Source organism: Clostridium sp. Marseille-P2415, assembly GCF_900155545.1.
GTDB lineage: Bacteria > Bacillota > Clostridia > Lachnospirales > Lachnospiraceae > Lacrimispora.
The window spans coordinates 153,710-211,380 of sequence record NZ_LT732526.1 but is presented as its reverse complement, the minus strand read 5'-3'; the positions used below and the strand labels follow the sequence as shown (position 1 = coordinate 211,380).

Genomic DNA, 57,671 nt, shown 5'->3' with positions numbered 1-57,671 from the left:
GCCGGAAAGAGCCACCATCCTCTTAGCCACAACATAAATACGGGGAAAGTTGCGGTATTCCTTTCCCTTCAGGATCGGCAATACGGCATAGCTCGTTCCCGAGGTGCGCACTTTTTTAATTTCCCGGTACAGCATCTGGAAATTGTCAAAAAGCCAGCGCGCTGCCGGAATCAGGGAAATGATATCGGTGGACAAGGCAGAGATGGTGTCTCTGATTTTATTCAGTTTTTTATAGGCGGCCTGATTATAATCGTTAAGAACAAAGCTGTATCCGTTTAAGCTGACCCGGCTGTGGCTCTCTGCCAGGTCAAGCATCTGCTTCTCCCATTCACTGGGACCCGGATTAACTCCTTCTCCCGGGGAACAGACCGGAAAATGCACTTTCTTACCAAAATGGTTAAACCTGTAATACAGCATTAATAGAACAAAATAGGCCAATGCAATCAGCATCAATAAAATACCCAGCAGAAACGGTGAATTTATATAAAAATTAATTCCTTCCAACAAGATCAGCAATTGAAGCTCCTCCTTATTTAAGAAATCCTTCAGACATGATGTCATCCTCTCACAGATAGTTTGTCTGTTTTTCCATAAAAAAATAGCACAATATTATATTGTAGCATTTTTTATGTTTTTTATTAATTTCCTGTCAGATTTATAAAATTTATACGAATTCAGTGATGTAAACTATTGAGTTTTTTTATCATAGTCAAGAGCTGCAATCATAGAACCAGGTTTTTCTGCTGTTGGATTTGATGAATGGGGAATTTCAATATGATTATTCCTTAATATTAAGAAGAAAATAGTGTTCACTGCTTGGATGATAAATCCGTAAAACCGGAAAGCCTGCTCCCTCTGCTCCCTATCAGCTGTTCCAGCCTGTCTTTACAACTGCTTTTCCCGCTGGCGGACACCATGATGACTTCCACCTCTTTACCGGAAGGAAGGGCGTCGAATACATTATTCATCGCAGGTGCGGGATTGCCTGCCCACACCGGCGCCATGACAATGAGCCTGTCATAAGAAGACAGGTCGGCAGTGATGGGTTCCACTTCGCTTTTCATGCCTCGCATTGCATGAAAGCTTCCGGCCGTGAATGCTTTTACAGTTCCGGGTCTGTTCTTTTCCACGACCTCACAGATATCAGCATTCTCTTTTTTCGCTGTCTGCTCCGCTATTTTTTTCGTGTTGCCGGTATAAGAGTAATAAATTACAAGTGTTTTCATCCATTCAATCCTCCTGTTACTATAAATTTATGGTTTGAGTTTTAGAAAATTAATTTTGGCTGCTTTTGTACTTTTCAACATATAACTTTTTATCTTTTGATATTTTTAGAAGTAAACCGATAAAAACATCAATTTCCTCCTTTGTATTATATAATGCAAAACTTGTCCGTACCACTCCTGGAGATGGCGATGTAATACCTGCAATATAATTCTGTGTTGCATCAGGATAAGCGGTAAGAAGTTTGTTGACATAGACAGTTGCATTCATTTCACCATTACGGGTGATAATGCCTGCTTCATCCGCAAGAATCCTTGATAGAATATAATGCGGAATACCTTTAAAGTTGAAAGGAATTATCCCGATACCAAAAGCCGCAGAATCAATATATAAGTGTAAATCCTGTATCTGTCTTAATCTTTGCAGCGCATACTGCAGCAGTTCGCTTTCGTACTTCTGTACATTTTCCATTCCCAATTCCGTTAATGTTTTTATTGCTTCTGCCAGAGCTATCACTCCGATTATATTAGGAGTCCCGGCTTCTTCCTTAAGAGGGGGGTCTGCCCATATAACTGAATCAAATGACATATATTTAACTGCCCTGTCACCCGTATACTCCGGTATTCCTTTTTCAAACAGCGCTCTGGGGCCAATAAGTATCCCTGCTCCGAAAGGTGCGTACATTTTATGGGATGAAAAAGTAAAATAGTCAATATGCTGCGCAGAATCCGACGGTTTCATATCAACAGGCAGATGCGGTATATACTGTGCTCCATCTACATGTATCTGAGCCTTATATTTATGAGCTATTTCCGCTATCTTGTATATCGGATTAATATACCCTGTTATATTTGAAACTCCACAAACCGTTACCAGCTTAACAGCACCGTTATATTTTAAAAGCTTTGTTTCCAAATCTTCTAATGATAATTTGCCTTGATTATCAACCGCGATATAATCGACAGTATATTTTTCTCTCCATGGAAGGATATTGGAATAATGTTCCATTTCCGTTGTCAGAACAACATCCTTTCTTTCCGGTTCCAGTAAACGGTATGAAAGCTTATTGATAGCTTCTGTAGCATTTTTCATAAATATGACTACATCCTTATTTTTATCACCTTTTACAAAGTTTAATATACCGGTTCTTGCTTCTTCAAAAAGGTGCATAGCATCTTTTTCCCTCTGGCTTTGGCCTCCATCGATGCAGCAATATATATGCATGAAATCATTAATTTTATCCATAACTGTATTAAAAACCGGTGTTGTAGAAGCATTATCAAAGTTAATTTCCGGTATTAAGTTACCGTTTTTCAGCTGAATTGCTTTCCTTTCTAAAATAAAATTCCTATAATCCATAAAAATCCCCTTATTGTAGATTTATTAATATTTTATTATGTATTATTTTCTTCATCCGGTTTCAATCAAATCATTCATCACTATTCTTAATATTTCTGTATATTTATACATTCTGATCCAATTACCGGAGGCTGTCCAGCTCACAATACTTTTATTATCCAAACCCACATAAGTGTATTATTTACATTTTCTGACATTTTATTCGAAGTATTTTTCATTTATATTATAGTCTTCACAAAGAATTAATGCAACGTTTATGAAAGCAGGCCATTATCTCATGGAGGTTAATAATAAATAAGGAACCCTATCTGTTACGATGAGTGCAGCATGACAGGAGAAAAATAAATCAATTATATACAAAACCGGGTAAAAATATCTACCCGGTTTTACTGCATAAATATATATAAATAAATACAAAATGTATTTATATTGGGTTTGCCAATTCAAAACCAGCCAACCATCTATGATATTCTCCATTGCTAAGTATTACATCAAAAAATGTAGTTGGAAAACATCTTACAATTTTAACCGCTGTTCCAACTTCAACATGCGGAGGGTTGCCATGTCCTTCCGTATTTATGACTGTAACAAATATTCCCGGTGCAAGAGGGCAATCTGGGTAATTATTCTCGGAACTCAGCTCAAACGAGGCAAACCACCGATGTATCATGCCATCCGGAAGCTGAACAGCACATAAAATTCCATCCCATGCCTTAACTATTTTAACTAAATCACCCGGTTTAATTTCAGGTGGGTGATTTACGAGGGAGATTGCATTTGTTCCGGGACGAAATCGGGGGGTCGTTATACATTTATTTATCAATTCTTTGCTCCTATCTTAAAATTACATATTATAATATATGACGGTATATGATGAAAAGTAAATCCATTTCATAGATTTTTTAGTAATCTGACAGGGTAAGCCATAAAATTTCAAACTGCCTCACCTTATGCAAGTCCACAAAGGGTACATTATCGCTTGACAATCAAAAAGCTTTCTTCCTATAATATAATGAGCATTACAAAGGAGCTTTTATGGATAATTCAGTCAAGGAATCTATAAACAGAACAGCCCTTCTATACAATGAGGAAGATGTTTTATGTGGATATATTTTATTTTAATACTTACCAGTTTTATTGCAGCTTTTATTTCAGGTGCAGCCGGCTTCGGCGGAGCCCTCTTACTTCTGCCAGTGGTAACCGCCTGTGTTGGTGCAGAGGCCGCTGTGCCTGTGCTGACGATCGCCCAATTAATTGGAAACATATCAAGAATGGCATTTGGTTTAAAGCAAATCGACTGGAAATCAGCAGGATTGTTTTGCGCCACTGCTCTTCCATTGGCCGCACTGGGTGCGTTTGGCTTCTCTGTATTGCCGAAGGATATTGTTAGCCGTTGTATTGGAGGCGTGTTAATCGTCCTCGTACTGTTTAAAACAATAAAAAAGATTCCGTTATATATATCGCCATTTTACTCTGTGTTGTTGGAGCATACATGCTGATCGTTGGAGGATAACAATGAACCTAAAGGAGCGAGCTAAGAAGCTTAAAACAGACATTCCTGCAGTATTTATAGCTATGAAAAAGAAAGAAACACCGGTTATTGCTAAGATAATTGCCGGACTGACAGTTATATATGCCCTTTCTCCCATTGACTTGATTCCCGATTTTATTCCCGTGCTCGGTTATCTGGACGATATTATTATATTACCCGCGTTGATTACTCTCGCCTTGCGGCTGATACCGCCAGATGTCTTTGTTGTGTGCCGTAAGGAAGCTGAGGAAATTTGGACAGCCGGAAAGCCTAAGAAGTGGTATTATGCCTTGCCAATCATAGCGGTATGGATGCTGATAGCATTTCTAATTGTTAAGGCAATATGGCTTTAAGCTGACTAAGCCGGACAAGTTAGAATACCTGTCCGGCTGAATTGTTATATTCCCCAGATACGATTTTGCTTATTACCAAATGACAAAGCAGAAGGGATGTCCTGCCGGATCAAGCATGGTGGTCCATTTTTCGGAATCATATTGTACACTGGCTTTCACCGCTCCGCAGGAAATAGCCTTTTGCACAGCAAGCCCCATCTGCTCCTTGCCGTTCACCGTAAAATCCAGATGAACCATCTGCTGCTGTGCTCCCGGCTCGTCCGGCCATACCGGAGGAACATAAGCCTCATTTTTCTGGAATGCAATTTTCACACCGCCAGACGGTGAAATAATATCCGCCCACTCACCATCTTCCCCATAATGCTTCTCCCAGCCCAAAAGCCGGATATAAAAATCAGACAGGACGGCAACATCCTTACACTCCAGTACCACCGCATCCAGGGCAATGGGGCAAAGCTCTTTCGAATTGAAATCTTCCATCGTTACGCTCCCTTTTTTATTTGATTATACTATATTTTCCTTTGGAAATCATCTCTTTTGTTTCTATCGGATCAATAGGATAAACTGGCGTCCTTGGAAGTATTTAAATCCATGATGCTTTGTTTTGCTGCTATATGAACTTTTCCTTCCGCTACAGCAGTTGCTTTATTTCCTGCATTATCCGTAAATTCTGCTTCAACGGCAAGTCCGCTTATGACAGCCTCCGGCGCTGTCCATGTACCTACATAATAGCCTTCCTCTACTTCTTCCATTGCAGCCATGGTATCTGACTGGGTTTGGAACCTGTATGGCAGGACAACCCGGAACGCTCCCTTTCCGCCCGGTTCGCTTCGAAAGCTTACCGTCAGCAATTCCCCGGCTGTCAGTGTAACATCCTCTACTGGGTTTAAATCCGTGATTGCCGGCAATCCCTGTTTCACCGTTACGGTGACCGTCTTCTCCGTAGTATTACCCGCCAGATCATAGGCTTTTACCTGGAAGGTATTTTCTCCTTCCTTTACGATTTTCTCAACATGGAAGGCTCCATTTACAACCTGGACAGGTTCTTCGTTGATTTCCAACCTGTCAAAATATGTATCTGCTGCAGTTCCTGTAATGTCTATGACGTTTTCCTTTGTTTTCAATCCGTCGGCTGGCTGGGTAATGGTTACTTCCGGTGCAGTTTTATCTAAGATGACAGTCTTCCCGGGTGATTGTTCCGTTTCTTTTTCATTTAATATTGCAGAAGCTGTAATCACACTTTTTTCCTCAGTCAACGGTATTTCCTTATGGAAGGTTTTATTCTCTGTGTCTGCTTCTCCCACTTTAACACCATTTGCATAAAGAAGGACCTTCCCTTCTGCCTTTACTTTTCCTTCTACTGAAACAGAATCCTTATTGATATAATTAACCTCTTTCAGATTGGTGATTTCCGGCGTATCGGCAGAATATTCCATTCTTGCTCTTATCATTAATCCGCCCTTGGTATCTTTCTCTTTTAAAGGAGTAAAGGTATCTCCTGAATACAGATAAGATCTGTCGTCATAGGTACTGGATTCATCGATTCCGGTTCCGGGTGAAGAAGTTCCGGCAGCAGTCTGGCAGGTTGCAATAAAGAAATCCCTGTCCGTTGAGAATTCAAACCCGGATAAATCAATATAATTCCATTGTCCTCTTTCCACAGTAACGTTCTTCGGTTCGGCATTGAGCTTTACAGGTTTTCCATTCTCATCGGTATCATACAGGGTAATGCCGATTGTATTTCCGCCCGGAACAGGCCAGTCAGAGCCCCAGAAGAAGACATTCGCTCCTTTTACCTTTCCGAATTGAGCCGGAGTTACCCTTATAGCCAGGCCGCTGCCTGCTGAATTCAATACAAGTGCATTTTCACCGGTACCGTCATCATAAACGATTTCCTCTTCATAACCTACGAATCTCTTAAGAGGTATTTGCAGCTCTGTTGTTTTATTTCCTTCTACCGTAACACCTGCTTCTCCCGACTCGAATCCATCGGCTATCACCTTTAAGGTATAATCACCTTCATATACATCCGGTATGACAAAGGATCCGTTTTCATCGGCAGTAACCTCCGGTATCCTGGAATCTTCTTTTATTCTGATCACGGCATGGGCGGCCGGTGCTTTTGAATACCTGTCTAAAACGGTTCCTGTAATGGTTCCTTTCGGTTTTTCTTCCAGTACCAGGTTCTTATTTATGGTCTGGTTTTCCTCCAGATGAACCTTTGTTTCAACAGGATCGTATCCATAAGCTTCTGCCCTTACGGTCCATGTGGTATCTCCTTCATTTACAGCATGTTTCAATGTGAATTTACCATCCACAGGATTTGTTCTTACACTTCTCCCGGTTTCCAGAACAGTTACCACAGCATCAACGGGTAAACCGGTTATTACGGAAGTTTCCTGATCGTGAAGGATAACAGGGTTCTCTGAATCTTCTCCTTTTGCTAAAACCTTGCCTTCTATGGTACCGGTACCGCCCGCTACTTTGGATACGGCTTCGAACGCATCAATAATCCCATAACCATAGCCATTGTTGGGATGTCCGGAATCATCGGAATCTTCTACGGGTACTGCGGTATCCTTTAACAATGCTTCTACTTCTTCTACTTTCAGAGAATTGTTCGCAGATAAGATTAAAGCCATGCTGCCTGTAACAGCAGGTGCCGCCATACTTGTTCCGTCCCAGCCGCTCTCATATCCGCCAGGTACAGAGGAACGAATGTTTACTCCGGGAGCTGAAACATCCGGCTTCAGATTATTATAGGGTCCAGGTCCTCTTTGTGAAAAATCGCCTCTTTTATTATTTTTATCCGTTGCCCCTACGGCAAAACTTTCCGGATAATTGGCAGGGGCACTGACCGAAGCCCGGGGTGCCGCGCCGTCAGTTTGATTTCCTGATGAAAATACCGGGATGATTCCGGCAGCTTTCCAGGATGTTACCATAGGACGGAACCACTCGTCCAGTCCCGAACCTCCGCCCCAGGAGTTGTTTATAATATCCGGTGCCGCTGCCGGATCTCCCCCCGGTGCAAGCATCCACTCTGCTGCAGATAATATATCATCATCGTAACCTCCTTCAGCCGTAAATGCTTTTGCAGCTATCCAGGTCGCTCCCGGTGCTGCTCCTACTTTATTTCTTCCATCCGGTTCTTGTCCCAATATGGTACCCAGTACATGGGTTCCGTGAGGCACTCTTGAATCATCAACAGGCAGGGTACTCCCGTTTACAGGGTCAAACCAGTTCCCTGAGGGATTCGGATTATTGGGATTCTTCGGGTTATATCCCCTCCATTTCAGCTTCAGTGCCGAATGTTTCCAGGTTGCTCCCGTATCAATGGTACCTACAACCACGCCGGTTCCATCCACACCAAGACCCCATGCTTCATCTGCCCTGATTCTCTCGATATTCCATTCTACACCATCTTTATTCGCCTGAATTGTTTCCGATGAAATGGATGGCTTTTCTAATTTTACTAATTTGTTCTCATATATCTTCTCTACTTCATTCATATATGAAATAGTTTCAATGACATCTTTTCTTGCTTTTACATAAACTGCATTAATGATGTAATAAGGTTTATATTCTGCTATACTCCCCTTATCTTCCTCCTGGGTCAGATATTTTAACAGCCTTGGCTGGGTATCCTCTGCATTATCCTTTAATGCATCAATTACCTCTTTTCTGACCTCCAGTTTCGATTGATACGGAGTGAATGCTTTATAAAGCCTGCTTTCCGCCTCCTTAGCAACCTTCATGCTGTCTACCTGATTTTTTAAATAAACGATTGCTTCTGCATAATCCCCATCTGAAAGGGAATCAATAAAGTTAGACTCGATCTTATTTTTTGCTTCCGTCCGCTGCACTCCCTTAGCGGTAGAAAACGGAATCGATTGGTTATTTTCTGCTAAAGCATTGAATGCTGTGTTAAAACTCATAATGATGAGTAATAAGACAGAAAGAAGTATTTTTCCTGATTTTCTCTTATTCATACTTTCATCCTTTCCTGGCACCGGTATGCCTGTATTGCTGCATACCAGAATGTGAAATAAATTTCATAGGTTGAAAGAATAAAAATGTATCATTCCTTTCTAATTAGATTTTCCTTCAACCCCAGAGACATGACGGAATGCTATAATTCCGGTATAGCTTCAACTTTTCATCACTCCTAACCTCATTATATTTTAAAAAGATATCCGCCCTTTATTACATGTGCCTCCTTTCTCTTTTGCAGGGCTGCTGTCTTTTGTTACCTTAAATTATCCTGCGGTCATCTATGTATCTATATGTTGGACAAGCTCTTTTACTATTTAGTAAAAATATATTCTCTCAATTCGCTTTTTATGAATCAAATGTAAATTTTTATTTATAATAAATATAAATATTCACATATCAAAAGAGTTGCTTAATTTATAACTGTAATATGTCTTATCAGGCTTGGTATTGTTCTACTTATTATTGCCGGTATCCTTAACTTCACATCCGGTCAGCGTGATGATTACACTGGTCGTCCTTTAACGGGCACTTCTCTTCTCCTTTTTCGATACATACATAACATCCTTTACAGGTTTCAAGCCAGATCTCGTTTAATTGAACATACTCAAATTCAATTTCATCATTCTTTTTATTCAATTCTCTTACCTTGTCAATAAGTTATTTCTGTCAAAACGAAAAATTTTCAAATTTTACAAAAAAGGTGTAAAAGTCTACACTCTCACACCTTTGCTAAGTACATCTAATATTTGTAATCTATTGATTTGACACCTTGCTTTGAAATTATTCCATGAAAACCGCAATCCTTCCGCAAGCTATGTTTATAGATTCTTGACGAACAATGCACGAATCGCATTCAGTATGGCGATGATCATGACGCCGACATCGGCAAAAATGGCGAGCCACATGTTGGCGATGCCAAGCGCGCCCAAAATCAGGCAGATGAGCTTTACGCCGATTGCAAATATGATGTTCTGATAAACGATTCGAAGACACTTTCTGGAAATTTTAATGGCCTTGGAAATTTTAATCGGATCGTCATCCATCAAAACCACATCAGCGGCCTCAATGGCCGCATCCGACCCCATAGCGCCCATGGCAATACCAATATCGGCTCTGGAGAGAACCGGTGCATCGTTGATACCATCACCGACAAAAGCAAGCTTTGCTTTCTCCGGCTTGATCCTCAGCAGATCCTCTACCTTTAAGACCTTGTCAGCCGGAAGCAATTCGCTGTAAACATCATCAATCCCCAGGGAGCCTGCCACCTGCTCTGCCACAGAACTAGCGTCACCGGTCAGCATTACCGTCTTTTCGATACCTGCAGTTTTCAGTGCTGCAATTGCATCTTTGGAATGCGGTTTAACGATATCAGAGATCACGATATGCCCGGCGTATGCGCCATTGATGGCCATGTGAATAATGGTTCCCACCTGATGACAATCCATGTACTTCACGTTCAGGCGCTTCATCAGCTTGGCATTGCCGGCTGCTACCTCAACGCCATCAACCTTTGCAATAACGCCGTTACCGCTGATTTCCTGAATATCTGTCACTCTGGAACGGTCGATTTCTTTGCCGTAGGCCCGCTGCAGGCTCTTGCTGATTGGATGGGAAGATGCACTTTCCGCCAATGCTGCGTATTCCACCAGCTTTGCATCCTCTATCTCATTGTGATGGATGCCGTTTACTTCAAATACCCCCTTCGTCAGCGTACCGGTTTTATCAAATACAATGTATTTAGACTGTGAAAGTGTTTCCAGATAGTTGGAGCCCTTCACCAGGACGCCTTCCTTGCTGGCACCACCGATACCGGAAAAAAAGCTCAGTGGGATACTGATAACCAATGCACAGGGACAGCTGATGACGAGGAAGGTCAAGGCACGATAAATCCAGACTCCCCAGTCTGCGGTCAGTCCCATTGCAAACATCCGAACAAGCGGAGGCAGAATTGCCAGCGCAAGAGCACTGTAGCAGACAGCGGGCGTATACACTCTTGCGAATTTGGAAATGAAATCTTCCGATTTGGATTTACGTAAGCTTGCATTCTCTACCAGATCAAGGATTTTAGAAACAGTAGATTCACCGAATTCCTTGGTCGTTTGAATCTTCAACACTCCCGTCATATTGATACAGCCGCTGATGATTTCATCTCCGGCCTTTACCTCACGGGGAAGGCTTTCACCGGTTAACGCACTGGTGTTTAAGCTGGAATTGCCTGCAACAGCCGTTCCGTCAATTGGAACCTTTTCCCCCGGCTGTACCACGATAATACTTCCAATCCCAATTTCATCCGGATCGACCTGTTTCAGTTTTCCATTTACTTCGACGTTGGCATAATCAGGGCGAATATCCATCAGTTCACTGATGTTTCTGCGGCTCTTGCCAACGGCATAGCTTTGGAACCATTCGCCAATCTGATAAAACAGCATGACTGCGATCGCTTCCACATAATCCCCATCTTCGTAAACGGCCAGAGCAATCGCACCGATCGTGGCAACAGCCATCAAAAAGCTTTCATCGAATACCTGGCGGTTTTTAATGCCCTTGCCCGCTTTTATTAAAATATCATAACCGATTACCAGATATGGAATCAGATAAAGTGCAAATCTCAAAATTCCCAATGCCGGTACAAAATTCAGTGCGATCAGCATGGCTGCTGCAAAAATAATCCTGACCAGCATATATTTTTGTTTTTTGTTCATAACAGTTCCCTCCTTATATATGTTCCTATCAGGAAAAAGATTTATCAATTAAACAATCTTTTATTTATAGGGGCTGCAGAAGCACCACCGGTCATATTCAGGGGTGCTTCTACAACTTGCATGGTTTCCTCTCAGATGAAGACTTCGCAGTCAGGCTCGACCTTCTTACAACTCTTGCGAACTTCCTCCATCACAGCTTTGGCCTCCTGACCATCCTCGAATTCCACATTCATCTTGAGAGCCATGAAGTTTACAGAAGCGGCTTTAACGCCAGCGGTATTCTGTGCAGCCTCTTCCATTTTGTTTGCACAGTTTGCGCAATCCACATCAATCTTATAAGTCTTTTTCATCGTAATAACTCCTTTCAAAATTTATTCAAGATGTTAAACAATTAAACGTATGTTTAATCGTTCAACTACATCATACACACGCTTTTATGGAAAGTCAATACGTCCGGGAAGAATCCTTCTATTCGGACAAAAAACGTTTCCATTTGGACTAAAGGCATTCATTCCAGCTTGCACATTCCGAAATTTTTCGCTCTGTCCCGTTTCTTTCTTAAGCGCAATATGATAAAATATCTTTAAAAGGAGGTTGTTCCATGTCGTATACACAATTACCTCATAATCACGGGCAACGCATTGAGCATGAGCTGGAGCACATGCCGAAAGTCGAAGAATTTCAGACGGTAGCTGACATTTTCAAACAGCTCGGCGACGGAAGCCGAATCCGGATTTTCTGGCTTTTATGTCACTGCGAAGAGTGCGTGATTAACATATCCGCTTTGGTCGAAATGAGCAGCCCTGCTGTATCCCATCATCTGAAACAGCTGAAAGCCAGCGGATTAATCGTAAGCCACCGCAACGGGAAAGAAGTTTACTATAAAGCTTCCGGCACAAAGCAGGCAGAGCTTTTACACCACATGATTGAAAAGCTGGTAAAAATCTCCTGCCCATCGTTATAAATTCAACACTGCGAGGAAGGTTATAACATGAAAGAGGATTATTCTATTACTATAGAAAAAGCACTGGTGGGGGTGCCAAAGGGAACATTTGAGATTGAGAGCTACGCTTCTCCTCATGCGGAGACTCCCCTTCTTACAAATCACCTTGATACACAAACGGAAGGAAAAGGAAAGATTGAAGCTTTTCTGATTTATCCGGGCATTGAAGTTTCATTCAATCAGTTTTTGGCTGACAAGGTACTTTTTCACCATGAAGCTATTAATTCGGTTCTGGAAATCACTCACTGCCGGATGGGCCGGGTCGGCTGGAACATGAAAAGCGGTATTTCTGTTTATCTTGGTACTGGCGACCTGGCTTTGCACTCCATGGATTGCTGTGCCGATTCTGATATGACGCTCCCTTTGGGCTATTACGAAGGAATTACCATTTCCATAGATCTTAATATACTTGCAGACAACAGCCCTGAAATCCTGAAAGAAGGGAGCTTCAATGCCCGACAGCTCTATGAAAAATTCTGTACACAAGGAAAACCGGCCGCCATTCCTTCGAGCAGTGAAATCGACCGCATTTTTTCAAGTCTTTACGATCTCCCTGACCAGCTGCGCATCCCCTATTACAAACTGAAGGTTCAGGAGCTGCTGCTCTATCTCAGCCGAATTAACCCGGCCGGGGAAAAAGAACTGACCCAGTATTTCTCTCAGCAGACCGAGTTGATAAAAGAGATACATGGCTTACTGACCCACCATCTGGACCAGCGGTTTACCATTGAAGAACTGTCAAAACAGTATTTGATAAACACTTCCTCCTTAAAGGCTGTTTTCAAGGCCGTGTATGGACTTCCCATTGCCACCTATATGAAGGAATATCGGGTGAAACAGGCAAAAAAGCTGTTACGGACGACCGATGACAGCATTGCTGACATTGCATCAAGTGTCGGATATGAGACACAGGGAAAATTTACAAATGCATTTAAGAACATTGTCCGAATGCTTCCTACCGAATATCGAAAGCAGCATCGGTCACAGGAATAAGCTGCCGGATATTTTTTCTCAAAGACTACCTCCAATATTTAAAAGCAAGGACACTCTGCACCGGCGCCCTTGCTTTCACTTTATCTGTTCTATATTTGTCCTGTTATACTTTCACCATTAGCAGCTATCACTTGTTTATACCATCCTGGATTGCCGCATGCATCTGTTCCATGTGCATTTTCAAATAATCGATCCGGTGCGGGCCCATTCCCGAGACAATCATCGGTGCCAAGTCCATTCTCAATGATCATTATTATTCTTAAATATTTTTCTTATAAGCTACATAATTAAATTATCCAAATATATACATAATAATAAATCAATTTTATTCCAATGTATGGATATGTATTTTACATATAATATTTACATTTTACAAACTTCTGTGAAAAAGCCAATACTTAGCAAAGGAGGTTTTCTGGGTGTTCTATCAGACTTTAACACAGGTTTATAAATATTAAATAAGTGAGGGAATAAGGATGAATAAAATATTAAAAAGTGTAAAAGTATTTGCATCTATAACTCTAGCAACAATTATGGTATTTTCCGCCAGTATAGCAGCATTTGCTGCTGATGCCAGCGGTGTAACAGCAAGTATATCAGATATTATTAAAAACCAGAATTCTGACGGCGGTTGGAAAAAGGATTACAAAACAACCAGCGGTGATTGGGCAAAATCTACAATTGACAACAAAGCAACCTATACCGAAATCAGAAGATTGGCGGCAGACTATAAAGAGAAAGGTACCGCTAAAAGCAAGGAGGCTTGCCTGAATGGAATAAACTTTCTTTTGAAAATGCAATACCCCAACGGTGGCTGGCCGCAGATTTATGGGACAACATCCGAAGAATACCATATGTATATTACATATAATGACGATGGAATGATTAACGTCATGATTCTTTTGGACGATATTTCAAAAAAATCCGGTGATTTTTCGTGGGTGGATGATGGGACTGCAAAAAAATGCACTGGTGCAGTTACAAAAGGTGTGGACTGCATACTGAAAACCCAGGTTAATGTAAACGGTACATTGACAGTTTGGGGACAGCAGCATAATCAAAATACTCTTAAACCCGCAGAAGCAAGGGCTTATGAAGTCCCTTCACTCTGTGCTAAGGAAAGTGTAAATATCGTAAAATTCCTGCAGACCAGAAATCAGACACCTGAAATACAAAATTCCATCAATGCAGCAATTGCCTGGCTCAAAAACGTTAAAATTTCCGGAATCAAAGTAGACAAGATTTATGATTCCACCGGCAAAAAAGTAATTGATGCAAAAGTTGCCGCGGACCCCTCAGCCCCTGCAATCTGGGCCCGTTTCTACGAAATAGGAACTAACAAGCCTATCTTTGCCGGTCGTGACAGTAAAGTAAAATATAATCTTGCAGACATTGAGCAGGAAAGAAGAGCCGGCTACAGCTGGTATGGCTATTGGGCTACAACAGGCTTGGATATAAGATAAAAATGTGAAACAATAAATTCACCGGGCCAGGAATTGCACTGAGGCTTCCTGACCCGGTAACTTATATCACTCTGCTTTTATCACTACCAGATGTCTCCAATGGTAAATCCATTAGGAAACGGATCTGTTTCATCTAATACCTATTCACTAAACCCATAAATCCAACACTGTCCTCCGACTGTTGGTACAATGGCCTTATGACCATGAATTTCTGTTTTCTCAATAGCTTTGCCGGTAAACGTAACGCCAAGAAGACCTTCATTGTAAAATGGTTCATTCAGCTTCAGTTTAAAACAATAATTTCTTGTATAAAGAATGGATTGAATTTAAAATATTTTTCATTTCTTCCCTGGTGTATGCCTCTTACATCCAAGCTTCATTTCCTCAATATTCATATGACATTGTACCAATATTATCATTTGACTTAATAGTTTTCAAACTCTTTCATTATTCAAGTAAAACTAATAAAGAACTTGATTTTATCTATGTCAATGCTCACTCCTAATATATATAATATATAAGAAATAAAATAAAAAAGGAGTTGTTGCTATGAACATCAAACAAATTCGCAATGCTACAGTTATTATTACATATGCAGGAAAGAGGTTTTTAATGGACCCGTTTCTTGCTGCCAAAGGTTCTTATCCGGCTTTCCCGGGTACTCCAAATCAAGATAAATCAAATCCATTGGTAAGCTTGCCGGTTTCCATCGATGAAATCATTGATGTAGATGCTGTAATCGTCACTCATACACATCTTGATCATTTTGATGATGCTGCCAAAGAAGTATTACCAAAAACCATAAAAATGTTTGTACAAAATGAAAAAGAAGCGGACGAAATCAGAAATGCCGGCTTCCAAAATATAGAAGTGTTACAAGGAGAAGGGAACGTCTATGGTTCAATTAAATTAACTAAAACAAAAGGCATCCACGGAACAGGTGAAACCATTCAGCGTTATTTTAAAGAAGCTAATCTTGACACCGAAGTTTGCGGTGTTATCTTTAACCACCCAAGTGAAAAAACCTTATATATTGCCGGAGATACTGTCTGGTGCGATGAAGTCCATAAAGCAATCGATACGCATAAACCAGAAATAATTGTCTTAAATGCAGGTGATGCTCAATTCCTGGAAGGCGGCTCTATCATAATGGGCAAAAAGGATGTTTATGAAGTATATAAAGCTGCTCCTCAGGCAAAAATTATTGCCAGCCATATGGAGGCTGTTAATCACGGAATGTTAACAAGAAAAGAATTAAAGGACTTCATCGATGAAAAAGAAATTTCTTCCAATATATTAATACCATCTGATGGGGAAGAATATATACTATAAAATTATAGATATTTGAAACAACTGAAATCAGGCATGCCATGTTATGAGCAATGCCTGATTTTAGTCGTTTCATTAATAATAATGGTTAGTTTATAATTTACATACATATTTAAGTTTGTTAAGAATTTATCCAACAACTCGTTAGATGGAAATTTACATTCCAGAAGATAACAGCCATCTCCGCTAATCTTATAATTATGTATGATATATTCTTCTTGTTTGCTTATGAATGACAGGTATGGTTTATGGTAAGTGTCTTTTGTATAAATATTTAACATTACATGCATCGCACATCCCAGTTTTTCCTGATTAACTTTAATCGTATATCCCTCAATAATACCGTTTTCTTCTAATTTGTTAACTCTGGAGGAAGCCGCCTGTCCTGTCAAATGCACTTTTTCTCCCAGTTCTTTCATGGTCATACGGCTATTCCGAGACAATTCAGCTAAAATATGCTTATCTGTGTTATCTAACATTTATCCAATTCCTTTCATTATTCATTTCCTTTCATTATTCATTTTATTTCACCGCTACAACGGATGTTAAGTCCTTTTTATATCAGCCTATGAACTCATGCTATCATCTCTCTTTTCATTTGTCAATGTATGGGAATATCGTTTATAAAGATGCATTTTAACTATATTTATGCCTGCTGAAGGGTCTGTTACGATCCTTATTACCACTTCATGGTATTTCCGTAAGAGCTTAACCTCCCTCAAATAAACAGTTTAATCATCCCCTCAAACAAGTCAAAGAACCTCAAAACAATATGAATTGAGGTTCTTAAGTTTTAAATCTACGTTAAATTAGCAGTCCATGTTTTTCTATCATACATTTCTCCATACTGCTCAGATACAGCCCCTCAAACTGCCGAATGAATCAAGTAAAGTTCTTCCTCAAATCATTACTCCTAAGTGTACCGCCCGGCTTAACTAACTAATCACCTGGCTGGACTGGTGCGGTAATGGTGAATCTGCTCACAATCCGCATTCATCACCATATTTTTTTAGTCCTACGATTGCCGAATAACACATAATTATAATCAATATCAACATGGGGAGCCCCATAATAATACTGGCAGTCTGCACAGCCTCCAGTCCCCCGGAATACAGGAGCACAAAGGCAAGAAGGCTTATGGAAAATCCCCAGAATACTTTCAGCCAAACCGGGGATGCCTTGTCCGATCTGGTTACACATCCTTCTTCTCTCATATATGGGACATTTGCAATTGCACGCCCGAAAAAAGCGAGAAGGCCAATCATCGCCCATTTTTTGACGGCAGAAAGTTTTGATATCTCCATGGTTAGTCCCCAGCTACATTCAATACAATTTTACCGACCAGTTTCTTGGATAAAAATGCCTCCTGCGCCTTTACGATATCTTTCAGCGGGAACTCTTTTGCAACTACCGGCTGAATCATTCCCTTTTCAATGTAATCAATCAGTTCTTCAAAAGATTCCTTAGACTGGAATGTTGTTCCGCAGAGAGATAAGTCTTTCAGATAACAGTCACGGATATCGAAATCCACCATCGGTCCGCCGATTGCTCCGCACACACCATATCTTCCGCCCTTTTTCAGGACTTTCAGAAGCTGCGGCCACTGCTCGCCAGCTACCATATCCAAAATCACATCTACAGACATAACGCCAAGTTTCTCCTCATAGTTCTCACCGCGAAGAATAATCTCATCCGCTCCGTATCCGCGAACCCTGTCTTCCTGTCCAGGGTCACATACACCGATAACCTTTGCTCCCCTAATCTTAGCCAACTGGACCAACGCAGAGCCGACTCCACCGGACGCTCCGGTAATCAAGCACACATCCCCCTCATTCACTCCGGTTCTCCATACCAGGTTATTGGCAGTCCCGTAGGAGCAGGGGAAGGTAGCAAGCTCTCCATCGGTCAAATCCGAATTGATTGCAAATGTCTCGCAGCCAAGTGCGGTCGCATACTCTGCAAATCCGCCGTCACACTCCGATCCCCAGGTAATGCAGTCATACGGGTTTTCTCCTGTAAAGGATGGCTGTACGCTCTGAACCAGCACTCGCTCGCCAATTCTGTCTTTGCTTATCCCTTCGCCGACTGCTACGATAGTTCCGCTGGCGTCCGCCCCCTGGATTCTTGGGAATACAAGAGCCTGTCCAAGCCATGAGCCATCATCGTCAACATCCTTGAAACCTTGCTTCCCGCCATCATTTGTCTGTGCCTTTACGTTTTTAGAATACCATCCGATGCGGGTATTAATATCTGTATTATTAACAGCTGCTGCTCCTATTTTAATAAGAACTTCTCCTTTTTTCGGTGTTGGCACATTAATGTCCTCACGATACTCTAATTTTTCAAATCCACCAAAACCGGTAAGATATACGCCCTTCATTTTCTCAGGTATTGCTGCCATAATTTTTATCTCCTTTTTATCTTTGATTTTATTAATATTTTCGTCCGCGCAAACTTAAATATTGATTATATAACCATTATATTGGCTTGTTTGATAATTATCAAACGAATATATTTGAATCTTATATTCAAAAGATTTAAATCTTATGCTATAATAATTGTATAAATTGACTATAAAAAGGAAGTGGAAAACTTGGACCAATACTTCAATCTCGAATATCTAAATACATTTTTAATTGCTGCTGACACAAGAAAACTAAACGTCACTGCGGAACTTACTTACCGTTCACATTCAGCTGTCAGTACGCAGATTAAAAAACTGGAAACGCAGATTGGAGCACCTCTTTTTATAAGAAATAAAGATACACTAACTCTTACAAGGGGCGGAGAGCTTCTTTATACTTATGCAAAGGATATCTTGAATGCAAACAATATTGCGTTCAGATCTCTGACCGGAAAGACCTGAGATGGCAATATCGCTATCGGCATTCCGACGGATTATGCAGAAGCTTTCATGAAAATTTCCTATCCAAGACTTGGGAAGTGCCTGCCTAATTATCATATTACTATTGAATTTTCCAGGAGCCGGGAAATAAGGAAAAAAATAGAAGAGCGGAAACTGAATATTGGAATAGTTGCCTTAGAACCTCAATATGAAGACGATATTCTACTTTGGGAAGAACGATTATTGTGGGTCTGCCACAAAGACTTTCATAGATCGAAAGATGATCCTTTTCCTGTTGCCATCTTTTCAGACGATTGCATTATTAACAATCACGCTTTATACTGCCTGAAAAAATCAAATATTGATTTCCAAATTGTATTTAAAAGCAAGATGATGGACAATCTGGCATCCTGTGTCAAGGCTGGTGCTGCAATATCGCTCCTTCCGGAATCAATGGTAACAGAAAGCATGCAGCAGATTCCTATTGAATTTCTTCCCTGCCCGCTCTCATTAAAAATCGGATGTACCTGGGATTCGCACACTGACAAACGTATATTAAACACCATACTTGATGTACTACAGGACAGTTTTTAAATCAAACAGAGGTTACCTCATCTATGGATTTCTAATCACAAGTGCGGTAACCTCTGTTATCTCAGGTTTCCAGGCCTCCCAGTGTCTGGCAGACTACTGTCAATATACTCTTTCCAAGATACGCGGACAAGTATATCAATTTCATGAATGGAATCGCGATGCTCACACGCTTGTCACCAGCACAATCGGATCCTGTGCGGCAATTGTGGCTGCGCTTTCCCGTTACCCCAATACCACTATCGAATTTATTAAACGTTTTTCCGCAAAGGGCATCTCTATCATACCAATTACTGACAGCCTGACCTTTCCTTGCAGTGAACTGGCTGACCTCGTTTTCGTGATTCCCGTTGCTTATTATTCCTACGTAAACTCTTTTTCCGCTGTCTTTTGTCTGATTAACTGCCTAATGCTGGAAGTGATAAGGCAAAATCTGGAAAAAGCCCGAACAGAAATGGAAGCTTTTGAAACATATGTCTCCGAAAATCATATTTATTATATGAATCAGAATAAAAAAAGCGTTATCGTAAATGACTTATGACGCAAGAAAACTGTTGGACGAGCTGATATTGACAGAAAAAGCAAAAGGATTACAGGCATGATTCAAAAACTGCCGGCCGTTTTTGTTCACGCGCGAGGTGATAGAAATGGTTGATAAGTTAAAAAAATAGAAGTAAAAAGCATAATGGCAAAATCAAGTTTTCTCTTATCTTTCAGGTATGACCTTTGCAATGCCCTAAATGTAAGCATGACATGGCTTTTTTAGAACTCTACCATAATCACAAACGAGTCCCTCTGATTAAACTTTTTGAAAGAGCTTTGGCAAAATACCGCTGCCGCTCCAGCGGCAAATCTACTTGATTTTCTATCCCATCTGTTTCATAATAGGAGTATTCAAAGATGGGAGGCGCTTGACATGCATTATTTCCTTATTGAGGATGATGACCTTGATGATGACGAATTTGAAGAAGGGTTTTATATCTTCTAACTCAACATCGTCTGTTTTCCATGCCCTGCTAATCCGCAAGGAATTTCCTATTATACAAAGAAAGTGTCTTTGACACTTCAACTCCCCTCCCCCCAAGGCATACATCTTGAAAATTAAAATAAAAAATAATATGCATCAACTTTTTTCTATCTGCTGTGTCTAATAAAACAGAGGGATAAATTTCATCCGGTATCGGGGGTAGAAAGTGAGGTATCAAAATATTGCAAAAAAGAGAGAAAACAGAGGAAACCCTTGAATTGCTTAAGGATTATATTTTGAGTGAACAAAATAAATTCTACCGTGTAGCCTACAGCTATACAAAAAACAGTGACGATGCTGCAGATGTCGTTCAGGAAGCAATATGCAAGGCAATCGCAAAAGTAAATACGCTTAAAAATACAGAATATTTAAAAACGTGGTTCTATCGGATACTCATTAATGAAGGTCTGAATTATACGCGAAGAAATAAAAAACCTGTTTTAAATGACGAAATACTTGCAAACATCGGCTACGAGGATAAAGATGTTCTGCAAAGCTATTCGGTGTTTCAAGCTGTATATGAGCTGGAACCAAAACTGCGTACAGTCATAATTCTGCGATATTATGAGGATTTAAAATTTACAGATATCGCATCCATTACAAAAAGTAATTTGAACACAGTCAAATCACGCTTATATAAAGCACTTAAACTTTTGAAAATTTCGATAGGAGGTGATGAACTTGAATAAGTTAGAACAAGCAAAGAAAGTATACGAAACAATACAACCGCCTGTATCCTACAACCATATGGTCCAAAACGCTGTCAACCAAACCAATGCCAAGCAGAACAGACGCACACGCAACAGATGGTATAAGCCCGTGTTGGCTGGTGCCGGCGCTGTGTTCGCAGTCTGTGTCATTATGCTGAATACGAGTCAGGCATTTGCCTTAGCTGCCTATGAAATTCCCGTAGTGGGTGACATTGCCCGTGTATTTACCTTCCGGGAATATCAGGTGTCCGACACTGCTTATGACATTCAGGTTGAAATGCCGTCAATCCGGGGTACAGGAAATACTGAGTTAGAAAAACGAGTAAATGAGCAGATTCAGAACAAAATCGACCAGATCGTAGAAAATGCCAGGCTGCGCGGAAAGCAGATCATCGATGACCAGTTGGCGTCAGGCAGCACAGAAGCTGACATAATGCCTTTTCATATTATAATCACCTATGAAATCAAATCCAGCAATGAAAAGACTCTTTCATTTGCAATCAATGATATCGATTCTGCCGTGACCTCTTATACTTATCAGACTTTCTATAACATTGATTTAGAGACTGGTAAGGATATCACACTTCCTGATGTGCTGGGCGAAAACTATTCACAGATAATTGCAGACAGCATTCAAAAACAGATGAACCAGCGTGTTAAAGAGAACCCCGATTGGTCCTATACGGTGACGGCAGAAGAACTCAAAGAAAACGCAGACAATTTGAAATTTTATATTAACGAGGCCGGCAATATAGTGATATCCTTTGATAAGGGCGAAATAGCACCGCCGCCGCTTGGCATTCAGAATTTTGAAATTACAAACTCATCGTCTTAAACAGCAAGCTACCATACGTCCGTTGCAGACATGGACGGATTGGCTGGGAAATGAAAAGCGGCTCGAATATTTATCTCGGCTCCGGTGATTTGTCCCTTCATATGATGGATGTTTGCGCGGAATCCGAAATGAACCTTCCCCTCGGCTTTTATGAAGGTATTTCCATTGCTATAAACCTGGAAACATTAACAGAACAGACACCGGAAATACTGAAAGATTCCGGAATTGACGGCAGACAACTGTGCGACAAATTCTGCAGGCAAGGAAAAACAATTTCTATGCCCGCAAGTACCAGGATCGATTATATTTTTTCCGTACTCTATGGTTTGCCGGAACAAATCTGTATTCCTTATTTCAAGCTGAAGGTACAGGAGCTTTTATTATTCCTAAGTATGCTGGAGCTGTCAGAGGAGAAAGAATTGGATCGGTATTATTCCCAACAGGTTGAAACCATCAAGGAGATTCATGAACAACTTACCCGGAATGTGGATAAACGCTTTACCATTGCGGAAATTGCTGATTTCGTCGGCTATCAGAATCAGAGTAAATTCACACAGGCATTTAAAGATGCTTTTCATGTGCTTCCGACGATGTACCGTAAACAATATCGATAGACCTCCGAAGGTTTTAGAAAATGTTTTAATAAAATGCGAATAATCACGGAATCCAGCACTGTAACAGGCTTCCGTGATGATATATCTTTCCCCATGATTTCATATGCCATAGCCAGCGCTTCATCCGGCGAAGAAGCCGGAATCATATTAGCCTTACGTACCAGCTCATGATCCAGAAAGGTAGATACCAGAATTACTTATACTATCTTATTTTTTCCCTTCGCCAGCTCCTTAAGCCTTAATGTACCAATCGGATTCTCCAGTACCTCTCTGACCAGTTCCGCCTCTGTTTTATCTGTCATATACGTATCTGTTTTCGCATGGATTACTGCCTTTAAATTTTCCTCCGGCACATGCAGCTCCATAAAGCTTCTGCCATATGGAATTTTGATTGTTTTCATTTTCCACTCTCCTGTTATTTTGCGGCTAACGTAGATACATAATTTACAAGTGCCTGTTTCAATGCGGTATTAACTGCAGATGATGTATCATCAGCAGCTGTGAAATTCCATTTAAAATCCCCGCGCCTGTTTTTTAATCATTTTTTCTTGCATATATTATATAATACACCAAAGAACCATAAATAAGACGTATGAAATGGACATTTACTACGCTGACTCCTGCACTGACCAGTGCTGCCACAATTGCCTTACCGCATTTCTGCAGCATGGAACAGATGATGAAAGATAACGATGAGGAAAGCGGCAAGCAGTGAATTAAGAAAGCCGCCCATGCTTATGTTTGTTACAAAATGATCTGCAATCATGATCGTCCAGGCATTCACAATAAAGCTGAATAATCCTAAGGTCAGCAGGCTGAACGGTAATGTAATCAACAGCAGAATCGGCTTTAATATAAGGTTTACTGCTAACAGCACCAATCCCATGATAAGAAGTGCCGGGATACTGCCGATATAAATCGTGTGCAATACGAATGACAGCAGATATATTGTTAATATGATAGATATATATTTTATGAACAATTTCTTCATTTTTACCTCCAATAGACATGCTTTACCTGATTTTAATTAATACCTTGACTTTGTCAGTTGTAACATCGACAAGATCATAGGGTTCATCCCCGGCTAAAGAATCCAGCAGTTTCATGACCATGATAACGAGTGCTTTCACTGAATAGATGGTGATTAGTGAGGATGAATCCGGATCAGGCACTTTCGGTACAAAAAAACACGCGACAGTCAGTAAGTCCAGAAAACAGTCCAATAATTCCTGAAAGATATACAAAGGGATTGGAAGGGGAATACTTATGAACCTTCTGTTCTCAATCTGAAGCTTGATCCACAAGAAACGAAAGCCCTTAATCGACATATACTCTCACCTTTACCATCGCCTTTTGGCTTTCATCCCAGGCTTCCACATCAACGATATTCGGGTCATCCAAGGTACCGTTTATGATCTCCTCGATTATCTTTGCAAAATCGATGCTGGAAATATCGATCCCTTTCGCTTCCATTTCCCTTCTGGCATCCACAGGAACCATAGCAGTCATCTTGTCAGCGATTTCACTGATCGTGGTCAGCAGACGTATCGGTATATTTACGTTAACATTAACGGAATTGTTATCCGATGTAACCTTTATCTTAAGGAACTTATAGTTACGTCTTGCAGTTGTTACGGTTTCAACCTCCTGAATTGTTTCTGCTTCTTTCGTTACATTCAGAGCTTCCAAAAGCTCCATACCTTCGGCAGCGGTAATCTGCCCTTTTTCTATCATTTCTAATATTTTTTGTTGTTCGCTCATTGACTGACCCTCCTGTTAATTATAGATTTTTAATTCGTTCCGCTGCTTCTTTGGGGGAGATTTCACCCTTTGATAATTGGTCAAGAATTTCATTCCTGGCGGCTGTTTTATCTTCATTTTCCTTAATCAATTCTTTTGATGATACTTCATATCCAAGACCTCTTATGGCCGAATCCAGTTTACCGCGGACCGTGGGATAAGAGATGCCCAGTTCTTTCTCAACATCCTTAATATTACCGCGGCATCTTATGAATACCTTGACAAATTCGAGATCTTCTTCCGGAAGACGGCAGAATTCACAAGGCTGGAAATCTCCTTCAATGGCTGTGGAACACTTGGGACAGCCGAGCTTGGTTATGGAAAGTTTTTCACCGCATACGGGGCACTTACCCGGAGCTTTGTATTTCATTGTTTTCACCATCCTGATGTATTATTTGATTATAATATACAACCGCAGATCAAATATGTCAATAGGAAAATCAACAATATCAATCATTATATTAAAATAATTAATTTGCCAATTAAATATATCAATTTACTTTTTTAATAATATTAATTTTCAAGAAAAATGAGATGACTTTATGAGCCAATTCATTCGATAATAAAAATCCTCCATGCCTTGAACCGACAATAATGATGGTGTCAAGACCTGATCGTTCCTTGGCGGCAAAATATTAGTAAATTCACAATGCTTCTTATACCAGGAGCTATGATGAATGCAGAAACACAGGATTTACACAGGGTATGCAGATAAACCTACCGATTAAGATGGACAGGCTTCTTTTTAGAAATAACCAGTAAAGCTATTTCTTATGTAACCGATTCAATATCGCTGCAGCAAATCCGCAGCAGCGCAGCCATTATTGACCAACACATAAAGTAACCCTCCAAGCTTTACGGGTTTGGAGGGTTCAGTCATATAACTGTATAAGTAACAGTACAGGCTAATTTCGTTGTTCTTCATATTCTACAATCGTACCGTCAAAGTGTTTTACAATCATATTTATTCCTGTAGGAGTTTCCTTTATATCTTTCATTATTGTGGCACCGTTCTCTAATAGAAAATCCTTAAATTCTATTATGGAGTCAACAATAAATGTTGCTTTTGTGTTTCTAAACGGCTTCAGTACTTCGTCCGAGCCGCCAATAATCAGAATGCTTCCCACTTGTGCTAATTCCAACTGAAGCTGCTTGTGCTCGAATCTTATATTACATTTTTGACCAAGCAGGTTTTCATAGAATGCTACCGCCTGATCCATTTCATTTACATAAATTCGATTTAAAATCTGCTGAACTTTCATTTTCATTTCTCCTTCAATCATTTGCAGATTGCCTGATTTCTCCATTCAGTTTTACTGCTAAAATTCCCATGATGATAATCGTGATAATGTCGGCAATCGGCTGTGCTGCTATCACTCCATTTAGTCCCATAAATTTAGGCAGCATCAAAATAATAGGAATAAAGAACACGGCCTGACGTCCGGCGCAAAGTACCCAACCGCCTAACGGTTTACCAAGTGCCATAAAAAGCATACAGTAAATTGCTTCCATGCCATAGAAAATGAATGTAATAATATTAATACGAAGTGCAAATGAGCCGATTTCTATAACCGATGCATCGTTCGTTGTAAATAAAGAAACGACCGGCTGCGGAAATAAAATCATAAACAGCGTCATTAAAATACAAAAAATACTAGTCCATTTTACTGCAGTCTTTGTTGCACTTTGTAACCGTTCATATTGTCCTGCACCATAATTATATCCGGCAACGGGCTGAAAACCTTTTGCAAAACCGAATACCGCATAAATACCCATAGAGATCACACGGGTCATAATCCCCATCGCAGCAATAACAGAGTCACCATATGGCTGCGCCGCCATATTTGTTAGACTAATAGCGACACTGGTTGCAAGCTGAAAAACAAGAATTCCTATTCCGACTTTAAAAATTTCCTTGAAAATTAAACCCTCATAGCGGATTTCTTTCAGAGAAAAGCTAAAAATGCTTTTTTTCTTTACTATGTAAAACAAATACATAATAGATGTAACGATTTGAGCAACAGCCGTTGCCATTCCTGCCCCTATAATCCCCATATGCAGACCAAAAATGAAAGCAGGAGCAAAGATGACATTCAGTCCGGCACCAAGCAGCATGGCTGACATGGAAACCTTAACCGCTCCCTCACTTGAAGCAATATTGTTCATGGTAACATTAAATATATTGAAGATTGAACTTGCTATATAGATAATGGCATATTGTTTTGCATAAGGAAAAATTGTTTCCGTTGCACCTAAGCCCCATATTACATTATCCAAGAAACACTCTAACAGAATGATAACAACAGCACCAATAAAAAGGCTTGAATAAAGAGCTGTTGAAGCTACATGACTTGCTTCTTTATTTTTTCTTTCTCCCAATAGTCTGGATATATACGCCGCTGCACCACCGCCAAACATGACTGCGACACCGACGATTGCTTGACCAAGAGGGAAGGCAATGGATATTGCTCCCATCTGGCTTGTACCAAGTCCTCCAACAAAGTAAGCATCAATCAGATTATAAAACCCTGTCACCAGCATGCCGATCATTGTCGGCAGTCCCATTTTCAATAAAAGCTGAGGAATTGGGGCTTCCCTTAGCATTATGATACGTTCTTCCTTGTTCATAATAAAAATCTCCTTTAGTTTAAAATTTGTGTATATTTATTAATGAAATTGCGGTATTACTTTTTTGAATGTAAGGCTGCAATGACTAGCTTAGTGATTACCCTGTAATTGCTATTGACTGAAAGTATGGATTGATTTATCGCTTCCCTGACTTGATCTTGTTTCTTTTGCAGCTTTCTTGACCCTGAAACTATGAATAACACATTTTTATGTAATCCTGATTTTACGATTCGCAAACTTTTTATCTTCCCATTCGCTTCGAATCTTTGAATTTCCTGTCCCGCTTTTTTATATATCAAGTCATACATAACGGAATCGGTATCTAAATAATCAATTTGTATTGTTGTGTCGCAATCCATTTCCAGATAAAGTTTATAAGAGATTTCATTGGCAATGTCGTTTAAAATGACACTGTTTTCTTCCTCTCCCTCAATGTGCATGGAAGCTACATAATGTCCAAGACCATAATCATGAATGATCAGACTATTGATACCTTGTACCTCCGGATACTGCATAATAAGAGTTGTAATTCTATCAACTAAGCCTTCATCCGGTGATTGTCCCAGCAGCCTTTCTATAATTTCTGTCATAGATTTGAGTCCTGAAAGCATAATAAAAACAGAAACCAGCAATCCGCACCAGCCATCAATTTTCCAGCCGGATAAGTGCTGCACAATAAGTGAAATCATAATAGCAGTTGTTGCGGCCATATCACTGATGCAGTCAGAAGCCGTCGCTTTCATGGAGGAAGAATTTATTTTACAAGCAATATTCCTGTTATAAAAATACATATAAAGCTTCACAAGAATAGAACAAATAAGTAAGAATAATATCAGCCAGCCGAATTCTACGTTTTTAGGGCTGCGTATTGATGTAATTGAACTTTTCGCTAATGTACCGCCCATCATAAGTACTGCAAGTGCAGATAGAAATCCCATCAGCCATTCATACCGGCCGTGCCCGAATAAATGATTTTCTCCAGATCCAATTCCGGCCAGGCAAAAACCAAGAAAAGAAGCTGCGGAAGTAACTCCATCCGCTAAATTGTTAAAGCCATCCGTTATAATTGCCGTTGATCCGCTTATAAACCCGGAAAATAATTTAATTGTAAATAAAAGAATATTTAATAAAATTCCGATAATGCTGCAAAGCTTCGCATATGCCTTTTGTACCGAAGGCAATGATGTGTTCTTATAATCCTTTATCAATAGCCGAGCCAGCAATGACACCATTTATGAGTTCTCCTTTCCAATAATTTTTTAATGCTTCAAATGTTTCATCGCTTATCATATGTTCCATACGGCAGGCATCTTTTTCTGCCGTCAGCGGTTTAACTCCCAAATAGATTAACAAATCCCTAATTATGCAGTACCGTGCATATATCTTATTTGCACACTGCCGCCCAATCGCAGTGAGACATACATTATTTCCGATAACATCAACATAATGAAGTTGATTTAAATTCTTTATCATATGGCTTACACTCGGCTTTGTATATCCCATAGCTTCTGCTATGTCCACTTTCCTAACCACATGAAAGCGCTTATGAAGCAGTAAAATTGTTTTCAGATAATCTTCCCCTGATTGATGCAATGAAATATACTCACCTCCTCATGAGTGAATAATTTTATTCACTCATATAATAAATCTTTGTATCGGAAATGTCAATGAATAAATTTATTCAATGGATTGTCAATAAAAAATGTACATGATGGTCAAAAGACTTTTCATGTACATTTTTTTCACATATATTTTATTATTTGTTCTAATCTGCCTTAATTCCTAAAACACGTACCAGCATATCTTGTGTAAAATCAAAAAAAGATTGCATATATTCCTTCGCATTTTCCGCTGGCATTTCTTCGTGGAAAGTGTGTATCAGACCGGAAATCAAAAACTGAGCAGTTCTGGGAGCATTGCTGCAATGAAAAGTATTTTCTTTTATTCCTTGTTCTAGAATCGGAATCATTACAGACATCCATTGATATGCTACATCATCTAAGAGAATCGCCCTAATGCTTGACCCCTCATTATATCTCGATTCAAATTCATGATGATTAACCGAAAAATCAAACATGCGGTTTATGACAAGATTCAACTTTTCAATTGCCGGAATATCCTGTGATATTGGGATTTTCATTTGTTCTACTGCTTGTATTGCATAATACTCTGAAGTTGCCGCAAAAATTTCCGTTTTCGATTTAAAATACCGGTAACATAAACCTGGGGATACATTCATTCTTTCAGCGATATCTTGAATGGTCGAATTTTCATAACCTTTTTCAGAAAACAGCTCTAATGCTGTTACAACAATTTCCTGACGGCGTTCATCCGGTTCTTTTGATATCCGTATTTTACGGGAACCATCATTTCCGTCCTCTGATAATTTATTTTTTGATAATGCCATATCTTTGCCTCCGCTTAAAATCATTTTACGAGTGAATGAATATATTCATTATCATCCATTTTTGATTCTTTGTCAAGGCAACGGCAGAATATCCATCAGATCAGATATGCTTTCGACAACTCCTCAAACTCTTCCCGGTATTCTTTCAGATAGTCCATAAAATACATTCCTTTGGCATTTAATGCCTGAGAAAGCTTCACCATAAAACCTGGAATATCCTCTTTTTTTACTGCCCCCAGACATTTTCCCAAATGGGTGTTATCTTTGCCTGCCGCTCCCCCTATATGAAGTTCAAAGGCATCTGCCGGAGCATCAGAAATACGTTTTTTACAGCCGGCAAAGCCAATTTCACTTACCTGGTGCCTGGAACAGGAATTGAAACACCCTGATATGGAAACCCTTGGCAGATAATCCGTCTTTATCTTATTTTCCTCCAGCTCCCTGTTTATTTCTTTTAATAAAGCCTGGCTCTCTTCAATTCCTATCTGGCAGGTAGGTACTCCCACACAGCTGACACTCATGCCAATCCTGGTTACCTGATTGGTATCTTCCATTATGGCGAGGAGTTTTTCTCCCTCCTCCCTGGACAGGTTGCGGATGAACAGGCTTTCCTCCATACTAAGGCGTATATCCTGCTCTTTATCCACCAGGAATGTAATTATTTTCTCCAGGGCTTTTACAGGCAGCTGCCCGCATTGGGGATGGATCACTGCGGTATATAATCCCTCTTGTTTTTGGGCTATCAGATTTGTACTGTCTGCATGGATATAAGAAGCCTGCATCTCATCCGCATGTTCGTTTATCCCGGCTGCGGCCGCATTAATATCCAGTTCCAAGGATTCTTTCACCTGGGCAAGATGCTTTTTATAACACTCCATAAATGCTTCTTCCCCCATTCTTTTTGGTATGTACCTTAATCTCGCTTTTCCTTTATTCTGATAATCCCCTTCCGCCGCAAATATCCTGGTTACAGCTTCCACGTGGTACAGAACCTGGTTTAGGGGGATCAGCTCATCATACGGTAAAGCCACAGCCGGATTATTGCCTAAACCGCCTGCAAGAAACATCTTAAAAAACGGTTTTCCCTGATTCATGACTGCCATAAAGCCCAAATCATTAATGGTACAGTTGGCAGTATCCGCTTCACTGTTGGAAAAGGCTATTTTTAGCTTACGGGGCAGACGGTATTCCGTGATACGTTCCATAACATACCGGTTCGCCTGCAGCGCATAAGGAGTCGGATCAAAGGCTTCTGCTTTATCCACGCCGGATAGGGGAGACAGGGCAACATTACGGGGATAGTTGCCGCCACCTCCTCTGGTATATAAACCATGGTCAATGGCAGCTTCCATGATATCGCAGACAGAATCAATATCCAGATCATGAAGCTGGATGGCCTGCCTGGTTGTGAGATGAATTCGTTGTAAACCGTATTGTACGGTAAATTTATGGATTAATTTCATATGGGTAAATGATAATATACCGCAGGGGATCCTTAAACGAATCATAAAAGCTTCGCCGCCCCTTTGTGCATAAACCCCCATACCTCCGGATTTTCCCTTAAAATCTGCAGTAGTGATTTCCTTATTCACAAATTTATGTCCGGCTTCCCTGAATTCCGCTATTTCTTCTTTTAATTTTTTATCATATTCCTGCATTGTTTTTGCTCCTATTTAACCAAAATCATTTAATTACTTAATTTTATTACAAAATATGAATAAAATGAAATTATATATTATTATGGTTCGATAAATTTATTTTATCTCACAGTAACAGAGTTCTGGTCAAGAAAGCTCGTTATATATTTAAACTTAAATAAGGTAATCCGCTTCATGCCCTGTATGAACGGCATTATATAAAGTCCCCTGTTTGGTTCTGCAGTCCCCGATGGCAACCACTTCAGCCTCACATCCTTCAAAAGCTTCAACATAGGACAATAAAACATATTCATAATTTTTTTCCAAACTTATCCTCCAGAATTTACCCATATTACAGCATAGGATTCCACAAACTAATCGAGAGAATGGCGCTCTCCGATTTGAAATTCACCAATATGTTCGAACATATAATTTACGGTGATTGCTTTTTCGCCGGTAAGCTTTTCAAAGTCTTTTGTGAATTCAGCCATTTTACCCAAACGAATTGCCTGTGCGAATGTTACCATACCCTCTGAAGAAAATGGCGCCTCAGATCCTTTTTGGAAAACACCATCCGTTGTCCTGGGTACGCCCATAGCATCAAAAATTGCATAGTTCTCTTCGTCGGTAACTTCTTCATATCTTACGTTGCTGCCCGTCACCTTGTTACCAATATTCACAAAATCAGTAATTGTCATGAGCTCCGGTCCATTGATATTTAATATACTCTTTGTGTAACGGTCCGCGGCAAGGGCATGTGCTGCAGCCTTTGCACAGTCCTTTCTGGAAATATAAGCCATTTTACCGTTGCCTTGAGAATTTTTCATGACGCCTCCCATTTTTACAAAGGTAAAATAGTTTGTAATCATCGCTTCCGCATACTGTGAATTACGCAGAAAAATATAATCGAGTCCCTGTTCTTCAATATATTTTTCTGTGAAAGCATGGTCGATTTTTTCAATACTTGGATTGGTTTCATCAGCAGCGTTTACCAGGGACGTGTAAATAATTTGTTTTACTCCGGCTTTTTTTGCTGCGTCAACAACATTTTTGTGGGCCGCCCGGCGTTTTTCCCCTACGAATGGCATAGAGATCAAAGCAAGTTTATCCGCACCCCGGAACGCTTCTTCAAGCCCATCGATCATGTTAAAGTTTGTCACATGTGTCTCAATCCCTTTATCAGCGTACTCCTTTAAAGATTGCAGATTGTAACCGCAAAAAATAACCTGGTCTTTATCTGCCAGCTCAAGCAGATAACCGGCTGCCAGTTTGCCAAGATTGCCGTCTACACCAGTCAGTAATAGTTTTCCCATATAAAGTCACCTCTTCATTCATTTAATGATTTTATAATATGTTATTTTTTTAACTAATTCCAACACAAAAATATTATGGGGTATTGGCTTTTTCAATACCCGGCGTTTTCATAAACAGTTTTACGGCCGGATTGCCATTATTTCTAAGTGATGCAATTACTATCTTATAGCGGTGTTTTGAATCCTCGATAGGAATAATCTTTAACCTATCCAGGTGGTTTTCAAATTGGTACTGCTCAGGAAAAAATCCAACCATCCCTTCTGTCAAAATATAAAAAATCTCAGACTCAACATCATCTGCCGTCCTGGCAATATTAGGTTTATAACCATCTTCTTCCGAGCGTTGTAACATTTTGCTGTAAGAGGTTCCTATGACCGATGGATCGAGCATAATCAGAGGATATCGGTACAATTCATGCACATGTATTTTGTCACAGTGATACAGAGGATGTTTGTCACTGACTACTGCACAATAACTTCCCTGTTCCAGTGTTTCGGTTATTATAGCTTCCTTTCCCGCAAATTCAGAATCAAAGGTAACGGCTATATCGTAAAGACCTTTCTGCAGATAATCAGAAATATCCTTCAGCAGAACCTTATTAAGCTCTATACTGATGTTCGGATACATTTCCTTAAACTTAGTTATGGAAGGCAGCAGACTGCGAATATCCATGACACCAGCATATTCAATACGTAAAACAAGGGTATGGTGTGCGATGAAATTCTTCATCTTTTCCTTCATCAGCTGGTACTGTTTCCATATAATCACGGCATCATTATAAAAAATCCAACCGGCTTCTGTTGGTTCAACCGGAATTTTTTTTCGATCAATGAGCTGTATGTCAAACTCCTTTTCTAATGATGCAATCTGCTGACTTATCGTTGTTTGAGATACGAAGTTTTTATGTGCAGTATCCGTAAAATTCCTGCATTCAATAAGGTCTATAAAGTATTTGATTTTTTCAATATTCAAAATACGGCCTCCGATCTACTGTTACCACAGGCAAGCTCTACTGAAAAGTTGAATCGACCTTTTTTAATTCGCCCGTTACAGAATCTATTACTAATCCATATACCACTATCTCCTTTGGAATTAAAGGATGTTTTCGTATCAGCTCTACCGTTTTATTAATAGAAATATCCAGATCCATAAAACCAGCCAGCCATGAATCAAAGTCAATACCATAGTACTTTATCATATCAATATTCTGCTGCGTTATCCCACGGGCTTTCATTTTTTCTATCATTTTTTTACTATCCGTATGCATAGCGCCACAATCGGTATGGCCAATTACCAGAATTTCCTGGACATCTAATTCATAAATTCCGATTAGCAGACTTCGCATTACGCTTCCAAATGGATGCGAAATAATTCCGCCTGCATTTTTTATAATCTTTACATCACCGTTTTTCAGCCCCAGTGCTGCCGGTAACAATTCAATTAATCTAGTATCCATACAGGTGACTATAGCAACCTTTTTATTGGGATATTTGCTGGTAATATATTTTTCATAACCTTTATTTTCAACAAAAGCTTTATTATATTGTAATATCTCATCAATCATAATGAATCCTTTCATCCTTTTATTTATCTTTGATATTTATTTAATTGTGATACTGCTTGTTGATTTAAGTAAAAACCAGGCACAAGAAGATGACTAGAATCTGCTTGAAAGGTAACTCATTACAGTATTTATATCTTTATTATTTCCAGAATCATTGATTTCCTGGTCCAGCTTATAATCATTTGTGAACGATCCATCAGTCTCTTGCAAGTAAACGGCAGCAATAGATTCTCCAGAAGAACCGTCATAATTATCTGCAGCAATCATGATTATATCCTTCAATCCATCCTTGTTTACATCTTTAAATGAAACAGCTTTAATATCTACGCTATAAGGGAGAGTTGCATTGAAATTATAGAGAATATCTCCCTCTTCATTGGTTAAATAAAATACTACCGGTACATGGCTGCCTGCTGTTAATTTCCCTGATACGAATTTAACATTCCCCCATGAATTTAAATCCACCATAAAAGTCTGATCTTCAATAAGGGCAAAGCCCTTTATATCTTTGAGATTATACGGAGTGAATTCAAACGTTCCCTCGGGAAGACTCATCACTCTATCTTCCGATTTTTCAGTTATTATAATCGTCGCCTCAAGAGCGCTATCGGGTTTAAACAAAAATTTAACAGTTCCCTCATTTCCCCTCGAATCATTCACAAGCCGGCACTGCGCAGTATCATCATTAACGGTTCCTTCAAATTCTGCGCTATCCATATTGTAAGCCGGGCCATTGCCCACTGCAACGATATTTCCTTGAATTTTTCCATCCTCAATCCTTGAAATTAAAATGGACAGACCGCCATCATCAGGAAAATTGGTATCCGTATCTCTAATCCAATTCTTTTTAAGATATTGCTTATAGTCAATTGCATTACCTGTTGTTGTCGTTGAGGACGTACTGTTCTCTGAAGATTTTGTGGTTTCACTATTCATTGCAGAAGCTGCTGAAGATGGCTTCTCATTTTGTTGCAGACGATTCGTTGAATCAATTTTCCCGCAGCCTGTAATAAGGAGCGAAACTGTGATAATTGTAAACAGAAATTTTTTATTCATTATTTTTCTCCCTGATGTTCCATGTATTTGTTTATTATATCATTCGTGACACCACCGGCAGTAAGCAGGCAAAATGACCTGCTCCAAAAATACTCTTTCCATAGTTTCTTACGAATACCTGGAAACTCTTTTTTTATCAGTCTGCTGCTTGCAGATTTGTAAGCATTGATGAACTTTGAAAGTTCTGTGTTTGGATGTGCTTTGAACAGAATATGAACATGGTCAACGCCGTGATTCCATTCTTCTACTGTAATATTGTAGTTTGGAGCAATGTACTCAAATATTTCTTTTATTCGCTCCGACACAGCATCATCAATTACTTTTCTGCGATATTTTATAACCAGTACCAAATGGTAATGCAGTAAGAATACTGAATGATTATTTGTTTCAAATTCCATTGTGTTATAAGCCTTTCTATTATTTATTACTGATTATATCACCAGAGGAATTTATTTACAATAGTCTGAGCTAGGCTTACGCACAATTCATCTCCTGCCTAAGAGGATCGGAGTATTCTTATAAGTATTGGATAAAATCTTTTAGCTCTCACCTCTATGCCTTAAACAGTCAAAAAAGAGGCCGCTTAAGTCTGGCGGGGACTCAGCGGAAAACTGTTTTCTTTATATGTAATAAAAACTGCTGCAATTAAGGTATAACCCGCTTGCAGCAGTCCTGATAAAATTTAATATATGGCAAATTGATATAAAATTATTCAAACATAAAATTGGCTACGCCAATATTATTCAAAGTAATGATTGGTTTGCACCAGAATGTCTTGCAGCAGTTTTCGGACGACATTACTTTTAAGATATAACAGCCTTCATAAGGAACTTCAAATTCAAAACAGCCATAATTTTTAATCTTTACACAGTACAGTAAAGTATCGATGTCATTGTATCTCTTGTATAATTTTACCTCCCATTCATGGGCATTACAGCAGCGGCAGCCCCAGATACAGCCCATAATAATACCGGGTTTAATCAGGCATTCCTCGCAAACAGGGCAGGGTTCCGGTTCCGGACACTCTGCAGGAATTGGTATTGGAACAGGAATATATTCCTTTTCCGGTGCCGGACAGGGTGGGCAGGGCTTGGGCTTCGGACATTCCGGACACGGCTTGGGTTTTGGGCATTCCGGACATGGCTCTGGTTTTGGGCATTCCGGACACGTCGGACAAGGTTCCGGTGTAGGGCAGACCGGGCAGGGTTCCGGCGCAGGACAAGGTGGGGGTACCGGACACGTCGGACAGGGTTCCGGCGTAGGACAAGGTGGGGGTACCGGACACGTCGGACAGGGTTCCGGTGCAGGACAAGGTGGGGGTATCGGGCACGTCGGGCATTCCGGGCATACTGCAACAGGCTGTTCCTCCCTTTCCGGTAATATCTGAGGCACTTCCGGAACCGGAACCACAGGGGCCGGTGCTATGGCTTGACATATCACTCCTCCAACAAAGGGATAATAATGAAATTCAAAGCCGCTGGCAGCATTTACGGCAAAAGCTCCTAAGGCGGCATTGCCGCTTACATGGCCGCCTGTAGGATGTGCATGGAACATAGCCTGCGGTGCCAGTATGCTTCCCCAGATATCGGAGGACTTTTCCATATAAATATTAGATGCATCCTCAAACACATACAATGTCTCATTGGCCTTACTTCTTTCCCCATAAACACCGTATTGCAAATGGGCATTTGGGCCTGTTCTCAGCCTTACAATCACGGTACTTCCCTGTGGAACTTCCGCACGTATTCCTTTGTTGATCAAACCATTTGGCCTTACATCGATAAGGAATACATTCTGTACAGGGTCATTGCCCCTTAAAATCCATTCGTAATTATTATCCACTACGCTTCCGTTTGGAGTTAAAGCTTCAATACAGTTTTTATAGTATCCGATGCTTTCCCTTGCATCGTTAAAAAATCCTGGTATGTCAGCACCTATCCTGCTTGCAGGTATATATCTTGGTACATCATAACTGGGAACCACAAAGTGATCACCTTTATCCGTTGGTGTCCAATATTGGCTGCCTCCATTAGCCTGATATAAAAATTCCAGTTCCTGTATAGTCATACCATCTTTTCCGATTAAATAGGTACTTCCCCCGGCTGCACGGAATCCACCGCCGACAACCACATGGCCGATAACAACCAAAGGACCGGTCATAGATACATTACCGCCGACTAAAAAGCGTACTAAATCCGGTGAGTAACCGGCTTCTCTGGAAACGCCATCTCTTGCAAAGCCAACACTCAAACCCCTTGGGCTGTAAAAACTTCCGCCTATAGCCACAGGCCCTTCAATATCTATAATGTTATTTGCATCGTTGAATACAATAACATTAAATCTGGAGGCAAGACCAAAGGGCTGGCCTTCAATATTATACCAGTTTATATCATCATAAGGTAATCCAGCACTTGCCATTGCTTCATCGCTATAACTGATATTATCCATATAAACTCCCGCAAACTGCTTGAATTGCAATGTATTTTTATTCTTAGTTCAGTTTATTCTAATAGAAATGGTTCTGTGCGGGTTTCTATGCAATCGGATTAAATTTTATGATAACTTTCTGAATTTCATAAAAAATCATCTTCCACAATGCCGGAACTGATTCGATTGAACCATATAGACGGATTCATCTGCCCAACGGTTTAATACAACCAGGATCACCGAACCATCCGGATTCTCCCACGCAGTCACATTAAGGCCGGAGGTATAACAGGTACCGGCGATACGGACCGTACCGGGCCTCCGCTCTGTCCAGTCATTGTTTAGTAAAATCGCACCTCACAATGCGAAGTCCTTTCCAGAACCGTACGTGCGGCTTTCCCGCATACGGCTCTTCATAATAACATTTACAGATTCCCGCTACGCATAGAGATTGTAGTACCTCTTGGGATATGCCAGCGGATAATAATCCAGCATCTGCTTAAATTCCTCCCAATTGTAGCTTTTCTTCTGACTCCTTCGATTCATCCAGCGGTATAACAGGCGCGTTGTGTAATAGTGATACTTCATCAGCGATGGTATGTTATACGTCACACCGTAGTATCTGTAGTGTCCAACCAGCTTACGATTAAGGATCAGCATTATCTCTTTTAATGGCTTTGTTCGATTGTTCTTCAGCCACTGCTTCATCTCCTTCAGTTTTGTCCGCATTCGTTTCCCGTTGGTTTTCGGTATCACACAGAACTTTCCCTCCTGGTTTTCTCCGCAATAGAATGTAAATCCCAAGAAATCAAAGGTCTCGGGTTTTCCCTCCCCTTTTCGCTTTCTTCTTTCTTTCGCATATCTCCCGAATTCTACAAGTCTGCTTTTACTCGTCTCTAGTTCCAACCCATATTTACACAGCCGTATCTGCATCTCTTCGTAGTATCGTTTGGCTTCCCCCTTATGTTCAAAGCCTGCCAGGTAATCATCTGCATACACTACCAGAAAACTCATTCCCGTTCCGCGTTTCTCAAAGTATGCTTTGTACCACAACACCAGCACATGGTGCATGTAGATATTTGCCAATATCGGACTGATGATATTTCCTTGGGCGGATCCCCATTCATTCGTCTGATACCTCCCTTCTTCCAGCACTCCTGCTTTCAGATACTTCTTTATCAGCCAGAGTATGTTCGGGTCTTTGATGTAGTATTCAACGAACTTCATTGTCCATTCGTGACTCATATGGTCGAAGAAACCTTTGATATCTGCATCTACAACATAGTTGATACGCTTTCGCACGATACTGATACACATTTCTTTGATTGCCATATGACAGTCGCGTTTCGGCCGGAATCCGTACATGTTCTCCTGAAACTTTGGTTCATATACCGCTTCCAATATCTTCTTTAGTCCTAATTGCACAATTTTATCTTCATAGACTGCAATACCCAGTGGACGCTTCTTTCCATTTGCTTTCGGTATATACACCCGCAGGGTCGGTTTCGGCTTATATGCCTTGTTCCTAAGTCTTTTCACCAGATTTCTGATGTTTTCTCTTAAGTTTTGGCTGTATTCCTCTTTTGTTATTCCATCGACTCCTGTTGCTTTCTTTCCGTCTAATTCTTTATGGCATTGAAGCAATAGTTCCTCATTCAGCAAGTGATACAGTGATGTAAATACCGGTCGGCTTTCATGAGCCGATTTGTCTGCTATTCTTTCTAATTTCGTTTGCATTTATCCTCCCGCCCCTGAGTGCGGTAAATGTGCCCTCAGAAAGAGTGTTATTATGCACTCCCCTTCCCTCCGCCATCATTACTGGCTTCTTTGGTACTATGAGAGTGTCCGACTGCCTGTGACTCCTTTGATTTCCTCCTTGTCATCGTTGTACGTCATACCTGCATGCAGCANAAGTCTGCTTTTACTCGTCTCTAGTTCCAACCCATATTTACACAGCCGTATCTGCATCTCTTCGTAGTATCGTTTGGCTTCCCCCTTATGTTCAAAGCCTGCCAGGTAATCATCTGCATACACTACCAGAAAACTCATTCCCGTTCCGCGTTTCTCAAAGTATGCTTTGTACCACAACACCAGCACATGGTGCATGTAGATATTTGCCAATATCGGACTGATGATATTTCCTTGGGCGGATCCCCATTCATTCGTCTGATACCTCCCTTCTTCCAGCACTCCTGCTTTCAGATACTTCTTTATCAGCCAGAGTATGTTCGGGTCTTTGATGTAGTATTCAACGAACTTCATTGTCCATTCGTGACTCATATGGTCGAAGAAACCTTTGATATCTGCATCTACAACATAGTTGATACGCTTTCGCACGATACTGATACACATTTCTTTGATTGCCATATGACAGTCGCGTTTCGGCCGGAATCCGTACATGTTCTCCTGAAACTTTGGTTCATATACCGCTTCCAATATCTTCTTTAGTCCTAATTGCACAATTTTATCTTCATAGACTGCAATACCCAGTGGACGCTTCTTTCCATTTGCTTTCGGTATATACACCCGCAGGGTCGGTTTCGGCTTATATGCCTTGTTCCTAAGTCTTTTCACCAGATTTCTGATGTTTTCTCTTAAGTTTTGGCTGTATTCCTCTTTTGTTATTCCATCGACTCCTGTTGCTTTCTTTCCGTCTAATTCTTTATGGCATTGAAGCAATAGTTCCTCATTCAGCAAGTGATACAGTGATGTAAATACCGGTCGGCTTTCATGAGCCGATTTGTCTGCTATTCTTTCTAATTTCGTTTGCATTTATCCTCCCGCCCCTGAGTGCGGTAAATGTGCCCTCAGAAAGAGTGTTATTATGCACTCCCCTTCCCTCCGCCATCATTACTGGCTTCTTTGGTACTATGAGAGTGTCCGACTGCCTGTGACTCCTTTGATTTCCTCCTTGTCATCGTTGTACGTCATACCTGCATGCAGCAGTTATCTGCTTTGCAGGAAATCACAGGCTCTCTCCAGTTGACTGATTAGTCATTGTAAAACATGATTGGCCCTTGGACTCCGTCAAAGCCATAACAAACTCGCTTAACGCTTGTTATGATGTTGCCTTCCGCATGGATAAACTGCGTCGGCCTTTAAGACTTTGTAAAATTTCGAAGCTCGATAGCATTGCAACCCTGTTTCCTGACTGTCTACGCTTAGCCTTGCCTGTTACCAGACAACACCCAAGACTCGCTAACGGTGGCTCGCTACGCCTTGCCGTATGGGATTTCCACCCACTAAACCAATCGCCCTTTTCTGGACGCGCTCATCCCTTGACAGCTCCCAGGGCAACGCCCTTTGTAATATGTTTATTTAAAATAATATAGATAATCAGAGCCGGTGCCGCCGACAGGGCCATGACCGCAAACTGGACCGCATAGTTGGAAGAATATTGTCCCGTAAATTCCAGGATGCAGATTTCCATAGCCATATTTATAGGACTGAAAGGCCTGTTTATACAGATAGCTTGCCATGAACTGGGTTTCGTTGCCGGGACCGCCTGCTGTCAGTAAGTACACGGTTTCCATCTGCTTTAAGGCAGAAATGACAGCCATGGTGACATTGACCTGGATCACCGGCTTCATCAGCGGCAGAGTAATATAGAAAAATGTCCTGCTGCCGCTGGCTCCGTCAATGGAGGCGGCTTCATACATAACAGGATCTATATTCTTGACACCCGTGTAATAAATCAACATTCCCCAGCCAAAGCCGTGCCAGATCAGCACCACCAGCACTGCCCAGATCGCGTTGCCGGAGCCTAAGGGATTTATCTGCCCTGCATAGCCGAATGTCTTTAATATCTTTGTAATCAAGCCGAAATTCGGATTATAAATGAACTTCCACAAGTAAGCGATAACCGCTACGGAAATAACATTGGGAATAAAGAAAATACAGCGGAACAGGCCCTCTGCCTTTCCCTGCAGCTTATCAAGCTTTATTGCTGTCAGTATGGCAAAAGGATGCTGGATGCAGATAAACCCGATGGCCAAAAACAGGGAAGAGCTTGACCCGATTCCGGAGTAATTGGTAAACCCATAGTACACGCTTAAAATAATGGGTGCCAGAATTGCTGTTACGAAAACAATAAGTCCGGGAGCCATAAGGGAAAATATTACTTTTTTATTGCTGTATAATTTATGCATACCTATTTCATTGCCTCCGCCAGCTTATTGAAAAAATCCTCCGGTGTAAGCTGCCCGATTGCAAATTCTACGGATGCATCCTCGCTGGCCGTCTTATATGCATTGGTTCCCAGGTCATTAAAGGTCACCCCTGTAATATTTGTGGACTCGTTGACCATATCCACAAATTCCATTTTCTTCCGGTATGTTTTCATTGGTGGCCATTGACATTTCCCAGCTTCCCATATAATACATGGCTGACTGTCCGTTGGTAAATAAATTCATGCTGGTGGCATAATCCGTTGTTTCAAAGCCTGTCTGGAACATCCCTGCATCCACGGTTTTCTTAAACAGATCCAGGGCCTTTGTCCACGCCTCATTGGAGTAATCTGCCGATTTAACCGAATCCTTCAAATCTGCGGAGACTGTGCTTCCGTCAAACTGCTGGAATGACGGAGGCCAGATTTTTCAGATAATCGTTTGTCTTATCTGTAAGCATTTTTTGGGAATAGTAAAATTCCAGAAAGGATAATAAAATGACCGGAATCAGGATCATTGTCAGAAAAATAAACAGCAGCTTGCTTTGAAAGCTCTGCCCTCGAAACCATTTTCTCATAGCTCAACCGTTTCCATAAATTTTCGAAAAGGATTGCTGGCACATTCGCCGGACTTCCGGTATTCATAAGGCGTCAAGCTGTATTTTTTCTTAAATATCTGCCCGAAGTACCGCTCGTCGGAAATGCCCACCTTACGGCATATTTCTCCGTTTTTCATCTTTATTACCTTTGTTCAGGATTGACTTTAATAAATGTTAAGCAGATTGTAAGAAAAAAGTTAAAAATGAAAAGCACTGTCTGCCTACAATCATATAAAGGATATCCCGAATCAAAACAAAGGAAGATAATTATGAGCAGACTCAAAGCATTTGCAGCCCATTACCCGGCTGTACTCTCCATTATAGTAACTACATTGGCAATTCTCATCAGCAATATTGATGTCCCATTCGGCGGATTATATGGGTCTTATCTATGCGGTATTCTCGTTCAGGGAAGTATCTGCCTGCTTCTCTTGCCGCTAATCAAACTAACCGGAATAAACAGCAGAACTGTTTTCAGTAAACCGGACATCCGTAAAAGTCTTTCGCTTGTCTGGCCACTTATACTGTTTATTTTTCTGAATGCTTCCGATCTATTTGGCGGCAACCTTATGATTGATGCATCAAAACCTGTCCTGATTGTTTTATACATACTGGTATATACTTCAACCGGCTTTTTTGAGGAAATATTATGCCGGGGGTTTATTCTTAACCTGCTACTGAATAAATGGGGAAAAAATAAGAAAGGGGTTTACTTTTCAGTTATTATTTCCAGCGCATTTTTTGCACTCGGTCATATCAATGGCTTATTGATCGGACGTATGGATTTATGGTCCACAATAGCCCAGATTTTCTATGCGCTCTTTATCGGAGTTTATTTTGCTGCGTGCTATTTACGGATTCAGTCCCTTTGGCCTGTGATTATTCTGCACGCGCTGTTTGACATATCAGGTGAACTGCGTGAACTTACAACCAGTGGTGCAGCCCATCCATACATTACGTCGACCCCGGCTGATGCTCTGGTCGGTATCGTGCTATTATCCGTGGTATTCTTCTACGGGCTTTTCATACTTCGGAAAGTCGACAAAGCAGGAAATACAGATATTATAGTAATGGAGTGATTGCAATGAACGGATATAACATACTCGTGGCAGATGATGAGCCAGAGATTATCGAACTGATTGAAACCTATCTAAAAAATTCTATTGTTCAACCACCCCAAAATCATCTACATAAACATATGCTGTACCGGACTTCTTGTAAGCATACACGGTTGCACTGGCAGCACCTGCTCCGGTTGTAAAAGGAATGCTTACCATTGTCCAGGATGTACTGGCAGATGTTGCAGATACATCCGTTCCTCCAAAGCCATTAACACCAATCTGAATCTGCTCTCCTGTATCTGCCTTAACCCAGGCGGTACATATATAGCTGGTATCAGGACTCAGCCCCGTAAGTACCTGCTTGATACCATCTTCCCCGGTTCCCAGTCTGACACTCTTAGAGCAGCTTCTTGGTGTCGGTACACTTGCAGCAGTACCTGAATATGTTGTCGCCCAGGGTGAGATTATCCCGTTCTCGAAATCAGATTGCCTTACTTTATTATCATAAAGTACGTTTACACTCTCAAAAACCGGGTCCGGAGGTGAAGAAAAATTATGCCCGGCAGTCCAGTCAGTTCCGCCGTACTCATATGCTCCAATATCCGGTGCCGTACCAACATAACCATTGGTGATTCCAGGTATTACAGCCCCTGCATTAACAGCCGGAGAAGCAGCCTGCAGCCTGAAATTATATGCTGTAGGATTCACAAATAACGGATTGGTTCCTGAGGTAATATTATTTCCCTCTATATGAGTACCAGGCAGTGTAAAGACTGTAGTAAAGATATTGTTGAAAATTCTGTCACCGTACATATCTGACTGAAAATTACTTCCCCAATATCCAACATTTCCGTTACTGCAGGTGGTATTGTTATAAATCAGGTTAAAATTGCTGGGTGTATTCAATCTTATCCCCGTATAGTTTCCCCATACAACATTATGATGCACAATATAACCCTTACTGCCGTTATCCAGATAGATACCGGTGCCGGAATAATTCTTTGCCAGATTATCATGGATGTAATTATGATGAATTACCGTCCCTTGCCCATCCCAGGCAAACTCATAGAGTATTCCGCAGTCTTTTGTCAGCTTTCCTGCATTGTACAGATCATTATACTGTATCCGGCTGTTTTGGGTCGGCATAAATATCAGATTACGCCCAGCGTTATATACCGTATTATGACTGATTAGATGGTTTGCTCCCAGTAGATAGATTGCCGGGATATCCGCTGCCGAATAATCTGCTTCATGAATAAGATTATTAATTACCTTATTTCCTGTTCCCTGTATACTCACCAGATTACCGGAACTGTAGGTCAAAGTACTGTTTCTAAGCTCATTATTGGTACCGGACATAAATATCCCTGTACTGTATTGGCTGGTAACATCCGAATCATGACTGACATATTCCGCAGTCATATCAGAAACTTTACAGGAATTAGAAGCAGACATTTTAATGCTGGAGGCAAAGATATTAATTCCGGTAATATTTATGTAAGAGCAGGAACTTAAATCAAATGCATAAGTCCGCTTCTTTGCTTCTACTGTCAGAGTATTAGGATCAACTCCACCAGGTGCCCATAAATAAAGCCTGCCGGTGCTGCTGTCATAATACCATTCTCCCGCACTGTCAAGATCTTTCAAATTACCGGTAATATAATAGCTGTTACCGGCTGCCGCTGCAATACCCATTGTATCAAAGGTAATGGAGCCGACACTTGAGCTGGTGATGGTACTTTTATAGGATTTATAGCCTGTTCCCGGAATACACCAAACAGTTTTGCCAACCCAGTATCCTGCTGCCTGAGTTAAGTCCTCATCATTGATGGTTGTGGTGGAACCGGAATCAACGGTTGCAAATGTTGAATTTAAGGGATCAAGTGTTGCTGAATTGGGCCACCTGGCTTCAAATTGCATTTGCTTATTAACAAATATCTGATCTTTTGTTCCAAGGGAACCAGTCATGGCTGCATAATAGACGGATCCGGAGTAATTTACCCAGTCAGTAACCGGATCGGCACCGGATACTGTTACGGTCTCTCCTGTATAAGCCTTAAAGTTTATGGGATTTGCAGAAGTTCCGGAAGTATTAAGTGTTACTGTTTCCCGGTATGTACCACCTCGTATGATACAGGTATCTCCGGCTGTCATGGTATCTGCTGCCTTTTGTATGGTTTTCCATGGCTTTGATAGTGTACCGGTTCCGGTGATGTCATTCCCAGCCGTAGAAACATAGTATACGGAAGCTGCCTTTACAGTTTCCCCACACAAATTAAAAGTAAGTAAATTAATCAACATGATTACAACTAAAAACATACTGCCTTTTCTCTTATTCACAGCTTACCTCCTGTAGTGAATTCCATTTTCAGATACGGCTTCTACACATGGACTTAAGTTCACTGCTAAATATGTTCTGATATTAAAATCGATGCGTACATATAAGCCCTAGTTATTTTATCGGCTTATATCAGCTTATAGTTTATGATTCTTTCGGCTGATACTCTATACACTTATTGATTTTTTGGCGAAGCTTCTCCGCTGCTGAACAAATCCAGCCATTTTATTGATTTTCTCTATCAGATCTTAACCCTGCGGATTTACTCCGTGGATATGTTTCCTGAAAACAAAAATCCGTGATTTAACCCCCGGCTTGAAACCAGGTCTTAAATCACGGAAGTCCTTTATTTACTTAGTTTTCTTACACTTTTCTCCTTAACCCGTGACATCAATAAGACACACGCAGCGTGCCTTGAATAGCCAAAAAAGATACCGCTAGAAACTGGCAGCTCCTTGGCGGCAGGCTAAGATTCTTAAAAGGTTATAATACTTATCTGTTACCGCTACAAGCTTTAAATATTGAACCGACTCTATTCTTTATGTCAAAATACCCGGAATCCATTAATATTGTCGGCTTAACCTTTAGAGCATCCGGTTTTCCGTTTTCCTGGCATTCTTCATTTGCATATGCGGCAACAATCTCTCCAAGAAACATAGTAAAATCAAATATGGGAATTGTCTGTATTACCTTACAAAGGTAATTTACAGGACATTCTTTTATCAGTGGTGCATTTCCTGCTTCATCATAGAAAGATTCAAAAACCTGAGATTTATCCACTTTATTACCGGAGACAGTTCCGCAAAAATCAGTTTTTTCAACCGCTTCAGACGAAGGAATATTTACACTGAAAAATCCATTCTCCATTACCCCTTTTGTTGTGTAATGAGAATTCTTTAATGAAATATAAAGCACAGGTTTTTGGCTTACTACACCATATGCACCGATTGTAACGTAGTTTGGCTTTCCATTCACTGTGGCTCCGGCTAAAACAGTAATATATGGGCCATAAGGAATATTTGCTATCTTCATTTTTGTCATATTTATTCTCCTATCAATCTTTTATATTTTGTTGCAACAATAAAATTATATGATAAAATTTTATAAATATATAGACTTTTTCTTTCTGACGAGTTATCATATAGATAGAGTGCGCCCCTTAGAGGCATACTTTTTTATTTTATACTATATGTCATCTCTAAACTCCAGAAACGGGACAAAAACGAACTTTTTAGCTTGTTTTACTTGAAAACCAGGATATCTTGAGGTCAAACTATCTTTTTTCTCCTTTTACCCAAAAGAGGTGATCTTTATTAATCTTTATTATACTCTCAACGGTTTTATCTTCATTGTTGAACACTTATCTTATCTATCCCTTTCCGTATCAAAAATCTGATCGCTATTTTTCACGAGCATAGGTAATTAATTTTCGGAACGATTCTTCAAAATGCTTGTCATCTTCCTTAGTTCTTTTTTTGGGTCCGCACAGATGATTTTTAGACTTTGCTCTCCTTGCGGCTTTTGCCATGTGTCGCTCCATGAGAAGCTGATCTATGTTGTCATTGGTATACCATCTTCCAGATTGATGAATCGCATACGCATCTTTTCCCAGTGCCATTGCCGCCACACCATAATCCTGTGTTACCACAATATCACCAGATCTACAAAGGTTCACCAATGCAAAATCGACTGCATCTGCTCCTGCACCGATAATCTTTATTTCGCTATAATCAGACTGCAGCACATGATTTGTATCACATAGAAGACATACTTTTATCTTATTTTCTTCAGCTACTTTTTCCACAATACGAACTACCGGACAAGCGTCTGCATCCACATAAATCTCCATTTACTTCCTCCTCATCATGCCAATTAAAAAGGATATTTTCCCCCCTTTGGTATCCTATTGGCGGCAGATTATGACAATATAAAGCGGCTACATGCTTCTCAACACCTTCTCCATCGGCTTACCTTTTGCCAGTTCGTCCACCAACTTGTCTAACCAGCGTATCTTCTGCATAAGCGAATCTTCGATTTCCTCGACGCGAACTCCGCAGATTATTCCGGTGATTCCGGAAGCGTTCGGATTGATTTGAGGGGCTTCGGCAAAGAACGTTTCAAAATTAACATCTTTATCGATTTGAGACTGCAATCCCTGTTCATCGTAGCCTGTCAGCCATTGGATCACGGTATCGACTTCCGCTTTCGTGCGTCCTTTACGCTCAACTTTTTGAATATACAGAGGGTAGACGCCGGAGATTTTCATTTTGTATACACGTTCATTATTCACTCTTCATCCCTCCACTTGCCTCGGCGTGCATAATCCAATTACGCAGCAGTTCCGGAGGCATCTTTGACCCCTCCGGCATATAGTCACCATAGGGCAGGACTTTTGGCTCGTCGCAATGAAAGACAGCGCAAAGTCATAACTCCTGGTCGTTCTTCTCAGCTTCAATCAGATTCATATCTCTCATATTCATTCACGGTAAGAAATGTGAATTTTACTATTCTCCATTCCCAGCCAATCGAAACTGAACTTTTAATTATTTCGATTTTTTGCTCCCCACTCACACAACTCTTCCAAAACGGGTAATAGAGTTTCTGCTTTATCTGTCAGACTGTACTCTACTTTAGGAGGGATTTGAGTCCGCTTCCAATTCTTTTAATTGAGAACTCAATATTTTAAAAGTAATAGTTCCTATTTGTCTTTTCATTTCATTAAAGCGAACTGGTTGATTTTCTGCTAAAAGGTATATAATAACCATTTTCCATTTACCACCAATTACTGACATTGTATAACCAAAAGGTGTATCTTGAATATTTTTAACTTTACCATTAAAATCAGCCATACCCATACTTACAATATCCTTTCGAATAGTACCTATCAATAAAGTGCGTACTATTTTTTAATTTGAGCTTAGTATATACTAAGCTTACTTTAAAGTAAAGGAGTGATAATATTGACTAATACTAAAACCTACAAGCACGGTCTTCCATGGGAAGGCGAACACGGCATCTCCCAAGGCTACTGTGTTAACGGCACTATATACATTTCGGGTCAATTCTCCCATGATATGCAGGGCACGTTTGTTGGGGAGGGCGATATCGAGGCACAGACCAGACAAACGCTAGAGAATCTCGATCGCGTACTGGCGGGATTTGGTGCTACGAGGTCGAACATCGCTGAGGTGGAGATTTTTCTGACAGAACCACAAGAACATTTTGAAAAATGCATCAGAATTTTCAAGGAGTATGTGGGCGACCATCGACCAGCCGGCACCCTCGTCGGTGTATCGGGTATGGCGTTCCCTGATCAGCTGATCGAAATTCGTGCTGTAGCACATATGAGCTGACTTAAACCTTGCATTTTTTTACTATGCTTTAATTCCACAAGTCAAAATCAGCTTTCTACTGCGTGACAGGACGCAGAAAAACAGCACCCACAAAAAGGCGGGGCGCGGTGGCCAACATATCGGCGGCTGCTCCCCGTTCTTTTTGCGTCCTAATCCGTTCGATAAACCGGAACTTACCTATACAATCGTAATTCTCTTTTCCGCTAATGATACAGTCCAATAATTAAGGGGAAAAGCAGAAATTGTATTTTCATTTTTTGAGTATTCTCTTTAGGGATTCAACATCTAACAGCAAATTCACTGTCTCAAAATTTCCTTTATAAAACACAGCCCAGTTATTGAAAACACAAGGCAATTCCTTTGCTTTTTGCAGCGTATCCACTTGAATTAGAGACACAGGAACGTCATTTGTTTCGCAATACCGTTTTATTATCTCGATGTTTTGACAGACATAGGGGCATTGCATATCATAATAAATTGTCAGCTCTTTGCTTTCGATATTTAGGCTTTTTGCATTTTGTGCGAACTTTGGCGTTGTTCCGTCAAAAGAGAGTGCAAGTAATTCATATCCGTTATCGGTAGTATCAACAACCTCAAAGCCGAACTTTTTCGCAAATGACTGGTCAGAAAGCCAGGCTTTTTGCTTTTTTGCTCCGAGCATACAAATGCCGGATTTACCCTTTTCTTTGGCGTCGGCCAAACAATACTCCATCAGCGCTTTCCCATACCCATGTCCTTTGTAATTACCGGAAGCCCATAAGCAATACACATAATAATAGTTGTCGCCGGTTATGGGAACCCAAGCAGTTTCAAGCGGAGCATATTCAATAAAAACCGTAGCCTTTGCATTTAACTTTCTAAAAACATGACCTTCCTTTAGCCGGTCTGAAAGCCATTGTCGCTTTGCGTCAATGCCTCGATGTGGCTTTTTGCTGCGGATAATACAACATAAATGCTCATCAAATAGGTTTTCTGTTGTTAAGTTTATAAAATCATCATTCATATGTACCCTCGCTTCAGATTCTTATTTTCCTTCTAGTCAATCATTTCGGCTTATCTCCAAACAATCCTATCACCTCAATTTCCCATTCATACTCTTCATTATACCATTTTTTATGATTACCTCCAACTTTCGATTTATTTAACACTTCTATATCATTCTGAAATTATAACAATTATTCCCCATTGATAATATGTTGTCAATAAGGATTTTAATTGTTTCTCCACAGCATATCAGTATAACAAGTTCATTTGCTCTTTGAATAGCGTTATGAATGTGGCATCAGGTCAGCATTGATCTCATATTCCATATGTAGAAATATCTATGTATCCGTCCTCAGATACTTCTACTCCTTCCGATATAAGAAGCTCTCTTTGAAAAGCTGCATATCTTTTATCCGTGATTGATATTTTTCCTTTTGAATTAATTATCCGATGCCATGGAAGATTGTACTTCTCAGACATAGAATGAAGTATCCGAACTACCTGCCTCGCACCTCTAGTATTTCCTGCAAGTCTTGCAACCTGTCCGTAGCTTATAACTCTCCCATATGGTATTCCCTTTATTATTACAAGGACTTCCTCAGTAAACTGTGTCATATCGAACAAATCTCCTTATCAAGCCTTTCAATTTATTATTTCATCATAGAGTTCTGTTACTGCCAATATACGGATTGTTATCCTCGGTATGACCGCAGCTGGACTGGGAAAGCTTAGACTCAACTGCTTTCATCAGCTTTCCGATTATGATGTACAGCCTTGGTACACACATGGTCCTGTCCGTTTTATTTTACCTCAAACTGATTGAATAAAATAATAATATCACATTTTTCAATAAAATGCATGCCTCAACGGTTTTACCTGCCCATATGTATTGGGGGGGAGGTCATTCTCTGGTGGAAATACTGACCAGCAGCCAAATGGTACTTGGAGCATTGATCGTAATACTGATCGCTAAATTCAGTTTGTATTCCTCTATAAAAAAACTGCCCCCCATTAGTCTAACATGTTGATTTTATTACATGCCTGACTTTTGGAGTGCAGTTAAACCGGAGGTTGATTTCCCTGTTTTGTTTTAATTGGTTTTGCCGTTACTTTTGCATAATATGGATGGCAAAGCCGCCAAACTCGCCGTCTAAATAGACGTTCTTCAGTTTTCCCTCCTCGGAATATGCGGCAGTATCCATGTTAAAGGAGAAGTCCTTTTCTTTCAATTCTTCTACGGCAGCGGTCAAATCAGGTGTACGCATAGCGATATGACCGTTTACACCCAGGAACGGAGCCTTCATGCACTCGAAGTAAGGGCCGCCGAATTCGGACTTTTGTCCGTGACGAGGTTCCAGGTTAAACATCATGCTCAGAAGCTGAGCCAGTTTTTCTGCCTCCTCAGCATTTGGGGTGTTGATGCCGATATGCTCCAGTTCAAATTTATTATTCATAATCATACCTCTTTCTCAAAATGTCGGAAGGTTATCCGTTTTATATAAAATTGGACATTTTTTGATACATTGAATGCTTAAACTTACATTGGGAACACCAGCAAAGCTCCGGCAGTCAGAGCAAGCAGACGGATGAAGTACATCGGAACTGTGAATTTCCAGAACTCGGTCAGCTTGTAGTTGCCAAGGCCCATAATCATAGCCGGCATGCCGTCAATAGGCAGGAAATGGCCGTTCCAGCCTGAAACCACGATTGCAGCCGCAGCAGCAGTCGGATTCAGACCCAGGCTTAGGCAGGTAGAAATAGCCAAGGGTGCAAATACGTATACAGTACCCAAGGTGGAACCTGTAAGGGTTGCAAGTAAACTTGTCAGTATACAAAAGGCAAAAACCAGAAGGAAAGGATTGATGCTGGTGCCAAGCATTTGGGCCACAGTTCCGCCAACTAAAGCGGTCAGGCCTGTATTGCCAAGAGCATCGGCAACACCGATAACACCGGCAGACATCAAAATGATCGGAGACCCGATGCTGTTACGAATTTCATTGAAATCCAAAACATGGGCAGCCAGCAGCACAGTTACAGCCAAACCTGGAATTACATAACCTGCATCGCCAATTTTGCTTTGAAGAATCATTCCAACAACAGCCGCCGCAAAGGCTACATAGGTAGTGTATTCTTTCCATTTCGGCATTTCAGAAATGTTTTCGCCTTGGGACTTATCATTCTCATTTGCCTCTGCGATCGGATGGCTAGGTAGTTTTTTGTAGGCAATTAAGCACCATCCCAGGAACGCTAACGAAAGTATTAAATTCACAACAGAGAATTTCACTAAGGAAACCTCACCAACAGCAGCTCCGGCCGCTTGTAGAACAGCAACAACAATGCCGTATTGCAGCGCCACGTTCACAGGAATCAGAGGATGGTTGGCAGCGAAGCCGGAAGTCATAATAATTTTGGATCCCGGTAATTTTTCATTAAAAGGTATGGTGGACAGGATCCCCAGAGTAAGAACATAATATGCAGTTGAGCCTGTGCCGAATAGGCTTGTACCTAGCATAACCACAAGAATCAACAGTACATAGGCCTTAAAGCCGCCTTTGCCAGCCATGTTGTACATTGCTTTTTTGAAAGAAGCAATAAAGCTGGTCTTTTGCAGAGCTGCTATAATTGCCATGAAAGAGGCAAGCATAACAACGGTAGAATTAGAAAAGCCAGCGAAAGCAGTCTTAATATCGGCTACGCCGAAAAGAACCAATAGCAGACATGCGAGAATTGGAGGTGCACCGAATGGAAGTTTTTCTGTCATGATTAAAATAATCATGACTACAGTGATAGCAAGGGCAATAATCATTGGGATAGTCATTTGTTTGAACTCCTCTCTTTTATACAGGATTATTTTTTTGCAATTGGGCACATGATATCAATTCAAGCATTCTGTTTGGCGAAATGCTTGAAAACTGCTTGGTGAATGCGTGTACGGTATATATACCATACAATGTCAGGCTTCTTTCCTGGCCTTAACCATAAGGATGGCATAATCTATGGCATTGACCAGGCTCAGCTCGCTGGAGCGGCCGCTGCCTGCAAGGTCGATGCCGGTGCCATGGTCCACACTGGCACGAATGATAGGCAGACCCAGGGTTACGTTCACACCTTCGACAGCCTCCCAATGCTTTTCCTCACGGTTATAAACAAAGCCTTTCACCTTAAGCGGGATATGACCTTGATCGTGGTACATGGCCACAACGATGTCATACCATCCGCCCAGTGCCTTAGAGAACACTGTATCGGGAGGGGTAGGCTTCTTTTCAGGGATAATGATGCCCTCAGCCATGGCAGCCTCGATGGCAGGCTGGATTTCTTTCACTTCCTCCCAGCCGAACATGCCGTTCTCGCCACAGTGGGGATTCAGCCCTGCAACGCCAATTTTAGGCTCTTTAATTCCCAGTGCTTTGCAGCCTTCGTTGGCAATGCGGATGCAATCCAGGACACGGTCTTTCTTGACACGGTCACAAGCTTCACGCAAAGACACATGAGTGGAAACGTGGACTACCCGCAGACCGCCGTGAGCCAGCATCATGGTGTACTTAGGTGTTCCCGTGTAATCAGCATAAATCTCGGTATGGCCTGAGTAGTGATGGCCAGCCATGTTTATGGCTTCCTTGCTCAGAGCATTGGTAACCGTAGCATCGATCTTGCCCTCCATAGCCAGCTGAATAACTTTTACAACATACTGGAAGGCTGCCTCGCCGCCCAGGGCACAGGCTCCCACGCCAAAAGGCTCAGGTACATCCAGTTTGGAGGTGTCCGGAATTTCGTCTGCAGGTATCAGCTTCAAATCCATCAGGTCGATGGTGCCATAGGTGTACTTGCCTTCATCGGGTGTGGAAACCACATTCAGCTCCAGATGAATGCCGTGAACCTTCTCGGCCACCTTCAGAGCGTAACTCATGGAAGTCCCGTCGCCTACTACTAAGGGTTTACAACGCTTGTAGATTTCCGCATCTGCCAATGCACGAACGGTAATTTCAGGGCCATTTCCATAGGGGTCACCCATAGAAATGCCAATAACAGGTTTCAATTGTATACTCATATTAGCACATCCCTTTGTCAGTATTTTCCTTCAAAACTTGTTTTAGTGCGGCGGCGCCTTCGTCGCATAGGTAGTTGAATGGACGGCGGCAGTCTCCTACAGGATAACCAAGCAGAGAAACAGCCTTTTTAACAACCGTGTTAGGGTTGCCATATTTAAATACGGCACGGAAGGAGGCGATGGAGTCTTGAGCGGCTTTCGCCTCTTCCAGCTTACCAGCCTTGAACAGTTCATAAATAGATGCCAGAACATGAGGATATACATTGGCACATCCTGCGATGCCGCCTGCACCGCCTGCCTCCAGGCAAGGCAGAATCAGTGAATCGTTTCCGGACAAAACACGGAAGTCTTTGTCCAAGTCCTTTGTAAGGTTGATGCAGGCAAGTAAGTTATCCCAGTCACCGCTGGAGTCTTTGGCACCCATAATGATGTCTACATCTTTAGCCAGCTTTGCAACGGTTTCAGGAAGCAATTTGTTGCCTGTACGTGCAGGGATGTTGTACAGCACGATCGGAATGTCTACATGCTTTGCAATTTCCACGTAATGGTCGTAAAGCTCTTTTTGTGAAGCAAGAGCAAAGCTGGGGGTGATAATGGACAGCACGTCGGCGCCAAGCTCCTGCGCTTTCTTACTAATTCGAATGGTATCAGCCGTGGAAATGCAGCCGGTACCTGCGTACACCGGAACACGATGTTTCACCTGGTCGATAGCAGCCTCAAGAACCTCAATTTTTTCATTTTCACTAAGGATGTAACCTTCGCCGTTGGTTCCGAATGGGAACAGACCATGGACTCCGCCCTCCAGCATGCGTTCAATCTGGTTACGCAGCTCCTTCAGATTGATCGATTCATCGGGATTCATAGGGGTTAGAATCGGTGGGATAATGCCTTTTAATTCAACATTCTTCATAATAACGCTCTCCTTTTCTATTTGTATTATAGGATTTCTAAGTACAGATTTCTTGCATCCTCTGCAGTTACAAGACGCATATTATTTACCAGCAAGCGCTGCACTTGCATACCGGCCTCTACTAAGCCATCCAAATCCTTAAGTGGAACGCCGAATTCCTTTAAGCTGGTTGGAATTTCTAAATGACGTACGATTCGCTCAAGCTGTTCAATTATCCATTCTGCCTTTTCATTCAGTGTCCGGCAGATAATTTCGGTGTCATGGCAGCAACGATCATAGGCCTGAGCAAAACGGTCCTGGCAGACAGGTGCATTGAAACGCATAACCGGTGCCAGTAAGATAGCATTGGAAACGCCGTGAGCAATGTGATACCTGCCACCCAAAGGATAGCTTAGGGCGTGAACAGCTGTGGTACCGGAAGCTGTGATGGCAATTCCGGCATAGAATGCAGCAATCTGCATCTTGTTCTTAGCTTCCATAGCCTCGGGATCATCACAGGCAGGGATAATATTGTTCAAAATCAGATCGAGCGCTTCCAATGCAAAGGTATCTGAAAATGGATTAGCCTTTTTGCTGGTGTAGCACTCAATGGCGTGTGCTAAGGCATCCACGCCGGTAGCGGCAGCAAGCTTTCTAGGTAAATTTTTAATCATGCGGGCATCTAAAATCACGTAATCGGCAATCATATTTTCATTTACTATGCCAACTTTCAGCTCTTTTTCCGGAACTGCGACAATGGCATTTGGAGTTACCTCCGCACCGGTGCCGGCGGTGGTGGGAATCAGAATTGTTGGGACACACTTTTTTGCACGCCCAGGCTCATCTAACAGTTCCTTTACCCCGTATTCATCGGTTACAAGCACGCTGGCCAGCTTGGCCGCATCCAAAACACTGCCTCCGCCGCAGGCAATAATCATATCTGCACCGCTTGCTTTGAACCTATCAACAATATTCTGCACCGCTGTGCAGGACGGCTCTGGCGGAATCTCGTCCAGTACATAGTAGTCTGCTCCCGCAGCCTTTACTGCAGCTTCCGGCAGACCAAACAGACCGGAGGCATGTATTCCCTTGTCGGTAAACATGGCTGCGCGCTTAACTTGATTATTCTTTAAGATCGCGGTGATGTTGTCTATTGAGTTTTCGCCGCCGTAGACGGCATGAGGCATTTTTAAATTATATACAGTCTGCATCTGATATCGCTCCTTTGATAGTCATTTAGTGAAAGACATCCTTGTGGATGCTGCTTATTTTGTGCCCTCGCCGGAGGTGGGGTTGTACACGCCGACGTACTCACGCTTTGCGCCGATAACGTCTTCTTCGGTGAAGCTAACGTATTTTATGCACTTACGGGTGTACGCTGCGTATGTCAGATGCAGCCTGCCATCGGCGCTCTGCATCAGGTAAGGGTACTCGTACTGCTTGTTGTTTGTTTTGTTCTCCTCACCGATGTATCCCTCGCCACGTTCCATCAGGCGGATTAATGGGAAAGTAAGGCCGCCGTCTTCGGACAGTGCCACGGCAACAGGGCAGCGCAGACCCGGCCATGCAGCTTTGCCTGGAACGGGAAATGGAGTGGCCGTGGGGTTATATGCCACAGCAATCCGGCCGCTTTTGGTGCGGATAGCACTTATAGAGGAGTTATTGTTTGGCAGAGAAGTAGGTTTCGGCTCTGACCAGGTTCCGCCCCAGTCCAGAGATTCGCTGCGGTAGACATTGTCGGCCTCACGGCTGCGCATGAAAGCTGCAAGGTGCCCGTCACCAATCTCCACAACGGTAGGATGAACACGGCCTCGGCTGTTCGGCATTTCTACCATGCGCCAGGACTTACCCTGGTCATCAGAAATCTGAAATACGCTGGGGTCACCGGACAGACCTTCTTCAGAGTCAGTGCACAGCCAGTTGCCAAAAATCCAGCGGCCATTTTTCAGAATCTGAATCGGCTGGCGGCAGAAGCTGCCTTCTCTTGGGAAGACGGTCTCATAGCCGCCCCAGGTCAGGCCGCCATCAAAGCTTTTTTGGCATCTGATCTGAGAGGTGAACTGCATGTTGTCTTTGCCCGCAACGCGGTCCAGCTGCGCGGTGTACATACACCAGACAGCACCGTCAGGGCCGTAGAATAAAGATGGATTCTGCTCGCTGCGCTTGGGGTCACCGGAAACGGAAACCGGCTCTGTCCATCGATCGGCACCTTTTGGAAGACGGGCACATACAATATGTACGTCGGCTTCCCCTTCATAAGTCCCCGCAAACCAGCAGCACAGCATGTCCCCGTTTGGCAGCTCCAGCATGGCAGGAGAATGACAGGTGGCGAAAGGACCGGGTGGTACCATGGATTCCACGGTACCCATTTCTTCGTTGCGGTAGATACGGCCATCTAAAGTCAGACCGGCGAGAATAGGGTAATTCATAATATATACCTCCAGTTCATATTTTGTTATGTTAGGAAATCTTTTCTGCTAATTTTATAAGCAGATCTTGATTTCCAAAACCACCGGATTTCGAAATAATATGATATGTTTTTTCTTTGTAAATAAATTCTGTTAAAACAACGCCGGCTGCCATTTCGCAAATTGGCGTCAGCTCCGAAACGTCCACCGCCTGCATTAACGCCATCAGCGTGTCGCCGCCGGTACACAAAAGAGTAGCGTTCAGACCGTCGTCAAGCATTCGCTTAATCAAAGCTGCCAGATTGTCAGAAATCAGCACCCGAAGCTGTTCCGTTGTCAAGTTGTGTTCCCGTGCGTAGATATCGGTATCCACGCACCCTTCCGGGTCATTAACATCAAGAATAAAGCGTTTTTTGGCAGA

Annotated in this window: 64 protein-coding genes and 1 pseudogene (1 of these 65 cut by a window edge); 14 read left to right on the top strand and 51 right to left on the bottom strand. The window is 41.4% G+C overall.

Features of this window, described 5'->3' with window-relative positions; all coding sequences use genetic code 11:
- The 4 genes from BQ9856_RS05920 to BQ9856_RS05905 all read right to left on the bottom strand — a co-directional run.
- Nucleotides 1-516, bottom strand: partial view of a glucoamylase family protein gene (locus tag BQ9856_RS05920; protein ID WP_159441959.1) — the beginning only. The gene continues 5,604 nt to the left of window position 1, outside the view; 516 of the gene's 6,120 nt are visible here — the first part of the coding sequence; the start codon lies at nt 514-516; its stop codon lies off the left edge, out of view.
- A gap of 293 nt (nt 517-809) precedes the next feature.
- The gene (locus tag BQ9856_RS05915; RefSeq protein ID WP_077610213.1) at nt 810-1,226 is read right to left on the bottom strand and encodes a flavodoxin family protein; all 417 of its coding nucleotides are present in this window, start codon (nt 1,224-1,226) and stop codon (nt 810-812) included.
- A 49-nt stretch (nt 1,227-1,275) separates the two neighbouring features.
- Nucleotides 1,276-2,583, bottom strand: coding sequence for an aminotransferase class V-fold PLP-dependent enzyme (locus BQ9856_RS05910; RefSeq protein ID WP_077610212.1), 1,308 nt, complete (start codon nt 2,581-2,583; stop codon nt 1,276-1,278).
- Between the two features lie 424 nt (nt 2,584-3,007).
- Nucleotides 3,008-3,406: a hypothetical protein gene (locus tag BQ9856_RS05905; protein ID WP_077610211.1), complete on the bottom strand. Its 399-nt coding sequence runs from the start codon at nt 3,404-3,406 to the stop codon at nt 3,008-3,010.
- A gap of 277 nt (nt 3,407-3,683) precedes the next feature.
- On the opposite strand from BQ9856_RS05905, the gene BQ9856_RS05900 reads away from it, so the two are divergent.
- Both BQ9856_RS05900 and BQ9856_RS05895 read left to right on the top strand, forming a co-directional pair.
- Nucleotides 3,684-4,082, top strand: coding sequence for a sulfite exporter TauE/SafE family protein (locus BQ9856_RS05900; protein ID WP_077610210.1), 399 nt, complete (start codon nt 3,684-3,686; stop codon nt 4,080-4,082).
- Nucleotides 4,083-4,098: 16 nt separating this feature from the next.
- Nucleotides 4,099-4,467: a YkvA family protein gene (locus BQ9856_RS05895; RefSeq protein WP_077610209.1), complete on the top strand. Its 369-nt coding sequence runs from the start codon at nt 4,099-4,101 to the stop codon at nt 4,465-4,467.
- 72 nt (nt 4,468-4,539) lie between these two features.
- Here the strand turns inward: BQ9856_RS05895 and BQ9856_RS05890 are convergent, their stop codons facing one another.
- From BQ9856_RS05890 to BQ9856_RS05875, 4 genes are all read right to left on the bottom strand, one after another.
- Nucleotides 4,540-4,947 (bottom strand): VOC family protein, encoded by a 408-nt coding sequence (locus tag BQ9856_RS05890; RefSeq protein ID WP_077610208.1) that lies wholly within the window; start codon nt 4,945-4,947, stop codon nt 4,540-4,542.
- A 71-nt stretch (nt 4,948-5,018) separates the two neighbouring features.
- Nucleotides 5,019-8,456 carry a S8 family serine peptidase gene (locus BQ9856_RS05885; RefSeq protein ID WP_077610207.1) on the bottom strand — a complete coding sequence of 1,146 codons (3,438 nt, stop codon included), beginning with the start codon at nt 8,454-8,456 and terminating at the stop codon, nt 5,019-5,021.
- An 822-nt stretch (nt 8,457-9,278) separates the two neighbouring features.
- Nucleotides 9,279-11,162 carry a heavy metal translocating P-type ATPase gene (locus tag BQ9856_RS05880; protein ID WP_077610206.1) on the bottom strand — a complete coding sequence of 628 codons (1,884 nt, stop codon included), beginning with the start codon at nt 11,160-11,162 and terminating at the stop codon, nt 9,279-9,281.
- Between the two features lie 131 nt (nt 11,163-11,293).
- Complete coding sequence (locus BQ9856_RS05875; protein WP_077610205.1) at nt 11,294-11,512, bottom strand: cation transporter; 219 nt, start codon at nt 11,510-11,512, stop codon at nt 11,294-11,296.
- A 251-nt stretch (nt 11,513-11,763) separates the two neighbouring features.
- Between BQ9856_RS05875 and BQ9856_RS05870 the strand changes: the two genes are divergently transcribed.
- The 3 genes from BQ9856_RS05870 to pelA all read left to right on the top strand — a co-directional run bounded on the left by BQ9856_RS05870 (nt 11,764) and on the right by pelA (nt 14,621).
- Nucleotides 11,764-12,126 (top strand): ArsR/SmtB family transcription factor, encoded by a 363-nt coding sequence (locus BQ9856_RS05870; RefSeq protein ID WP_077610204.1) that lies wholly within the window; start codon nt 11,764-11,766, stop codon nt 12,124-12,126.
- Between the two features lie 27 nt (nt 12,127-12,153).
- On the top strand, nt 12,154-13,158 hold the full coding sequence (locus tag BQ9856_RS05865; protein ID WP_077610203.1) for a helix-turn-helix domain-containing protein: 1,005 nt from the start codon (nt 12,154-12,156) through the stop codon (nt 13,156-13,158).
- 476 nt (nt 13,159-13,634) lie between these two features.
- A complete protein-coding gene (gene pelA / locus BQ9856_RS05860; protein ID WP_077610202.1) occupies nt 13,635-14,621 on the top strand; it encodes a pectate lyase in 987 nt (328 codons plus the stop codon).
- 140 nt (nt 14,622-14,761) lie between these two features.
- Here the strand turns inward: pelA and BQ9856_RS05855 are convergent, their stop codons facing one another.
- A complete protein-coding gene (locus BQ9856_RS05855) occupies nt 14,762-14,902 on the bottom strand; it encodes a proline racemase family protein (protein WP_235839295.1) in 141 nt (46 codons plus the stop codon).
- Nucleotides 14,903-15,170: 268 nt separating this feature from the next.
- Here BQ9856_RS05855 and BQ9856_RS05850 point away from each other — a divergent pair, with 268 nt between their 5' ends.
- A complete protein-coding gene (locus tag BQ9856_RS05850; RefSeq protein WP_077610201.1) occupies nt 15,171-15,953 on the top strand; it encodes an MBL fold metallo-hydrolase in 783 nt (260 codons plus the stop codon).
- Nucleotides 15,954-15,994: 41 nt separating this feature from the next.
- On the opposite strand, the gene BQ9856_RS05845 is transcribed toward BQ9856_RS05850, so the two are convergent.
- From BQ9856_RS05845 to BQ9856_RS05835, 3 genes are all read right to left on the bottom strand, one after another.
- On the bottom strand, nt 15,995-16,429 hold the full coding sequence (locus BQ9856_RS05845; protein WP_077610200.1) for an Lrp/AsnC family transcriptional regulator: 435 nt from the start codon (nt 16,427-16,429) through the stop codon (nt 15,995-15,997).
- A 501-nt stretch (nt 16,430-16,930) separates the two neighbouring features.
- On the bottom strand, nt 16,931-17,254 hold the full coding sequence (locus tag BQ9856_RS05840; RefSeq protein WP_077610199.1) for a BCCT family transporter: 324 nt from the start codon (nt 17,252-17,254) through the stop codon (nt 16,931-16,933).
- A 2-nt stretch (nt 17,255-17,256) separates the two neighbouring features.
- Complete coding sequence (locus BQ9856_RS05835; protein WP_077610198.1) at nt 17,257-18,351, bottom strand: alcohol dehydrogenase family protein; 1,095 nt, start codon at nt 18,349-18,351, stop codon at nt 17,257-17,259.
- Between the two features lie 192 nt (nt 18,352-18,543).
- Here BQ9856_RS05835 and BQ9856_RS24765 point away from each other — a divergent pair, with 192 nt between their 5' ends.
- The 6 genes from BQ9856_RS24765 to BQ9856_RS05805 all read left to right on the top strand — a co-directional run bounded on the left by BQ9856_RS24765 (nt 18,544) and on the right by BQ9856_RS05805 (nt 22,572).
- On the top strand, nt 18,544-18,816 hold the full coding sequence (locus BQ9856_RS24765; protein ID WP_200801268.1) for a LysR family transcriptional regulator: 273 nt from the start codon (nt 18,544-18,546) through the stop codon (nt 18,814-18,816).
- Nucleotides 18,817-18,825: 9 nt separating this feature from the next.
- Complete coding sequence (locus BQ9856_RS24760; RefSeq protein WP_328587264.1) at nt 18,826-19,389, top strand: LysR substrate-binding domain-containing protein; 564 nt, start codon at nt 18,826-18,828, stop codon at nt 19,387-19,389.
- Nucleotides 19,367-19,927: an SIS domain-containing protein gene (locus tag BQ9856_RS25665; protein ID WP_139348664.1), complete on the top strand. Its 561-nt coding sequence runs from the start codon at nt 19,367-19,369 to the stop codon at nt 19,925-19,927. Before BQ9856_RS24760 ends, BQ9856_RS25665 begins: the two co-directional genes overlap by 23 nt.
- Before the next feature lie 668 nt (nt 19,928-20,595).
- Entirely contained in the window at nt 20,596-21,102 is a 507-nt protein-coding gene (locus BQ9856_RS05815) for an RNA polymerase sigma factor (protein ID WP_159441958.1), read from the top strand.
- Nucleotides 21,095-21,958 carry a DUF3298 and DUF4163 domain-containing protein gene (locus BQ9856_RS05810; RefSeq protein ID WP_159441957.1) on the top strand — a complete coding sequence of 288 codons (864 nt, stop codon included), beginning with the start codon at nt 21,095-21,097 and terminating at the stop codon, nt 21,956-21,958. Before BQ9856_RS05815 ends, BQ9856_RS05810 begins: the two co-directional genes overlap by 8 nt.
- Nucleotides 21,959-22,008: 50 nt before the next feature.
- Nucleotides 22,009-22,572 (top strand): helix-turn-helix domain-containing protein, encoded by a 564-nt coding sequence (locus BQ9856_RS05805; RefSeq protein ID WP_077610193.1) that lies wholly within the window; start codon nt 22,009-22,011, stop codon nt 22,570-22,572.
- A gap of 197 nt (nt 22,573-22,769) precedes the next feature.
- Here the strand turns inward: BQ9856_RS05805 and BQ9856_RS05800 are convergent, their stop codons facing one another.
- The 25 genes from BQ9856_RS05800 to BQ9856_RS24490 all read right to left on the bottom strand — a co-directional run bounded on the left by BQ9856_RS05800 (nt 22,770) and on the right by BQ9856_RS24490 (nt 42,306).
- A complete protein-coding gene (locus tag BQ9856_RS05800; RefSeq protein ID WP_077610192.1) occupies nt 22,770-22,973 on the bottom strand; it encodes a lactate racemase domain-containing protein in 204 nt (67 codons plus the stop codon).
- A gap of 248 nt (nt 22,974-23,221) precedes the next feature.
- Entirely contained in the window at nt 23,222-23,563 is a 342-nt protein-coding gene (locus tag BQ9856_RS05795) for a phage holin family protein (protein WP_077610191.1), read from the bottom strand.
- 326 nt (nt 23,564-23,889) lie between these two features.
- On the bottom strand, nt 23,890-24,333 hold the full coding sequence (locus BQ9856_RS05785; protein ID WP_077610189.1) for an SHOCT-like domain-containing protein: 444 nt from the start codon (nt 24,331-24,333) through the stop codon (nt 23,890-23,892).
- Nucleotides 24,334-24,352: 19 nt separating this feature from the next.
- Nucleotides 24,353-24,742, bottom strand: a complete 390-nt coding sequence (locus tag BQ9856_RS05780) for a DUF2089 domain-containing protein (protein WP_077610188.1) — start codon at nt 24,740-24,742, stop codon at nt 24,353-24,355.
- Nucleotides 24,743-25,277: 535 nt separating this feature from the next.
- A complete protein-coding gene (locus tag BQ9856_RS05775) occupies nt 25,278-25,634 on the bottom strand; it encodes a VOC family protein (protein ID WP_077610187.1) in 357 nt (118 codons plus the stop codon).
- 13 nt (nt 25,635-25,647) lie between these two features.
- Complete coding sequence (locus tag BQ9856_RS05770) at nt 25,648-27,000, bottom strand: MATE family efflux transporter (protein ID WP_077610186.1); 1,353 nt, start codon at nt 26,998-27,000, stop codon at nt 25,648-25,650.
- Between the two features lie 56 nt (nt 27,001-27,056).
- The gene (locus tag BQ9856_RS05765) at nt 27,057-28,232 is read right to left on the bottom strand and encodes a cation diffusion facilitator family transporter (RefSeq protein WP_077610185.1); all 1,176 of its coding nucleotides are present in this window, start codon (nt 28,230-28,232) and stop codon (nt 27,057-27,059) included.
- Nucleotides 28,192-28,593 (bottom strand): metal-dependent transcriptional regulator, encoded by a 402-nt coding sequence (locus BQ9856_RS05760; RefSeq protein ID WP_268875582.1) that lies wholly within the window; start codon nt 28,591-28,593, stop codon nt 28,192-28,194. Before BQ9856_RS05760 ends, BQ9856_RS05765 begins: the two co-directional genes overlap by 41 nt.
- A 172-nt stretch (nt 28,594-28,765) precedes the next feature.
- Nucleotides 28,766-29,407 (bottom strand): TetR/AcrR family transcriptional regulator, encoded by a 642-nt coding sequence (locus BQ9856_RS05755; RefSeq protein WP_139348662.1) that lies wholly within the window; start codon nt 29,405-29,407, stop codon nt 28,766-28,768.
- A gap of 95 nt (nt 29,408-29,502) precedes the next feature.
- Nucleotides 29,503-31,065: a nitrite/sulfite reductase gene (locus tag BQ9856_RS05750; RefSeq protein WP_077610182.1), complete on the bottom strand. Its 1,563-nt coding sequence runs from the start codon at nt 31,063-31,065 to the stop codon at nt 29,503-29,505.
- A gap of 153 nt (nt 31,066-31,218) precedes the next feature.
- Nucleotides 31,219-31,371, bottom strand: a complete 153-nt coding sequence (locus BQ9856_RS24500; protein ID WP_159441956.1) for a hypothetical protein — start codon at nt 31,369-31,371, stop codon at nt 31,219-31,221.
- A gap of 47 nt (nt 31,372-31,418) precedes the next feature.
- Complete coding sequence (locus BQ9856_RS05745) at nt 31,419-32,357, bottom strand: NmrA family NAD(P)-binding protein (protein WP_077610181.1); 939 nt, start codon at nt 32,355-32,357, stop codon at nt 31,419-31,421.
- A gap of 73 nt (nt 32,358-32,430) precedes the next feature.
- Complete coding sequence (locus tag BQ9856_RS05740) at nt 32,431-33,330, bottom strand: LysR family transcriptional regulator (RefSeq protein ID WP_077610180.1); 900 nt, start codon at nt 33,328-33,330, stop codon at nt 32,431-32,433.
- A gap of 37 nt (nt 33,331-33,367) precedes the next feature.
- Nucleotides 33,368-33,922, bottom strand: coding sequence for a beta-class carbonic anhydrase (locus BQ9856_RS05735; protein WP_077610179.1), 555 nt, complete (start codon nt 33,920-33,922; stop codon nt 33,368-33,370).
- Between the two features lie 93 nt (nt 33,923-34,015).
- On the bottom strand, nt 34,016-34,978 hold the full coding sequence (locus BQ9856_RS05730; protein WP_077610178.1) for a hypothetical protein: 963 nt from the start codon (nt 34,976-34,978) through the stop codon (nt 34,016-34,018).
- Entirely contained in the window at nt 34,978-35,376 is a 399-nt protein-coding gene (gene tnpA, locus BQ9856_RS05725) for an IS200/IS605 family transposase (RefSeq protein ID WP_077610177.1), read from the bottom strand. Before tnpA ends, BQ9856_RS05730 begins: the two co-directional genes overlap by 1 nt.
- 310 nt (nt 35,377-35,686) lie before the next feature.
- Nucleotides 35,687-37,426 carry a collagen-binding domain-containing protein gene (locus tag BQ9856_RS05720; RefSeq protein WP_077610176.1) on the bottom strand — a complete coding sequence of 580 codons (1,740 nt, stop codon included), beginning with the start codon at nt 37,424-37,426 and terminating at the stop codon, nt 35,687-35,689.
- Nucleotides 37,427-37,561: 135 nt separating this feature from the next.
- A complete protein-coding gene (locus BQ9856_RS25660; protein WP_442855573.1) occupies nt 37,562-37,708 on the bottom strand; it encodes a glycoside hydrolase family 30 beta sandwich domain-containing protein in 147 nt (48 codons plus the stop codon).
- Between the two features lie 135 nt (nt 37,709-37,843).
- Entirely contained in the window at nt 37,844-39,142 is a 1,299-nt protein-coding gene (gene ltrA, locus BQ9856_RS05710; RefSeq protein ID WP_077609315.1) for a group II intron reverse transcriptase/maturase, read from the bottom strand.
- Between the two features lie 96 nt (nt 39,143-39,238).
- Entirely contained in the window at nt 39,239-40,177 is a 939-nt protein-coding gene (locus BQ9856_RS05705) for a reverse transcriptase domain-containing protein (RefSeq protein WP_442855490.1), read from the bottom strand.
- 542 nt (nt 40,178-40,719) lie between these two features.
- Nucleotides 40,720-41,553, bottom strand: a complete 834-nt coding sequence (locus BQ9856_RS05700; RefSeq protein WP_077610174.1) for a carbohydrate ABC transporter permease — start codon at nt 41,551-41,553, stop codon at nt 40,720-40,722.
- Nucleotides 41,554-41,555: 2 nt separating this feature from the next.
- Complete coding sequence (locus BQ9856_RS24495; RefSeq protein ID WP_159441955.1) at nt 41,556-41,711, bottom strand: hypothetical protein; 156 nt, start codon at nt 41,709-41,711, stop codon at nt 41,556-41,558.
- The gene (locus tag BQ9856_RS05695; RefSeq protein ID WP_077610173.1) at nt 41,671-41,997 is read right to left on the bottom strand and encodes an extracellular solute-binding protein; all 327 of its coding nucleotides are present in this window, start codon (nt 41,995-41,997) and stop codon (nt 41,671-41,673) included. Before BQ9856_RS05695 ends, BQ9856_RS24495 begins: the two co-directional genes overlap by 41 nt.
- Nucleotides 41,969-42,148 carry a hypothetical protein gene (locus tag BQ9856_RS05690; RefSeq protein WP_077610172.1) on the bottom strand — a complete coding sequence of 60 codons (180 nt, stop codon included), beginning with the start codon at nt 42,146-42,148 and terminating at the stop codon, nt 41,969-41,971. Before BQ9856_RS05690 ends, BQ9856_RS05695 begins: the two co-directional genes overlap by 29 nt.
- Complete coding sequence (locus tag BQ9856_RS24490; protein ID WP_159441954.1) at nt 42,145-42,306, bottom strand: AraC family transcriptional regulator; 162 nt, start codon at nt 42,304-42,306, stop codon at nt 42,145-42,147. Before BQ9856_RS24490 ends, BQ9856_RS05690 begins: the two co-directional genes overlap by 4 nt.
- A gap of 132 nt (nt 42,307-42,438) precedes the next feature.
- On the opposite strand from BQ9856_RS24490, the gene BQ9856_RS05685 reads away from it, so the two are divergent.
- Entirely contained in the window at nt 42,439-43,248 is an 810-nt protein-coding gene (locus BQ9856_RS05685) for a CPBP family intramembrane glutamic endopeptidase (protein ID WP_159441953.1), read from the top strand.
- A gap of 81 nt (nt 43,249-43,329) precedes the next feature.
- Here BQ9856_RS05685 and BQ9856_RS05680 read toward each other — a convergent pair whose 3' ends face one another.
- The 5 genes and pseudogenes from BQ9856_RS05680 to BQ9856_RS05660 form a co-directional block, all read right to left on the bottom strand.
- A complete protein-coding gene (locus BQ9856_RS05680) occupies nt 43,330-45,570 on the bottom strand; it encodes a right-handed parallel beta-helix repeat-containing protein (protein WP_077610170.1) in 2,241 nt (746 codons plus the stop codon).
- A 490-nt stretch (nt 45,571-46,060) separates the two neighbouring features.
- The gene (locus BQ9856_RS05675; RefSeq protein ID WP_077610169.1) at nt 46,061-46,609 is read right to left on the bottom strand and encodes a flavin reductase family protein; all 549 of its coding nucleotides are present in this window, start codon (nt 46,607-46,609) and stop codon (nt 46,061-46,063) included.
- A 358-nt stretch (nt 46,610-46,967) separates the two neighbouring features.
- On the bottom strand, nt 46,968-47,417 hold the full coding sequence (locus BQ9856_RS05670; RefSeq protein WP_077610168.1) for a YaiI/YqxD family protein: 450 nt from the start codon (nt 47,415-47,417) through the stop codon (nt 46,968-46,970).
- A gap of 87 nt (nt 47,418-47,504) precedes the next feature.
- The gene (locus BQ9856_RS05665) at nt 47,505-47,858 is read right to left on the bottom strand and encodes a DUF2200 domain-containing protein (RefSeq protein ID WP_077610167.1); all 354 of its coding nucleotides are present in this window, start codon (nt 47,856-47,858) and stop codon (nt 47,505-47,507) included.
- Nucleotides 47,859-48,107: 249 nt separating this feature from the next.
- A pseudogene (locus BQ9856_RS05660) lies at nt 48,108-48,423 on the bottom strand (winged helix-turn-helix transcriptional regulator).
- Between the two features lie 105 nt (nt 48,424-48,528).
- Between BQ9856_RS05660 and BQ9856_RS05655 the strand changes: the two are divergent.
- Entirely contained in the window at nt 48,529-48,921 is a 393-nt protein-coding gene (locus BQ9856_RS05655) for a RidA family protein (protein WP_077610166.1), read from the top strand.
- A 250-nt stretch (nt 48,922-49,171) separates the two neighbouring features.
- On the opposite strand, the gene BQ9856_RS05650 is transcribed toward BQ9856_RS05655, so the two are convergent.
- The 9 genes from BQ9856_RS05650 to BQ9856_RS05610 all read right to left on the bottom strand — a co-directional run.
- Entirely contained in the window at nt 49,172-49,924 is a 753-nt protein-coding gene (locus BQ9856_RS05650; protein ID WP_077610165.1) for a GNAT family N-acetyltransferase, read from the bottom strand.
- A 296-nt stretch (nt 49,925-50,220) separates the two neighbouring features.
- A complete protein-coding gene (locus BQ9856_RS05645) occupies nt 50,221-50,520 on the bottom strand; it encodes an MGMT family protein (protein ID WP_077610164.1) in 300 nt (99 codons plus the stop codon).
- 491 nt (nt 50,521-51,011) lie between these two features.
- Entirely contained in the window at nt 51,012-51,359 is a 348-nt protein-coding gene (locus tag BQ9856_RS05640) for a VOC family protein (RefSeq protein WP_077610163.1), read from the bottom strand.
- An 83-nt stretch (nt 51,360-51,442) separates the two neighbouring features.
- Complete coding sequence (locus tag BQ9856_RS05635; protein WP_077610162.1) at nt 51,443-52,723, bottom strand: SLC13 family permease; 1,281 nt, start codon at nt 52,721-52,723, stop codon at nt 51,443-51,445.
- Between the two features lie 135 nt (nt 52,724-52,858).
- A complete protein-coding gene (locus BQ9856_RS05630; RefSeq protein ID WP_077610161.1) occupies nt 52,859-53,953 on the bottom strand; it encodes a PdxA family dehydrogenase in 1,095 nt (364 codons plus the stop codon).
- A 1-nt stretch (nt 53,954) separates the two neighbouring features.
- Nucleotides 53,955-54,863, bottom strand: a complete 909-nt coding sequence (gene dapA / locus BQ9856_RS05625) for a 4-hydroxy-tetrahydrodipicolinate synthase (RefSeq protein ID WP_077610160.1) — start codon at nt 54,861-54,863, stop codon at nt 53,955-53,957.
- A gap of 26 nt (nt 54,864-54,889) precedes the next feature.
- Complete coding sequence (locus BQ9856_RS05620; RefSeq protein WP_077610159.1) at nt 54,890-56,053, bottom strand: iron-containing alcohol dehydrogenase; 1,164 nt, start codon at nt 56,051-56,053, stop codon at nt 54,890-54,892.
- A 54-nt stretch (nt 56,054-56,107) separates the two neighbouring features.
- Nucleotides 56,108-57,271, bottom strand: coding sequence for a sialidase family protein (locus BQ9856_RS05615; protein WP_077610158.1), 1,164 nt, complete (start codon nt 57,269-57,271; stop codon nt 56,108-56,110).
- Nucleotides 57,272-57,302: 31 nt separating this feature from the next.
- The coding region (locus tag BQ9856_RS05610; protein ID WP_328587234.1) for a nucleotide-binding domain containing protein at nt 57,303-57,671 on the bottom strand (369 nt) is incomplete at its 5' end.

Excerpts from the sequence above, each read along its gene's own strand:
- BQ9856_RS05915 (WP_077610213.1), bottom strand. The coding sequence starts at position 1,226 with ATGAAAACACTTGTAATTTATTACTCTTATACCGGCAACACGAAAAAA.
- BQ9856_RS05910 (WP_077610212.1), bottom strand. The coding sequence starts at position 2,583 with ATGGATTATAGGAATTTTATTTTAGAAAGGAAAGCAATTCAGCTGAAA.
- BQ9856_RS05900 (WP_077610210.1), top strand. The coding sequence starts at position 3,684 with ATGTGGATATATTTTATTTTAATACTTACCAGTTTTATTGCAGCTTTT.
- BQ9856_RS05895 (WP_077610209.1), top strand. The coding sequence starts at position 4,099 with ATGAACCTAAAGGAGCGAGCTAAGAAGCTTAAAACAGACATTCCTGCA.
- BQ9856_RS05890 (WP_077610208.1), bottom strand. The coding sequence starts at position 4,947 with ATGGAAGATTTCAATTCGAAAGAGCTTTGCCCCATTGCCCTGGATGCG.
- BQ9856_RS05885 (WP_077610207.1), bottom strand. The coding sequence starts at position 8,456 with ATGAATAAGAGAAAATCAGGAAAAATACTTCTTTCTGTCTTATTACTC.
- BQ9856_RS05880 (WP_077610206.1), bottom strand. The coding sequence starts at position 11,162 with ATGAACAAAAAACAAAAATATATGCTGGTCAGGATTATTTTTGCAGCA.
- BQ9856_RS05875 (WP_077610205.1), bottom strand. The coding sequence starts at position 11,512 with ATGAAAAAGACTTATAAGATTGATGTGGATTGCGCAAACTGTGCAAAC.
- BQ9856_RS05870 (WP_077610204.1), top strand. The coding sequence starts at position 11,764 with ATGTCGTATACACAATTACCTCATAATCACGGGCAACGCATTGAGCAT.
- BQ9856_RS05865 (WP_077610203.1), top strand. The coding sequence starts at position 12,154 with ATGAAAGAGGATTATTCTATTACTATAGAAAAAGCACTGGTGGGGGTG.
- pelA (WP_077610202.1), top strand. The coding sequence starts at position 13,635 with ATGAATAAAATATTAAAAAGTGTAAAAGTATTTGCATCTATAACTCTA.
- BQ9856_RS05850 (WP_077610201.1), top strand. The coding sequence starts at position 15,171 with ATGAACATCAAACAAATTCGCAATGCTACAGTTATTATTACATATGCA.
- BQ9856_RS05845 (WP_077610200.1), bottom strand. The coding sequence starts at position 16,429 with ATGTTAGATAACACAGATAAGCATATTTTAGCTGAATTGTCTCGGAAT.
- BQ9856_RS05840 (WP_077610199.1), bottom strand. The coding sequence starts at position 17,254 with ATGGAGATATCAAAACTTTCTGCCGTCAAAAAATGGGCGATGATTGGC.
- BQ9856_RS05835 (WP_077610198.1), bottom strand. The coding sequence starts at position 18,351 with ATGGCAGCAATACCTGAGAAAATGAAGGGCGTATATCTTACCGGTTTT.
- BQ9856_RS25665 (WP_139348664.1), top strand. The coding sequence starts at position 19,367 with ATGTACTACAGGACAGTTTTTAAATCAAACAGAGGTTACCTCATCTAT.
- BQ9856_RS05805 (WP_077610193.1), top strand. The coding sequence starts at position 22,009 with ATGAAAAGCGGCTCGAATATTTATCTCGGCTCCGGTGATTTGTCCCTT.
- BQ9856_RS05800 (WP_077610192.1), bottom strand. The coding sequence starts at position 22,973 with ATGAAAACAATCAAAATTCCATATGGCAGAAGCTTTATGGAGCTGCAT.
- BQ9856_RS05795 (WP_077610191.1), bottom strand. The coding sequence starts at position 23,563 with ATGAAGAAATTGTTCATAAAATATATATCTATCATATTAACAATATAT.
- BQ9856_RS05785 (WP_077610189.1), bottom strand. The coding sequence starts at position 24,333 with ATGAGCGAACAACAAAAAATATTAGAAATGATAGAAAAAGGGCAGATT.
- BQ9856_RS05780 (WP_077610188.1), bottom strand. The coding sequence starts at position 24,742 with ATGAAATACAAAGCTCCGGGTAAGTGCCCCGTATGCGGTGAAAAACTT.
- BQ9856_RS05775 (WP_077610187.1), bottom strand. The coding sequence starts at position 25,634 with ATGAAAGTTCAGCAGATTTTAAATCGAATTTATGTAAATGAAATGGAT.
- BQ9856_RS05770 (WP_077610186.1), bottom strand. The coding sequence starts at position 27,000 with ATGAACAAGGAAGAACGTATCATAATGCTAAGGGAAGCCCCAATTCCT.
- BQ9856_RS05765 (WP_077610185.1), bottom strand. The coding sequence starts at position 28,232 with ATGGTGTCATTGCTGGCTCGGCTATTGATAAAGGATTATAAGAACACA.
- BQ9856_RS05755 (WP_139348662.1), bottom strand. The coding sequence starts at position 29,407 with ATGGCATTATCAAAAAATAAATTATCAGAGGACGGAAATGATGGTTCC.
- BQ9856_RS05750 (WP_077610182.1), bottom strand. The coding sequence starts at position 31,065 with ATGCAGGAATATGATAAAAAATTAAAAGAAGAAATAGCGGAATTCAGG.
- BQ9856_RS05745 (WP_077610181.1), bottom strand. The coding sequence starts at position 32,357 with ATGGGAAAACTATTACTGACTGGTGTAGACGGCAATCTTGGCAAACTG.
- BQ9856_RS05735 (WP_077610179.1), bottom strand. The coding sequence starts at position 33,922 with ATGATTGATGAGATATTACAATATAATAAAGCTTTTGTTGAAAATAAA.
- BQ9856_RS05730 (WP_077610178.1), bottom strand. The coding sequence starts at position 34,978 with ATGAATAAAAAATTTCTGTTTACAATTATCACAGTTTCGCTCCTTATT.
- tnpA (WP_077610177.1), bottom strand. The coding sequence starts at position 35,376 with ATGGAATTTGAAACAAATAATCATTCAGTATTCTTACTGCATTACCAT.
- BQ9856_RS05720 (WP_077610176.1), bottom strand. The coding sequence starts at position 37,426 with ATGGATAATATCAGTTATAGCGATGAAGCAATGGCAAGTGCTGGATTA.
- ltrA (WP_077609315.1), bottom strand. The coding sequence starts at position 39,142 with ATGCAAACGAAATTAGAAAGAATAGCAGACAAATCGGCTCATGAAAGC.
- BQ9856_RS05700 (WP_077610174.1), bottom strand. The coding sequence starts at position 41,553 with ATGCATAAATTATACAGCAATAAAAAAGTAATATTTTCCCTTATGGCT.
- BQ9856_RS24495 (WP_159441955.1), bottom strand. The coding sequence starts at position 41,711 with ATGGTCAACGAGTCCACAAATATTACAGGGGTGACCTTTAATGACCTG.
- BQ9856_RS05690 (WP_077610172.1), bottom strand. The coding sequence starts at position 42,148 with ATGAGAAAATGGTTTCGAGGGCAGAGCTTTCAAAGCAAGCTGCTGTTT.
- BQ9856_RS24490 (WP_159441954.1), bottom strand. The coding sequence starts at position 42,306 with ATGAAAAACGGAGAAATATGCCGTAAGGTGGGCATTTCCGACGAGCGG.
- BQ9856_RS05685 (WP_159441953.1), top strand. The coding sequence starts at position 42,439 with ATGAGCAGACTCAAAGCATTTGCAGCCCATTACCCGGCTGTACTCTCC.
- BQ9856_RS05675 (WP_077610169.1), bottom strand. The coding sequence starts at position 46,609 with ATGACAAAAATGAAGATAGCAAATATTCCTTATGGCCCATATATTACT.
- BQ9856_RS05670 (WP_077610168.1), bottom strand. The coding sequence starts at position 47,417 with ATGGAGATTTATGTGGATGCAGACGCTTGTCCGGTAGTTCGTATTGTG.
- BQ9856_RS05650 (WP_077610165.1), bottom strand. The coding sequence starts at position 49,924 with ATGAATGATGATTTTATAAACTTAACAACAGAAAACCTATTTGATGAG.
- BQ9856_RS05645 (WP_077610164.1), bottom strand. The coding sequence starts at position 50,520 with ATGACACAGTTTACTGAGGAAGTCCTTGTAATAATAAAGGGAATACCA.
- BQ9856_RS05640 (WP_077610163.1), bottom strand. The coding sequence starts at position 51,359 with ATGAATAATAAATTTGAACTGGAGCATATCGGCATCAACACCCCAAAT.
- BQ9856_RS05635 (WP_077610162.1), bottom strand. The coding sequence starts at position 52,723 with ATGACTATCCCAATGATTATTGCCCTTGCTATCACTGTAGTCATGATT.
- BQ9856_RS05630 (WP_077610161.1), bottom strand. The coding sequence starts at position 53,953 with ATGAGTATACAATTGAAACCTGTTATTGGCATTTCTATGGGTGACCCC.
- dapA (WP_077610160.1), bottom strand. The coding sequence starts at position 54,863 with ATGAAGAATGTTGAATTAAAAGGCATTATCCCACCGATTCTAACCCCT.
- BQ9856_RS05620 (WP_077610159.1), bottom strand. The coding sequence starts at position 56,053 with ATGCAGACTGTATATAATTTAAAAATGCCTCATGCCGTCTACGGCGGC.
- BQ9856_RS05615 (WP_077610158.1), bottom strand. The coding sequence starts at position 57,271 with ATGAATTACCCTATTCTCGCCGGTCTGACTTTAGATGGCCGTATCTAC.